This window comes from Leptospira gomenensis (assembly GCF_004770155.1).
Taxonomy (GTDB): domain Bacteria; phylum Spirochaetota; class Leptospiria; order Leptospirales; family Leptospiraceae; genus Leptospira; species Leptospira gomenensis.
In genome coordinates this window covers 1-57,671 of the sequence record NZ_RQFA01000039.1, presented here as the reverse complement: position 1 = coordinate 57,671, position 57,671 = coordinate 1, and the positions used below count along the sequence as shown (strand labels likewise).

At 47.0% G+C, this 57,671-nt stretch carries 53 protein-coding genes and 1 pseudogene (1 of these 54 running past the window's edge); 33 read left to right on the top strand and 21 right to left on the bottom strand.

Annotation, left to right across the window (positions count from 1 at the left end; translation table 11 throughout):
• A protein-coding gene (locus tag EHQ17_RS10140) for a DUF1574 domain-containing protein (RefSeq protein WP_135593231.1) crosses the window boundary here: on the top strand, nt 1-622 show its 3' portion. Its footprint begins 446 nt before the window's first position; only the last 622 of its 1,068 coding nucleotides appear in the window; its start codon lies beyond the left edge, outside the window; the stop codon is at nt 620-622.
• A complete protein-coding gene (locus EHQ17_RS10135) occupies nt 619-963 on the top strand; it encodes a nucleotide pyrophosphohydrolase (RefSeq protein ID WP_135593233.1) in 345 nt (114 codons plus the stop codon). The genes EHQ17_RS10140 and EHQ17_RS10135 overlap by 4 nt, the downstream gene beginning before the upstream one ends.
• Here the strand turns inward: EHQ17_RS10135 and EHQ17_RS10130 are convergent, their stop codons facing one another.
• The gene (locus EHQ17_RS10130; RefSeq protein WP_135593334.1) at nt 964-1,317 is read right to left on the bottom strand and encodes an ExbD/TolR family protein; all 354 of its coding nucleotides are present in this window, start codon (nt 1,315-1,317) and stop codon (nt 964-966) included.
• A gap of 57 nt (nt 1,318-1,374) precedes the next feature.
• Entirely contained in the window at nt 1,375-1,914 is a 540-nt protein-coding gene (locus tag EHQ17_RS10125) for a MotA/TolQ/ExbB proton channel family protein (protein WP_135593336.1), read from the bottom strand.
• Nucleotides 1,915-2,078: 164 nt separating this feature from the next.
• On the opposite strand from EHQ17_RS10125, the gene EHQ17_RS10120 reads away from it, so the two are divergent.
• The 3 genes from EHQ17_RS10120 to EHQ17_RS10110 all read left to right on the top strand — a co-directional run bounded on the left by EHQ17_RS10120 (nt 2,079) and on the right by EHQ17_RS10110 (nt 6,434).
• On the top strand, nt 2,079-2,825 hold the full coding sequence (locus tag EHQ17_RS10120) for a ubiquinone/menaquinone biosynthesis methyltransferase (protein ID WP_246057512.1): 747 nt from the start codon (nt 2,079-2,081) through the stop codon (nt 2,823-2,825).
• A 222-nt stretch (nt 2,826-3,047) separates the two neighbouring features.
• Complete coding sequence (locus EHQ17_RS10115; RefSeq protein ID WP_135593235.1) at nt 3,048-4,997, top strand: LruC domain-containing protein; 1,950 nt, start codon at nt 3,048-3,050, stop codon at nt 4,995-4,997.
• Between the two features lie 42 nt (nt 4,998-5,039).
• Entirely contained in the window at nt 5,040-6,434 is a 1,395-nt protein-coding gene (locus tag EHQ17_RS10110) for a PrsW family glutamic-type intramembrane protease (RefSeq protein WP_135593237.1), read from the top strand.
• Here EHQ17_RS10110 and EHQ17_RS19795 read toward each other — a convergent pair.
• The 3 genes from EHQ17_RS19795 to rpmG form a co-directional block, all read right to left on the bottom strand.
• Nucleotides 6,417-8,480, bottom strand: a complete 2,064-nt coding sequence (locus EHQ17_RS19795; RefSeq protein WP_167881206.1) for a hypothetical protein — start codon at nt 8,478-8,480, stop codon at nt 6,417-6,419. The two genes, EHQ17_RS10110 and EHQ17_RS19795, sit on opposite strands and share 18 nt — an antisense overlap.
• Before the next feature lie 220 nt (nt 8,481-8,700).
• Nucleotides 8,701-9,159, bottom strand: a complete 459-nt coding sequence (locus EHQ17_RS10105; RefSeq protein ID WP_100747129.1) for a TraR/DksA family transcriptional regulator — start codon at nt 9,157-9,159, stop codon at nt 8,701-8,703.
• Nucleotides 9,160-9,180: 21 nt separating this feature from the next.
• Complete coding sequence (gene rpmG, locus EHQ17_RS10100) at nt 9,181-9,345, bottom strand: 50S ribosomal protein L33 (RefSeq protein WP_002998847.1); 165 nt, start codon at nt 9,343-9,345, stop codon at nt 9,181-9,183.
• Nucleotides 9,346-9,586: 241 nt separating this feature from the next.
• On the opposite strand from rpmG, the gene EHQ17_RS10095 reads away from it, so the two are divergent.
• Nucleotides 9,587-10,717: a helix-turn-helix transcriptional regulator gene (locus EHQ17_RS10095; protein WP_246057510.1), complete on the top strand. Its 1,131-nt coding sequence runs from the start codon at nt 9,587-9,589 to the stop codon at nt 10,715-10,717.
• A gap of 469 nt (nt 10,718-11,186) precedes the next feature.
• On the opposite strand, the gene EHQ17_RS10090 is transcribed toward EHQ17_RS10095, so the two are convergent.
• The 5 genes from EHQ17_RS10090 to EHQ17_RS10070 all read right to left on the bottom strand — a co-directional run bounded on the left by EHQ17_RS10090 (nt 11,187) and on the right by EHQ17_RS10070 (nt 15,727).
• On the bottom strand, nt 11,187-11,735 hold the full coding sequence (locus tag EHQ17_RS10090) for a hypothetical protein (RefSeq protein ID WP_135593239.1): 549 nt from the start codon (nt 11,733-11,735) through the stop codon (nt 11,187-11,189).
• Nucleotides 11,736-11,870: 135 nt separating this feature from the next.
• On the bottom strand, nt 11,871-12,815 hold the full coding sequence (locus EHQ17_RS10085; RefSeq protein ID WP_135593241.1) for a bile acid:sodium symporter family protein: 945 nt from the start codon (nt 12,813-12,815) through the stop codon (nt 11,871-11,873).
• A 119-nt stretch (nt 12,816-12,934) separates the two neighbouring features.
• Nucleotides 12,935-14,092, bottom strand: coding sequence for an aminotransferase class V-fold PLP-dependent enzyme (locus EHQ17_RS10080; protein WP_135593243.1), 1,158 nt, complete (start codon nt 14,090-14,092; stop codon nt 12,935-12,937).
• 12 nt (nt 14,093-14,104) lie between these two features.
• Nucleotides 14,105-15,037, bottom strand: a complete 933-nt coding sequence (locus EHQ17_RS10075; RefSeq protein WP_135593245.1) for a ferritin-like domain-containing protein — start codon at nt 15,035-15,037, stop codon at nt 14,105-14,107.
• Nucleotides 15,038-15,100: 63 nt separating this feature from the next.
• A complete protein-coding gene (locus EHQ17_RS10070; RefSeq protein WP_135593247.1) occupies nt 15,101-15,727 on the bottom strand; it encodes a lysoplasmalogenase in 627 nt (208 codons plus the stop codon).
• 90 nt (nt 15,728-15,817) lie between these two features.
• On the opposite strand from EHQ17_RS10070, the gene EHQ17_RS10065 reads away from it, so the two are divergent.
• The 19 genes and pseudogenes from EHQ17_RS10065 (at nt 15,818) to EHQ17_RS09975 (ending at nt 35,640) form a co-directional block, all read left to right on the top strand.
• Nucleotides 15,818-16,810 (top strand): TerC family protein, encoded by a 993-nt coding sequence (locus tag EHQ17_RS10065; protein WP_135593249.1) that lies wholly within the window; start codon nt 15,818-15,820, stop codon nt 16,808-16,810.
• Nucleotides 16,811-16,899: 89 nt separating this feature from the next.
• Entirely contained in the window at nt 16,900-18,786 is a 1,887-nt protein-coding gene (locus EHQ17_RS10060) for a methylmalonyl-CoA mutase family protein (protein WP_135593251.1), read from the top strand.
• Nucleotides 18,783-20,981 carry a methylmalonyl-CoA mutase gene (gene scpA, locus EHQ17_RS10055; protein WP_135593253.1) on the top strand — a complete coding sequence of 733 codons (2,199 nt, stop codon included), beginning with the start codon at nt 18,783-18,785 and terminating at the stop codon, nt 20,979-20,981. Before EHQ17_RS10060 ends, scpA begins: the two co-directional genes overlap by 4 nt.
• Nucleotides 20,982-20,995: 14 nt before the next feature.
• Entirely contained in the window at nt 20,996-22,048 is a 1,053-nt protein-coding gene (meaB, locus tag EHQ17_RS10050) for a methylmalonyl Co-A mutase-associated GTPase MeaB (protein WP_135593255.1), read from the top strand.
• A 21-nt stretch (nt 22,049-22,069) separates the two neighbouring features.
• The gene (locus tag EHQ17_RS10045; protein ID WP_135593257.1) at nt 22,070-22,471 is read left to right on the top strand and encodes an energy transducer TonB; all 402 of its coding nucleotides are present in this window, start codon (nt 22,070-22,072) and stop codon (nt 22,469-22,471) included.
• A 361-nt stretch (nt 22,472-22,832) separates the two neighbouring features.
• Nucleotides 22,833-23,210, top strand: coding sequence for an LIC20211 family lipoprotein (locus EHQ17_RS10040; protein WP_135593259.1), 378 nt, complete (start codon nt 22,833-22,835; stop codon nt 23,208-23,210).
• Nucleotides 23,211-23,490: 280 nt separating this feature from the next.
• Nucleotides 23,491-24,018 (top strand): annotated as a pseudogene (locus EHQ17_RS10035) (hypothetical protein); the annotation flags it as partial.
• Between the two features lie 58 nt (nt 24,019-24,076).
• Nucleotides 24,077-24,481: a hypothetical protein gene (locus EHQ17_RS10030; protein ID WP_425460698.1), complete on the top strand. Its 405-nt coding sequence runs from the start codon at nt 24,077-24,079 to the stop codon at nt 24,479-24,481.
• 11 nt (nt 24,482-24,492) lie between these two features.
• On the top strand, nt 24,493-27,150 hold the full coding sequence (locus EHQ17_RS10025; protein WP_135593263.1) for a TonB-dependent receptor plug domain-containing protein: 2,658 nt from the start codon (nt 24,493-24,495) through the stop codon (nt 27,148-27,150).
• Nucleotides 27,150-27,668 (top strand): hypothetical protein, encoded by a 519-nt coding sequence (locus EHQ17_RS10020; protein ID WP_135593265.1) that lies wholly within the window; start codon nt 27,150-27,152, stop codon nt 27,666-27,668. The genes EHQ17_RS10025 and EHQ17_RS10020 overlap by 1 nt, the downstream gene beginning before the upstream one ends.
• A gap of 76 nt (nt 27,669-27,744) precedes the next feature.
• Nucleotides 27,745-28,359 carry a MotA/TolQ/ExbB proton channel family protein gene (locus EHQ17_RS10015; protein ID WP_135593267.1) on the top strand — a complete coding sequence of 205 codons (615 nt, stop codon included), beginning with the start codon at nt 27,745-27,747 and terminating at the stop codon, nt 28,357-28,359.
• Nucleotides 28,360-28,382: 23 nt separating this feature from the next.
• Entirely contained in the window at nt 28,383-28,787 is a 405-nt protein-coding gene (locus tag EHQ17_RS10010; protein ID WP_100748000.1) for an ExbD/TolR family protein, read from the top strand.
• 18 nt (nt 28,788-28,805) lie between these two features.
• Nucleotides 28,806-29,444, top strand: coding sequence for an energy transducer TonB (locus tag EHQ17_RS10005; protein ID WP_135593269.1), 639 nt, complete (start codon nt 28,806-28,808; stop codon nt 29,442-29,444).
• Between the two features lie 46 nt (nt 29,445-29,490).
• Nucleotides 29,491-30,102, top strand: a complete 612-nt coding sequence (locus EHQ17_RS10000; protein WP_135593271.1) for an SCO family protein — start codon at nt 29,491-29,493, stop codon at nt 30,100-30,102.
• On the top strand, nt 30,103-31,713 hold the full coding sequence (locus EHQ17_RS09995; protein ID WP_135593273.1) for a methyl-accepting chemotaxis protein: 1,611 nt from the start codon (nt 30,103-30,105) through the stop codon (nt 31,711-31,713). It begins immediately after the preceding gene.
• Between the two features lie 76 nt (nt 31,714-31,789).
• On the top strand, nt 31,790-32,242 hold the full coding sequence (locus EHQ17_RS09990) for an LIC_20196 family exoprotein (protein WP_135593275.1): 453 nt from the start codon (nt 31,790-31,792) through the stop codon (nt 32,240-32,242).
• Nucleotides 32,243-32,257: 15 nt separating this feature from the next.
• Entirely contained in the window at nt 32,258-34,657 is a 2,400-nt protein-coding gene (locus tag EHQ17_RS09985) for a C1 family peptidase (RefSeq protein ID WP_135593277.1), read from the top strand.
• 27 nt (nt 34,658-34,684) lie between these two features.
• The gene (locus EHQ17_RS09980; RefSeq protein ID WP_135593279.1) at nt 34,685-35,077 is read left to right on the top strand and encodes a DoxX family protein; all 393 of its coding nucleotides are present in this window, start codon (nt 34,685-34,687) and stop codon (nt 35,075-35,077) included.
• Entirely contained in the window at nt 35,074-35,640 is a 567-nt protein-coding gene (locus tag EHQ17_RS09975) for a DUF4256 domain-containing protein (protein WP_135593281.1), read from the top strand. Before EHQ17_RS09980 ends, EHQ17_RS09975 begins: the two co-directional genes overlap by 4 nt.
• A 121-nt stretch (nt 35,641-35,761) precedes the next feature.
• Here the strand turns inward: EHQ17_RS09975 and EHQ17_RS09970 are convergent, their stop codons facing one another.
• The 3 genes from EHQ17_RS09970 to EHQ17_RS09960 all read right to left on the bottom strand — a co-directional run bounded on the left by EHQ17_RS09970 (nt 35,762) and on the right by EHQ17_RS09960 (nt 39,130).
• Nucleotides 35,762-37,117, bottom strand: coding sequence for an EAL domain-containing protein (locus EHQ17_RS09970; protein WP_135593283.1), 1,356 nt, complete (start codon nt 37,115-37,117; stop codon nt 35,762-35,764).
• A 199-nt stretch (nt 37,118-37,316) separates the two neighbouring features.
• A complete protein-coding gene (locus tag EHQ17_RS09965; RefSeq protein WP_135593285.1) occupies nt 37,317-38,735 on the bottom strand; it encodes a UTP--glucose-1-phosphate uridylyltransferase in 1,419 nt (472 codons plus the stop codon).
• On the bottom strand, nt 38,723-39,130 hold the full coding sequence (locus tag EHQ17_RS09960) for a hypothetical protein (RefSeq protein ID WP_135593287.1): 408 nt from the start codon (nt 39,128-39,130) through the stop codon (nt 38,723-38,725). Before EHQ17_RS09960 ends, EHQ17_RS09965 begins: the two co-directional genes overlap by 13 nt.
• 51 nt (nt 39,131-39,181) lie before the next feature.
• Between EHQ17_RS09960 and EHQ17_RS09955 the strand changes: the two genes are divergently transcribed.
• Nucleotides 39,182-40,126: an alpha/beta hydrolase gene (locus EHQ17_RS09955; RefSeq protein ID WP_135593289.1), complete on the top strand. Its 945-nt coding sequence runs from the start codon at nt 39,182-39,184 to the stop codon at nt 40,124-40,126.
• 110 nt (nt 40,127-40,236) lie between these two features.
• On the opposite strand, the gene EHQ17_RS09950 is transcribed toward EHQ17_RS09955, so the two are convergent.
• Genes EHQ17_RS09950 through EHQ17_RS09940 form a run of 3 tightly spaced genes read right to left on the bottom strand, consistent with a single transcriptional unit; the run spans nt 40,237 to nt 44,166 of the window.
• A complete protein-coding gene (locus EHQ17_RS09950; protein WP_135593291.1) occupies nt 40,237-40,809 on the bottom strand; it encodes a CsgG/HfaB family protein in 573 nt (190 codons plus the stop codon).
• A gap of 1 nt (nt 40,810) precedes the next feature.
• The gene (locus tag EHQ17_RS09945; RefSeq protein ID WP_135593293.1) at nt 40,811-42,943 is read right to left on the bottom strand and encodes a 7TM diverse intracellular signaling domain-containing protein; all 2,133 of its coding nucleotides are present in this window, start codon (nt 42,941-42,943) and stop codon (nt 40,811-40,813) included.
• Nucleotides 42,940-44,166: a TraB/GumN family protein gene (locus tag EHQ17_RS09940; protein ID WP_135593295.1), complete on the bottom strand. Its 1,227-nt coding sequence runs from the start codon at nt 44,164-44,166 to the stop codon at nt 42,940-42,942. Before EHQ17_RS09940 ends, EHQ17_RS09945 begins: the two co-directional genes overlap by 4 nt.
• 211 nt (nt 44,167-44,377) lie before the next feature.
• On the opposite strand from EHQ17_RS09940, the gene EHQ17_RS09935 reads away from it, so the two are divergent.
• The 4 genes from EHQ17_RS09935 (at nt 44,378) to EHQ17_RS09920 (ending at nt 47,288) form a co-directional block, all read left to right on the top strand.
• Entirely contained in the window at nt 44,378-44,884 is a 507-nt protein-coding gene (locus EHQ17_RS09935) for a chemotaxis protein CheD (protein WP_135593297.1), read from the top strand.
• Between the two features lie 5 nt (nt 44,885-44,889).
• Nucleotides 44,890-45,741, top strand: a complete 852-nt coding sequence (locus tag EHQ17_RS09930; protein WP_135593299.1) for an HDOD domain-containing protein — start codon at nt 44,890-44,892, stop codon at nt 45,739-45,741.
• Complete coding sequence (locus EHQ17_RS09925; protein WP_135593301.1) at nt 45,738-46,277, top strand: shikimate kinase; 540 nt, start codon at nt 45,738-45,740, stop codon at nt 46,275-46,277. The genes EHQ17_RS09930 and EHQ17_RS09925 overlap by 4 nt, the downstream gene beginning before the upstream one ends.
• Before the next feature lie 114 nt (nt 46,278-46,391).
• The gene (locus EHQ17_RS09920; RefSeq protein ID WP_135593303.1) at nt 46,392-47,288 is read left to right on the top strand and encodes a tyrosine-type recombinase/integrase; all 897 of its coding nucleotides are present in this window, start codon (nt 46,392-46,394) and stop codon (nt 47,286-47,288) included.
• A 9-nt stretch (nt 47,289-47,297) separates the two neighbouring features.
• On the opposite strand, the gene EHQ17_RS09915 is transcribed toward EHQ17_RS09920, so the two are convergent.
• The 4 genes from EHQ17_RS09915 to EHQ17_RS09900 all read right to left on the bottom strand — a co-directional run bounded on the left by EHQ17_RS09915 (nt 47,298) and on the right by EHQ17_RS09900 (nt 51,192).
• A complete protein-coding gene (locus tag EHQ17_RS09915) occupies nt 47,298-48,761 on the bottom strand; it encodes an MFS transporter (protein WP_135593305.1) in 1,464 nt (487 codons plus the stop codon).
• A gap of 73 nt (nt 48,762-48,834) precedes the next feature.
• Nucleotides 48,835-49,641, bottom strand: coding sequence for an SDR family oxidoreductase (locus tag EHQ17_RS09910; protein WP_135593307.1), 807 nt, complete (start codon nt 49,639-49,641; stop codon nt 48,835-48,837).
• 23 nt (nt 49,642-49,664) lie between these two features.
• Nucleotides 49,665-50,762: an MBL fold metallo-hydrolase gene (locus tag EHQ17_RS09905; RefSeq protein WP_135593309.1), complete on the bottom strand. Its 1,098-nt coding sequence runs from the start codon at nt 50,760-50,762 to the stop codon at nt 49,665-49,667.
• Nucleotides 50,763-50,823: 61 nt separating this feature from the next.
• On the bottom strand, nt 50,824-51,192 hold the full coding sequence (locus tag EHQ17_RS09900) for a hypothetical protein (protein WP_135593311.1): 369 nt from the start codon (nt 51,190-51,192) through the stop codon (nt 50,824-50,826).
• 221 nt (nt 51,193-51,413) lie between these two features.
• Between EHQ17_RS09900 and EHQ17_RS09895 the strand changes: the two genes are divergently transcribed.
• Nucleotides 51,414-52,634, top strand: coding sequence for a hypothetical protein (locus EHQ17_RS09895; RefSeq protein WP_135593313.1), 1,221 nt, complete (start codon nt 51,414-51,416; stop codon nt 52,632-52,634).
• A gap of 6 nt (nt 52,635-52,640) precedes the next feature.
• On the opposite strand, the gene EHQ17_RS09890 is transcribed toward EHQ17_RS09895, so the two are convergent.
• Entirely contained in the window at nt 52,641-54,815 is a 2,175-nt protein-coding gene (locus EHQ17_RS09890) for a 7TM diverse intracellular signaling domain-containing protein (protein ID WP_135593315.1), read from the bottom strand.
• A 200-nt stretch (nt 54,816-55,015) separates the two neighbouring features.
• Between EHQ17_RS09890 and EHQ17_RS09885 the strand changes: the two genes are divergently transcribed.
• Together EHQ17_RS09885 and EHQ17_RS09880 are read left to right on the top strand one after the other, a co-directional pair.
• Nucleotides 55,016-55,495 carry a peroxiredoxin gene (locus EHQ17_RS09885; protein ID WP_135593317.1) on the top strand — a complete coding sequence of 160 codons (480 nt, stop codon included), beginning with the start codon at nt 55,016-55,018 and terminating at the stop codon, nt 55,493-55,495.
• Entirely contained in the window at nt 55,496-57,226 is a 1,731-nt protein-coding gene (locus tag EHQ17_RS09880; RefSeq protein ID WP_135593319.1) for a M61 family metallopeptidase, read from the top strand.
• Nucleotides 57,227-57,671 lie beyond the last annotated feature (445 nt).

Here is a 57,671-nt window from a genome sequence, read left to right as displayed (position 1 = left end):
GCTTCGGTATTCGTACGACCTTCCGTATTTTTTTCGTTATGCGGGCGAATTTTCCACCAACGACTGGGATACTTTTTTGCGTTCCCGCGTATTTCGAACCACGGTGTTTCCTCCGCGTTTTAAGGAAGCGATACATAGGATCAAAGACCCTTACTCCAAGGAAATGATGTTGTCGGTCCGCAATCTTCTGATGAACGAATCCGATAAATTCAACGGAGGAATTCCCAACGTATTATTGACCAACACTCCTCCGGAAAAATTAGAAGAGGAATCGGTCAAATATTACAACGACATCTATCGATATATAAAATTGTCCTCTGTGCAGAAACGTTTTCTATTTCAATTTTTAAAAACCGCGAAAAAGGAAGGCATCAAAGTGATCCTGTGGTCCCCTCTTTTGTACGAGGGTTTGGAATCCAGAGTTAAGGCGGCCGGCTTTTATGCGGAATGGAAGACAATACGATCTCAAACATTAGAATTCGAGAATGTATTTCCTCTTGATATGAACGACTATCGCGGTTCCGTGACGTGCAGAAAATTCATCGACCCTCACCACCTCAGCGGGGGATGTTATCCCGAACCCACAGAAATCCTAATCGATAGATTGGATGCGAAACGATGAACGAAGAGGGTTTATCCTTTAAACTGGCGCAAAAACAAGTAGACGAATGGATTTCGGATTTCGGAGTCAGATATTTTTCAGAACTCACAAACTTGGCTTTGCTTATGGAGGAAGTCGGAGAGTTGGCCCGATTGGTCGCGAGAAAATACGGGGATCAATCGTTTAAAACGGGGGAGGATCCCGATTCTATACCGAAAGAAATGGGCGATATACTTTTTGTTCTGATCTGTCTCGCCAATCAAATGGGCGTATCGCTCGAAGACGCGTTACGCGCCGCTTTAAGAAAAAATACGGATCGCGACAGAAATCGGCATAAGGAAAATCCAAAACTCCAAAGCTGATCAAGGATTGTGAACGGCTATATGCAATTCCTTTAAACCGGATATTTTGAGGTCGTCCAGGATTCGCACGAATTTCCCGTAGTCCGTTTTTTCGTCTCCGAAAATCCAAACGGTGGTATTTTTGAATTCGCCTTCGGATAGGATATGTTTCCATTCGTTATCGGAAAGGTTCCGATTCTGATAACGCAGTTCTCCGGTCGGCAGAATGAAAATTTCCTTCCTAACTCCCGTCCCTTCCTTTTTCGTGTCCGCTTTGGGAAGATTTACGGGAAGCGAACTGACTTCCTTCTGGAAACTCATGGCGACCATCGTAAAGATGAGAAGGATGAACACCACGTCCAACATACTCGTCATATCCAGAGGGGAGTCTTCCCCTTCCAAAAGTGTTCTTCTGTTTTGCGAACGCACGTATTATTCCCGTATGTCCGAGTTGGGGAACGATGGAATCTCGTATTCCACGGACGTTTTGATTTCCAACTCGGTTTTGTGAATGTATATTCGTAAATATTGAAATGCTAATAGGGAAGGAATCGCGGCACAAAGCCCCTGGATCGTGGTGTTCAATGCCAAACGAATCCCTTCGGAAAAGATCTCCAGGCTTACGGTTCCAGCGTGTTTCATCTCTTCGAAAGCGACCGCGATTCCGATCACGGTTCCCAGAAGTCCGAGCATGGTCGCGATCCCGGCGAGATTGCGGATCCACGCCGTCATCGTTTCGGGTTCGAAAAATTCCTTCGTGAAAAAAACTTCCGGATCACGAAGGTAAAGTCGAAGTGTTTCGTTGGAATTTTCACCGAATCCGTTTTCGGTCCGATTTTGCAGTCGATAAAGGATTCTACGTTTAATCGATGGAAGATGGGTTCTCACTCTGATAAAAAGCGCGAGATTGACGAAAGTTACGAAAAAGATAAGGATCGAAACCCAACCTCCCTTTGCGAACAGATCTTCCACTTGTAAAACCTCCGAAATATGGGAACAACATACGGTTTCCGTTTCTCCTGTCATTCCAATCTTCTCGGATTCGGAAGTCTTGAATCACACATCGAACGTAAAAGTCGGAATACAAAACTCTTCTTGCCAGCGCGCAGGTATACGAAATCGTTTCCACAGATACTATGTCCGAATTTCAAATGCCGCAGGCGGATCGTAAGGCCGGTTTCGTAAGGGAGAATTTCGATCGAATCGCTCGGAAATACGATCTTTTCAACGACCTCAACAGTTTTCTGATGCACAGACTTTGGAAAAATCGTCTCGTGCGCGAGATGGAGAAAAATCTTTCCCAAGGTCTTACGGTCATGGATTTGTGCTGCGGAACCGGCGACATCTCCGTGCGTATGGAGGCTTCGGCTTCGGTGGATCGTGTTACTTGTGTCGATTTTTCGGAGAACATGCTCGCCGTCGCAAAAAACCGTCTTCAAAAACCGGCCGCGAAAGGAAGGGTTCGTTTCGAAGTCGGAGACGCCACGCGACTCGGGAATTTCGGCGACTCCGAGTTCGACGCGGTCTCGATCGGTTTCGGTTTGAGAAACGTGGACGACCTACCGAAAGCCTTACAGGAAATTCACAGAATACTAAAGCCCGGGGGAATCTTTCTCAATCTCGACGTGGGAAAGGTAAAACTTCCCTTGGTGCGCGCATTTGCCGACTTCTATTTTTTTCGGATCGTTCCTCTGATGGGGTATATGATTTGGGGAGGAAAAAACGATATGTTTGATTACCTTCCCGTTTCTTCCTTATCGTATCCGGATCAGGATACTCTGCGAACGATTTTGGAAACGACTGGATTCGAACAGGTTCGTTATAGGAATTTCGTCTTCGGGAACGCGGTTTTACACATAGGTCGTAAACCTTTACGACGATAAACCTACTGTAGCATATTCTACTATTATAACATATTCAAAAACCGGACGTATATCCCACGTTTTTTTCGTTGAAAACGAAACGTTCCGAACAAAAAAACATTCCGATTCCAAAAAAAGATTTTGTCGAAATTTTGAAATCCCCTATAATATCCCGATCTTTTTAGTACTTTCTGATTACTCTTTTCGTCATCTATTCTAACTATAAAAAGGGATGTAGGGATCATGAAGAAGCTCGTTATAACCTTGCTCATATTGAGCGTAGGAATCGCTTGTAGTCATAAGAAAAAAGGTGCGCTTTGGCCTTTATTATTTTTGTTGAATCCTGGTTCACAAACCGAGGCCTCCTCGGGCGCGAGTTCCGAAACGGCCACGGCTTCAAACGGTGGAAAGGTGGTGATCGTAGACAATACGGGAAGTGGTAGCGGCTCTTCCGGCGCACCGAGTTCGCCCACTTCGCCGAGTTCGGGAGGTTCGAATTCTTCGGGTTCGGGAACGGGTTCTAATTCCTCGAACTCTGGCTCCGGTTCCTCGTCCGATGCAACTTCCGGTTCGGATTCCGGATCTTCGAACAATTCCGGCTCCAACGGAGGAAGTTCCTCTTCCGAAGGTTCCGTTTCTTCCGGAAATACTTCCGGAAGCGGTGATACGGGAACCGGTGCAAGTTCCGGGGGTTCTTCTTCGGGAGGCTCTTCCGATTCCGGAGCGAATGCTGGTACGGGATCTTCTTCGTCTTCTTCGGGAGAAAATTCTTCCGGATCGGGAACGGGAAGTTCTTCCGGAGGTTCGGAAGTTGGCTCCGGTTCTAATTCCGGATCTTCCAACGAAAATGCAAACGCAGGAGGAACGGAAACGAATACTCCGGGAACCGGTCCTTCCTCGGATAACATCACCGGTGTGATTACGGTAAACGATCAAGTGGGAACTCCCGTATTCAATTACAACACGGTGCAGACCATTCCATTGAATCTGGCCGTATTGGATAAACAATCCAAACCAGTCTCCGGAGCGACCGTGATCGTATCGGATCTCAATGGAAATATCTTATTTCAAGGAATTTCCGCCTCCGATGGAAAGGTTTCCGGAACCGTCACTGTGGAAACCTCCGTAGGACAAATCACATTGGAAATCAGCACGAACGGAGAATCGATCACCAACATCATCAATCTGATCAACGTGATCGGAATCGATCGTGAAATCAAATACGAGATTTTGCTTCCTGCAGTCGCCTTACCAACGGATTCGGACGCAGACGGAATCCCGGATTCTTTGGACGTTTATCCGCAGGATGCGACAAGAGCTTCCTCGATTCGCACTCCCGCAGAAGGAGTGAGCACGGTCGCTTACGAGGATTTATACCCAAGCGCGGGTGACGCGGATCTGAATGATTACGTCCTTCACATTCACAACGAAGTGGATTTGAACGCGGCGGGGGAAGTCGTTCGTTTACGGGGAACCTATCAACACGTGGCGAGAGGGGCCGGTTACAAACATACGTTCTTCCTCAAACTTCCCGTGTCCGTCGGAGCCTCGTTTACGAGAAAAGTCGTTCGCGAAGACGGCAAGGAAATAACCGCTTCCAATACGCGGACCGTTTCGGCATCCGATCTCAATCAGGGAATTCAGATCCACGAAGAATCGAACAAAACGACTTCCAATCCGAACGTAAACCCCGGCGGCGTTTTCAAACCGGGACATATCGCCACGATCGAGATTCAGTTCCAATCTCCAGTGAAAAAGTCCGTGTTGGGAAATTATCCGTACGACATCTTCATCAAGGTGACCAACACCGGAAAAGAAATCCATTTCCCCGGATTGTATAAAAATTCGAACGGGACGGACAAGTATCTGGATTCCAACCAATTCCCTTGGGCGATTCTCGTTCCGGGAACTTGGAAGTATCCGTATGAGGGTTTGGATATCCGCAAGGATTCCCAGAGCGGCTACGGAGAATTCAACCTTTGGGTGGCTTCCAACGGAACCCAATACAAGGAATGGTACAAACACATTACCAATGAAACCAAGGTATTTCCCGTACCGGACGAGGATTCGGGATTGCTCGGATTCTTGCTCGCCTCCGTAAAGAAGAACGCGATTTTTGCCGCGTTACTTTTGATTGCGGCCGGGGCTGGAACGGTCTTCTTTCTCAAAAGAAGAGTTCTTTCCCAAGTTTGATCGTAAAAAGAGAGGGTACGGATTCCGATAATTGAAAGGAGTATGTCCCCTCTCTTTGATCTCGAAGAGTATTTTCTTTTTTTCCTGAAATTCGGCACGGCGATTTTCGCCGCCGGATTTTATTGGTTTTTCTACCGCAATACCTACTATCATCCCAACGCAGTCAGTTTCGATTTGTCCGCGATCTTTTCCGGAATTTTCGCGGTCGGTTTGGCTATTTTCCCCGAATTGTGGATCCAGAATTTTTTCGAAGAACGTTCCCATTTGGGAAAGGCGTTTTTGAGAAGTTCCCTTGCCGAAGAAGTCCCCAAATTGCTCGTGATTCTCTGGTATTTCCGCGGACTCAAAGGAAGATACAACACTACGGACGCCGTATATTTCGGACTTACGTTAGGCGCTTCTTTCGGCTTGTTGGAGAATCTGTTTTATTCTTCGATCCTAGAATTTTGGCCCTTGTTTTTGAGAGCCGTGACTTCTCTTCCGATCCATACGTTTACCGGAGGAATTTTCGGTTTTGTGGTGATGGAGTATTATCATTCGAGGCCGACTTCCTTTCGTTTTATGCAGGTTTTGTACGGACTCGCCGGTTGTTTTCTTCTGCACGGAACGTTCAATTACGTATTGCTAATGGATGGGGAATTGATAACCGCGCTTCCTTTGGTATTAGCCTGCGGTTTTTTCATCCTCGAATATCTTCTGACGATTTCCCAGAACATACTTCCGATCGAAGTCCTACGATCGATAGGACTTTACAAGGACGATTACAGGGTCGTGTCCAAATTCACGAGATACGATTCCTGGATGAGAACCAGCCAGAATTTTCAGCAGAAGGTCACTCCCGTAGAACTGTTCCGCCGTCTTTCCAAGGCGAAAGTCGCGTGGACGTCCGCGTTGTTTCTCGTTCCGACGATTTTATATTCAATTTATATGATATATCCGGAACGGATTCCATTATTGCTCGGGGGAATCAAAACCTCCGAGTTCATCGGTCTTTTCGTGATCTATCCGGTTTGGTTGTGCGTTTTGATTTTATTTCGCGGGATTTTTAATCCGCGTTTTTTTAGGGAGCGGGTATTAAGAATACCGTTGTTCATCGCGGTTTCCATCGTACAGGGAAAGAACGAATATCATTCTCTCGCTTATTCCCTATCGAGGAAGGGGTTTTATTCTCCCGTGGAAAAAACGTTATCGATCGGAGAACGTGTGCGTGTGACGTTTTACGTCGCTGGAAAGGAATTTTCCGATATCTTGGCGATTCCGGTTTGGCTGAACGTCCGAGAAGAGGATCCGGATTTCGAACCGGGAGCCGTATTCATTTTTGTGAATATACCTTGGAAGCTGCTCGTCTGGAGAATGGCGATCAGGACGAAACAACAGATTCAAAATCTCGTCCGCCAGATATTTCCGACGAAGATAGGATCAACGCACTCGGTTTAAGGGATCGAAATTCTCCGCAAAAATCCCGAAAGAATCCGCCTTATCAAAAAACGGGGAATCGGAAAGAATCTCGGCCTTTAGGTATTTCGCTCGTTCGGGAACGTTCAAACCCACTCCGCTCGTGTAAGAGAACAAAGGAAGAGTTTTCGATTGGATTTCGATCCAATCCGCACCTAAAAAAGACCAACGCACGTAGATCTTCTCGTTTTGAGGCAAGGGTTGATTTTCCGGGACGAACGCTCTCAGATTGATCGGAGCCTTTCCCGCCAAAACCCAAACCGCACCCGAGGAAAATTCGTGGAACCGGATTCCGTTTTGGATACGATTCGATTTTTTCGCCATAAGCTGAAACGTTTTCAATTCCGCATAACGGAACTCGGGGCCTCTCAGATTCGGTGCGATTTGCAGAAGGGAATAAAACAAAACGCCGCTGCTCAAAATCAGAACCGCAAGGTTGAATCCTCCGCCGAATGCCCTGTGAATCTGTCTGGTTTGCGGCGCGGACGACGTAACGAGCCAAAGACAAAAGAAAGGAGCGACGCCGAACGCGCCCGTCCAAGGCATAAAACAAAGGACAATCGGTAAAAGTAGAATCGTTTGTTTCCAATGATTCCTAAGGAGAATTTCCAACGCGACCCAGGACAAAAACACGAGTGTGAAAAGGATTCCACCTTCGTGAAACAAAAAGGCGAACGAATTCAACTCCATCGATGAAATACCGCCTGCGGGAACGGAGTTCGAGGATCTCGCGTCGATCCAGTTGAGAGCGAACGTTCCCGGACCGTTTCCTATCCATATGGATTGTTTGGCCCAATTCCAGGCGGCTCTGGTTTGGATCCAACTTTCACCGGCAAAGGATTCCAAGAACCGCATAACGTTTCCGGAAGGTCCTCGATATCCTTTCGTCCAGGTTTGATGGAGTTCTTGCCAACCCTCGAACGACCAGGGAAACGATCCGATCCAGATCATAACCGCGATCCATCCGAATAGAATCAGGAAACAAACGGGGACATACGACCATTTCCACCATTTGTTTCTGATTTTCGGGAAATACCCGACGGAAAAACCGTACAACAAAAGAGAGATGAAAAGAAGCCAGGCTCCGGCTCCATACAGGCCGCCGGTTATAAAAAAAGGAAACACGAGACCGAAACTGAAAAGAATCTTCGTTCTGGTTCTCCAACTTCTCGTATGAAGATAAAGGAAAAAGTAACCGATTAAAAGCGGAAACAACCAATCCAAGGAGCCGGCGTCGCCCAAAAAGCCGGTCGTCAAAAACCGCCCTCCTTCATTCGGAGTGAAGGGAATCACGGAACGAGTCGCCGCCGTTTGAATCAAAAGCATTAGAATATTAAAAAATACTCCCGCAAATAAACCCTGTCTCCAATATTTAACGGGCGGGTCGCTTTCATGGGAAGACGCCTCTTCCGCCAAAAAATAGAGTAAGGCGAGCATCCAAGCACCGAAAAAATCCAAACTTAAGCCGAACGCGTAACGGGAGCTGATTCCCGGTAGAAAAACCGTGTCCAAAATTCCGAAACCCTTGAACGGGGGCGCGTTGAAATAAACGAAAAAACGCTCCAAAAGATAAAAACCCAGGAAGATCAAAATCCCCGTTTTGGGATTCTGATAAAACGGCATCGAGGATTTATAGGGACGATTGATGTAAAAAAAACGGAAGATCGGGTCTTCTTCGTTTACCGTCTGGGAATGGAACGTGGAAATGTATTGTCTCAAAAAAATACCGACCACGGCCCCGGCGAACAATCCGCTCAGAGAAAGGAAGATTACATTTTTCTCATATAGCAAACCGGGCAGAACCAGAACTCCGGCCATGGTGAATATTCTTCCGGGTTTGCGGTGATAGAGGTTCGGAATCAAACCGAATAGGAATTGTAGGCTTGCGATTGCGGCGATTCCGGATCCTTCGGTTTCTCTTACAAAAAGAAAGCTCCGAAATAGGATCAAGGAAAGAAGGGAACAAAGAATCAGTCCGAAAAACGTGGGAGTTCTCAGAGGTCTGAGTTTATTGAAGATTCCAGGCACGAATAAAGAGGATTTTGTAAAAAGATTTAGATTTCAATCTAAAAACGGGCTTGGGGAGGCGTATCGTCGTTCCTCGTTCCGTGTGAACGCAAAAAGTATTTCAAACAATATCTGGAAGCATTGAATTCGGAATCTGCGAAAGGATTCCGAAACTATTTCATTAAGAATGGAGCTCGAGATGGTAAAGAACGAAAGCGAAAAAAGCGATTCTTACCGAAAATCAGTCGTCCATCGAGTCCATATCGGACGGGATTTTGTACGCTCCGGTCAGGCTGGCCGCAGCGGAATTTTTACGGGCAAAACTTTTACTCTTGGAAAGGGTCTCGGCAAATTCCACCGTATATCTGGTCCAAGGAATCGCTTTTAAACGGGCGATCGGAATTTTTTTTCCGGTTCCTTCGCAAATTCCGTACGAACCGTCTTCTATCTTTTCCAAGGCGACGTCGATTTCTCGAATGGTTTCGATCTCTGCTTCGGAAAGTACGGAACTCAAGGTCTCTTCGTTGATTTCGGAGGCGATATCCGCGATATCACCCATTTCCTTCAGACCGGACGGTTTGCTATTGTCTTCCCAATGGGCGTACTTTTCCAAGAGAGAGTTCTTTCTCTCTAAAAGAAGGTCTTTGATTTCCTGAAGAACCTTCTTATCATACGCTTGGGTCTGTTTTTTTGCAGTCATCCGTTCTTTTACCTGGAAAGTTTAGACCTTGGTTTCCTTGTATTCGGTGTGTTTTCTACAAAATTTGCAGAACTTTTTCGTAACGAGTTTCTCGGTTTTAGCCTTTTTGTTCTTGGTGAGAAGGTAAGTACTTCTTCCTTTGGAACAACCCGGTTCCTGACAAACCAGCTTGATAATTTCTCTCATGGCGTTACTGTCTCGATTTCAATAAATTCCTCTGCAATAGACGGGAAAATCCCGGTTTTCAGATCGTTTTTTTGTAAAAAACGCTTTTTTGACCTGAAAAACGTCGTATGGGAGGTTGTATTCTGCTAGAAAATGAGAAGCGGCTCAAAAATCAAGGAGGAATAGGGAAAATTCTCAAAAAAGGGCGTGAAATTTGTGTGGGGAGGAACAAACTACGCTGGATCGTAGGACCTCCCCGGTTTTGCCTTCTGGAAACCACCCTTTTTACAGCAGACTCAATTTGGAAATTTTTTTCGTAGTTCCAATCATGGCGGCTCTCGCCAACGTCAGTTGTCTGATTGAAAATATCCGTAGGGACCATCCATTTCATAAACTGATGACTGCATTTTATCTCGCGGTTGGAATGCAAAACGCGAGTACGGCCGCCATGTGTATTTCTTCCACGGAAGAGACCATTCTCGCTTGGTGGATTTTTCAATGTCATTCTTTCTTTCTGTTGTCCCCCGTTTTGGTCGGGATGGCGAGTTTCTGTACGGGAAGACGAATCCTCAATCCGTTTACGATCTTCGTATTTGTCGCCGCGATTCTGGCGGATTTTTTGTGCTCGTCGATGCCGCGGATGATCATCGGGGGATTCCGCTGGTTTTCTTTCGGTACGGCCCCTCTTCTGTCGCCGATCGGCGGTATTATCGGAGCGGGGATTCACCTTCTTTCTCTATCCGTTTGTATTTATCTGTTCGTTCGTCCGGTTCAGTGGAACACCTTTTTCGAAAAGAAATTTTTCGTCGGTGTGTTTTTGTTTTGGTGGTCGGCTCTGTTTCTGAATTTTTTTCCGATGTACGGGTTTGATGTGCCTCCGCTGCATCCCGTAGTGGACGCTACTTTGTCGGTTACTCTTTCTGTATATCTCAATCGATACAACGCCGGTAAGCTCGGTTTGTTTCGAATCGGCGCGAACATTCTGATTTCCATCGCTGTAGGTGTTACGATCGGAATGTTGTTCTGGCCGGCGCTGGAATGGCTTGTCCATCGGGAATTGTACGTGACTGCGGTCGCCGCTCTGTGTGCCTCTTCGTTTTTATCTTTCCTTTGGTTCCGTGCCGAGGACGGCGAAGCGGAGATCATTCTTTCCAAAGCGGGGTTCAATCTGGAGGAATACGGACTTTCCAAACAGGAAATCAGAATCTGCGAACTTTTGGAAGCGGGTCATAGCAGAACGTTCATCCAACTGATTCTCAACGTTTCCAACGGAACCCTCCGGAATCATTTAAAAAACATCTACGCCAAAGTTCTACCGGAATCCACTTCCACCGCCAAAGATCAATTGCAACGTTTAACGGTTTTTCTTTCCAAAAAAAAGGAGAACGGGTAATTTTTTGAACGGATGAATCGATGCGAGAAAAACGACAACACTGCTTTGCTTCTTCTCCGAATTCCCGAAAAGAATAGGCGATCGTTTTCGAACTTCCGTGAGCGGCTCTCGTTTAGGACCTTCGTGGGAAAGATAGAAAGAAGAAGTTGCTGGTTCTCCGGATGGTTTTCCCCACGAAGGTTTTTTCTTTTCGCTTAGGATTTGGTGGAATGCGCGTGGCTCGTGGCTCGTGGAAACATCAAAACTCCAGTCATTTTCTGAAGTTCTCGATTGTATCGTTTTGGAAAAAAATGTCCACGCCCATTCGTCATGTTTTACGGAGAAACGCTCGGTACGTTTGTCATGGATTCCGCTTTTTAGGCCTCGTTTTTCGATTCGTTGCGACGGAATGAATCTATTACCTCCGCGAGAAAACGTAAAAGGGAGGAGTCCTCTGGATTTCTCACGAAGGTTTCGAAGTTTGCTTTGTCTAGTTTTTAGTGCAACGAACCCGGAACGAAAGAACCCTTTGGGTCTGTCCGTTTCCATTGGAATCCGCGACGGAACAATTCTGTGCTTGGATATCGTAGATTGTCGCGGAATTTTCGATCACTTTGACGGCGCAGTTTTGTGTGACCCCGTAGGTTTTTCCGTCCGAATAATCCACGTCCATTTGTATTCCGGTTACGGGAACTCCCGCCTCTAAAAAAACTCCCGTATTTTGCAAGAAATCCACCTGGTGAAGATTGAATACCGGGACGAACGGGGGAGCCGCCAGTTTATCGAAGGCGATTCCGTCCGGACCGTCGCTACAATCCCGTTTTTCGGCGAGCGTTTCCTGATTCCCGTCTACGATCAATAAGACGGTGTCTAACGTAGGCTGAGGCAGATCGGGCATTTCGGTCGCCGGTGCGACCAGTTGTTGCGAAAGCACAAGCGCTAAAACTTCGTCGTTCTTCTGATCCTCTCCTTGGCAGCCGGTATTGGCGAGCAGGCAGACCAATAGTAGTCGGCCGATCGGGTTTTCGATTCTGAACATAGGTTCTCCAAGATTCTTTTTTATAGATCGATTCTACGGAATTAAAAAGAAAGCGTCCACCCCCGACTGTAACAAGACGGGCGCGGCGGAGATTACATTTGTCACTTTTTGAAGGATTGTTTCGTTGAACGCGCGTTAGTCGATCGGTTCCGATTTACGCCAAAACGCGGCGAGAATGCTGCCGATCAAAGAATGAACGAGGCTGGAAACCGCCGCAGGAATTGCCACCAAAGGATCCGGAAAATTGTTCCGCGACAGTACGACTCCCAGTCCGGAATTCTGCATTCCCACTTCTATGGAAATCGTTCTTGCGATTTTGGTTTTGCGTAGGAAAATCCGGGAAACGATATATCCGAAAAAAAATCCGGAAGCGTGCAGACAGACGACCGCTACGAGTAGAATTCCCGCCGACTGAAGGATTTTGTCCTTACTCGCCCCTAAGATGGAAGATACGATCATAGTAATCAACAATACGGCCGCCAACGGGGAAAACGATTGGATCCGTTTTGCCGTTTTCGGGAAATAACCGTTTAAAACCACGCCTAACGCGACCGGAAGTATTACCACTTGAAACGTATCAAAAAACAATCCTCCGATCGATGTTTCCACACCTTTACCGATCAAAAGTAAAGTGAGCGTCGGGGTCATCAAAACGGAAAGAAGAGTGGACGACGCGGTCATAGAAACGGAAAGAGCGAGATCGCCTTTGGCGAGATACGTGATCACGTTAGACGCAACACCGCCGGGACAACAGGACACGACGATCAAACCGGTGGCGAATTGTGGTGGAAGTTCCAGCAGAATCCCGATGGCCCAACCGGAAATAGGCATTACCGTATATTGTAAAATCACTCCGGCCAACACGGGTAGCGGAGTTCGAAACACTTCCCGAAAATCCCGGGGTAAAAGTGTGATCCCCATTCCCAACATCGTAATTCCCAAACCGTACGTGATCCAAGGACCTCTGAACCAAGTAAACCATTGCGGCTGAAAAAAGGATAACGCCGCTCCGATCGATACCCAAACCGGAAACAAAAGGGTTCCGATTTCTCCGATTTTTTGCAAAGGGTTGGAATTCATCCGTTCTTATTTCATATCAAAAAAAGATCCGTCGTTCCACGCACTCGTTCTTACGACATTCCACAAATCGTTTGTTTCGTACGTTCCTTTTCATCCGGCGGTAGATTTGTTTTTTGCGGTTATCCGGAAAACGAACCGAGCAATTGAACGACACGATCGAGTTGGTCTTTCCGATTGTATATATGCGGAGAAAATCTGACTTTTCCGAGACGAAGGGCGCACATCACTCCGTGTTTTTTGAGATAAGACACGAGTTCGTCCATGGGAATTCCTTCCTTGGTTCCCACTACGATTCCGGTTTTGTAATCGGGGAAGTGATCCATTTCGAGCTGGAATCCGATATTCTTCATACCTTCCCCCAAATAATCCGCGAGTTCGTAAACCCGTTCCATTGCGGAATGAAACCCGATCTTGAACAACATTTCCAAACTGGACTGAAAGTAAACCCAGTCGATGAAATTGACCGTGGAAATTTCGTAACGATCCGTTCCCGTTTTGAGCTCTCCTCGATACGGAAGATATACTTCGTCGTTGCTCACGGAAGAAGTTCCCTTAAACGGAAACGAAAGACGATCCAGACGATCCTCTCGTATGTAAAGAACTCCGAGACCGAGCGGACCGAGGAGCCATTTCCAAGCGGGGAACGCCACGTATTTCAGTTTCATCTTTCGGACGTCGATCGGAACAAGCCCTACTCCCTGCGCTCCGTCTAACACGAATTCGATTCCTTGTTCGTCCAAAAAATTCCCGATCTCTTCCAACGGGAACGGCATTCCCGTGCACCAATGTACCGCGGAAAGCGAGACGACCTTCGTTTTGGAAGTTACGGATCGTTTGAGGTTTTCCAAAAATTCGTCGGGTGTGTTCGCCATCGGAATGAATCCGAGGGAAACCCCCTTCTCTTTCCAATGCTCCCACGGATATACGTTGCTAGGATATTCGTTTTCCAAAAGTAGGATTTCGTCCCCGCTTTTGAGTTGAAATCCCATGGAAATAAAATTCATTCCCTCGTTGGTGTGATGAATGAGGCTGAGTTCTTCCACGTCGCAGTTGACTAGTCCCGCGATGATCTTTCGGATCGTATGTTTTACCGTGGGATATCGCCTAACATCCGTTAAACCGCCTCGTCTGGAATAACCTTCCAGATATTCCTGAACCGATCGGATCGTATTTACGTTACAAGGAGTGGTCCCGCAGTTGTTGAGCCAGATCATTTCCTCGTTGATCGGGTAAAGATCCTGTATTTCCTTCCAATCGGTAATCGTAGTCGATGACATTGAAATTCCTAATTATCTTTTTTTCTTCGCCTTGGCCGGGGACTTCTTTTTAGGAGCCGCTTTTTTCTTAGGCGTCGCCTTTTTTGAAATCGGTTTTTTGACGGACTTTTTCGGTTGAGAGCCGGCTTTTTTCGCCGTAGCCTTTTTCTTAGGCGTCGCCTTTTTGGCGATCGTTGAGGCGGGTTTGGTTTGATTCGCGGGCTTTTTGGGCGCCGCTTTTTTCTTTGGAACCGCCGATCCGGTTGTTTTTGCGATCGTAGCGCCGGACTGTTTTCCTACTACGGCAACCGGCGTTTTGGAAACGTTCCCGGGTTTTGTGTTGGTCGTCGGTTTCTGAGCCGGCGAGGTCGTTTTTTGTTTTTTCGGCGCGGCCGTCTTTGCGGGTTTGGATTCTGCTTTGACGACTTCTTCCGCTTGTTCGTCCCAAAAGAAAGTTCCTTGTCCCGAACCGGATTGATCCAAACCGTTGAGTTCCGTTTCCAGAAGCGATTGATAATTTTGGTTGTAATCCTTGAGTTTGGAGAACAGGGATTTGATGTTTACGTCTTCGAACTTGTTGATGAGTTTTTCGTAAAACGAAACGCTGTTTTCCGCTTCCCGAATCGCAAGTTCCAGAGCCTCGTGCGCGTCTTTGCTTCCCGGACCGGAGATCGTACGTTCCACTTTGTTCATCAACTTCTGAAGAGTGCTGTCGTGGAACTTGTGGATCGCCGTAAGTTGTTTTAGGTTCGGAAGTTCGGAACCTTCCGCCTGTTCGTACAACTCCTGGATAAAACGGATATGTTCGTCCACTTCTTCGGCAAGTCTTTCGAAAAGTTCCTTGGTATTTCCGGGAGGAAGTTTTTCATACGTGCTCATGTAAAATTCGAAGTAATCCTTTTCGTGCTGGATCGCGGCGGCGACCGCTTCTAAAAACGTGGTTTCTTTTAAGGGTTTGATATTCATTAGGCAGATTCTCCGATATTACTTTGCTATCTTAGTTACCTTCCGGGCCGAATCAATGATTATTTACGTTTCCTCCACGGAATCATAGATGAGAAACTGAGCCGCGTAGTATGTGATCATGATCCAAAGTCCGTTCCATGGAACCGCCACGGAAGTGAATTTTCCCGTCGCGATCAGACTGTCCGAAGCGATAAAGATGAGAGCGCCCGCAAACGCTTTCCAATACGAAGCGCGGGAGCTTTCCCGAGAGGCGGCCCTCCATCCCATCGTACAAATCGCGGTCACATAAACCGCGACCGGTATCAGGAGCGAATTTCCCAAACCGGGAAGAATCCAAAAATAGAACGAAGCTCCGAAAACGAAATACGGAATCGAACGAAGGATATGGACCGGATTCCCCGCTGAAAAGCCGATCGAATAAAAAATCTGCGCCACGAGAAACGAACCCAAACCGAAGACGAAATAATTTCCCGGCAAAGCGAGAAACGTATCTCCGAAAAGGGAAAAAACCAAACCGATCAGAATGAACTTACCGGTCTTATCTTTCCAGTCGCCTTCGAAGAAAGAGAAAAAAATAAGAATTAAAATCGGAACGAGTTTCGTTCCTAATTTGAGGGCGATTTCACCGGGAGCAAAGTACAAAGTCAGCAAATGTGCGATTGCGGAAACCGAAAATAAGAGTAGAACCATCTGAACCTTCTTTCTGGGAATTGGGATTGTAATTTTGTACAGAGCCGTGACTTTTGTCATCTCGGAATCTCAAAAAAACAAAGAGGGAATATGGGACATTGGAGTTCGGGTGAATGGACGTTGGTCGCAATCTTCACCGTGGTTTTGGGTTTGCTCGTATATCTGGATCTTTTCGTTCTCAATAAAAGGGCGCACAAAATTCCTCTTAGGGAATCGGTTTACTGGTCCCTCTTTTGGTTCAGTCTTGCGATTTCGTTTAGCGTTCTCGTGTATTTTATGGAGCAATCTCCCGCCGATCCGCTCCGGGGTCGAAACAAGGCTTTGGAATTCGTAACCGGTTATCTTTTGGAATATTCCCTTTCCGTGGACAATTTGTTCGTTTTTATCATGGTGTTTCAGAAGTTTCGGATCACTCCACAATACCAACCTCTGATTTTGAAATGGGGAATCATCGGCGCTCTCCTCTTTCGGGCGATTATGATTTTTATAGGCGCCGGTTTGATTTCTCAGTTCGGGTGGATTTTGTATCTGTTCGGATTTTTCCTTCTTTATACCGCCGTGAAGATGTTCGTTCATAAGGAGGAAGAGGAGGACTTTCATCCGGAGACTTCTCCCGTGATCAAGTTCGCCAAAAAATTCCTTCCGATGACGCACGCTCATCATCCGGAAAAGTTCGTGGTTAAGGAACACGGCAATTATCTTTTCACTTCCACATTCATCACACTTTTGATCGTGGAGTTCAGCGATATCATGTTCGCGTTGGATTCGATTCCCGCGATCTTTTCGATCACTACCGACCCGTTGATCGTATATACCTCTAATATTTTCGCGATCCTCGGATTACGATCCTTGTATTTTATGCTTTCGGGTGTGATGGAATTGTTCGTGTTTTTGAAACGGGGGGTTTCCCTTCTGCTTGCGTTCGTGGGAATCAAGTTGTTGCTTCCTCTTTTTTCTCCGTACGTATTCGGACACGAGGTTCATATTCCGATCCTGATTTCCTTGGCCGTGATCGTGGGAACTCTTACTCTTTCGATTTTAGCGTCCGTTCCGCATTACCTCAAAACCAAAAAGGAGAATTGAGGACGGGTTTTTGACTTTACACCGCAGTCTTACGAGGTTCCCTAGAAAGAGAACCTCGTAAGGGCCTCATTCTAAAGAGAAAAACCGAAATGGCAGATCAAAAATTGTTTACCGACTTCCCTCCCGTCGATCGGGAAGCCTGGATCGCACTCATCCAAAAAGACCTCAAGGGCGCGGACTTTGAGAAGAAGTTAGTGTGGGAAACCGCGGAAGGATTTAAGATCCAACCCGTTTATACCAAAGACGATATCGCCGACAAGCAATGGCTGACTTCCAATCTTCCCGGAACCTTCCCGTATGCGAGATCTACCCGCAAGCTCGTGCAGGACTGGAGCATTCGTCAGGACTTCGATTCTCCGAGCGTTTCCGAAGCCAATCGATTGGCCAAAGAAGCCGCGAACAACGGAGTTACGGCGATCGGATTTATCATCGAAAACAAAACCTCTCCCCAACGCGGAATTCCGGTGAACTCCGCAAAGGATTTGGAAGCTCTCATCGACGGACTCCCTTTTGATCAGGTGACGCTTCACTTCATCGCGGAAGAACGTTCTCCCGAAATTTTTTCCTGGCTTCCGAAGGGCAAGGTTCTTGTGGGCGGACTCGGATACGATCCGTATCGGATTCTTCTCAAACACGGAAGATCGGGAAAACATTCCATTGCGGGCCTCAAAGAAATTTTGGAAACATTCGCTTCTTCTTGGCCGTATTACAGAGGTTTGTCGGTCACTTCTTCCACGTTCCGGGACGGCGGCTCCACGATTTCGGAAGAACTCGCGTTTACGTTAGCCGCAGCTTGCGAGTATGTGCAACAACTCCTCGAAGCGGGAATGTCCGTGGATACGATTGCTTCCCAGTTGATGTTCGAATTTTCCATCGGCCCCGATTACTTTTTGGAAATCGCAAAGTTCCGCGCCGCGAGAATTCTCTGGGCCGAAATCATCCGAGAATTCGGGGCCAAGGAAGAATCTTCACAGCACGCATTTTTAAGCGCGCAGACATGTCGTTACAACTACAGCGCCTATGATCCGAACGTGAATATGCTTCGCGCCACGACCGAGGCGATGTCCGCGGCGATCGGCGGTTGCGAAGTGATCAGCGTTTCTCCATACGACAGCGTTTTGAAAACCGGAGATTCCTTCTCTCTGAGAATCGCACGTAACATTCAGCTTCTGATGAAACACGAGTCCCACGTGGACAAGGTGGTCGATCCGGCCGCAGGTTCGTATTATCTGGAATCGATCACCGATTCGATCACCAAAAAGGCTTGGGAAATTTTCTGCGAGATCGAATCCGCGGGTGGATTTCTCGAAGCCGCGAAAAAAGGAATGATTCAAAAAAAGATCTCCGAGTCCAGAAAGAAAAAGGAAGAGAACCTTGCGAATCGAAAAGAGATTCTACTCGGAACCAATCAATATCCGAACGGAGAAGATAGAATTTCCGTTTCCGAATTGAATCTGCGCGGTGCGTTAGGCGACATCGAAAGTGTGGCGGGCGAAATCGTCTGCGAAACGATCGCCGACTTTAGAGCCGGAGCCGGAATCGAAGAGATCCGTTTGAAAACGGAAGCCTTCGCCAAAAAAACCGGTAAAACTCCGACCGTTCTCCTTTTGCCGATGGGCGATCTCAAGATGAAAAAGGCGCGCGCGATCTTTTCCCAAAACTTTCTCGCTTGTGCGGGAACCAAGGTGATCGATCCGGGAAGTTATGCGACACCGGAAGAAGCGTCGCAAGGTTTGAAAGAAACGAACGCCGACATCGTGGTCTTCTGCACGAGCGATGAAGAAGTCGTGGGTTTTGTGGATTCTACCTTTGCGGTTTTGAAAAAACAAAATTCCGATTTGATCGGAATCGTAGCGGGAAATCCGACCGAACAGATCGATTCTCTGAAATCCAAAGGGATCGAATTTTTCATCCACGTGAAATCCCAACATTTAGAAACTTTGAAATCGATTCAGAAAAGGCTGGGCATCCAATGAAACGTCCGAGTTTTGATCCCCAACGTTATGCGCCACAGGGCAACGGAAAAATTTCCAAATCCGATTGGGAAAAAACCGCGCTCGGTGATTTAGGGTTTAGTTCCATCGAACAAACTCTGTGGAATACTCCCGAAAAAATCCCGGTCAAACCGGTTTATACCGCGGAAGACATCGCTAAGATGGAACACCTCGACTACGCCGCGGGAATTCCGCCGTATTTACGCGGACCGTATTCCACGATGTATGTCCAACAACCTTGGACGATCCGTCAATACGCTGGATTTTCCACGGCGGAAGAATCGAACGCATTCTATCGTAGAAACTTAGCCGCCGGACAAAAAGGTCTTTCGGTCGCGTTCGACCTCGCGACTCACAGAGGATACGATTCCGATCACGAACGTGTGGTCGGCGACGTCGGTAAGGCCGGGGTTGCGATCGATTCGATCCTCGATATGAAGATTCTCTTCGATCAGATCCCTCTGGATCAGATGTCGGTTTCGATGACGATGAACGGGGCTGTGGTTCCTATATTAGCGTTTTATATCGTAGCCGCGGAAGAACAAGGAGTCAGCGCGGACAAACTTTCGGGAACGATTCAGAATGACATTCTCAAAGAGTTCATGGTGCGGAACACCTACATTTATCCGCCCGCTCCTTCGATGAAGATCATTGCGGACATTTTCAAATATACGTCCGATTTCATGCCCAAGTTCAATTCGATTTCGATTTCCGGGTATCACATGCAGGAAGCCGGAGCTACAGCCGACATCGAACTCGCCTACACCCTCGCGGACGGTTTGGAATATCTTCGAACCGGAATCAAGGCGGGAATGGACGTGGATACGTTCGCTCCTCGATTGTCCTTTTTCTGGGCGATCGGTATGAACCACTTTATGGAAATCGCAAAGATGCGCGCCGGTCGTCTTCTCTGGGCGAAGCTCGTAAAACAATTCCATCCTAAGAATTTAAAGTCGCTCGCACTCCGAACTCACTGCCAGACATCGGGTTGGAGTTTGACCGAACAAGATCCGTTCAACAACGTAGCGCGGACTTGTATCGAAGCCTTGGCGGCCGCACTCGGTCACACACAATCGCTTCACACAAACGCGCTCGACGAAGCGATCGCTCTTCCGACCGACTTCTCCGCGAGAATCGCAAGAAACACGCAGATCTTTTTGCAGGAAGAAACAAACATTCATCGTGTAGTCGATCCTTGGGGCGGCTCGTATTACGTGGAATCGCTTACCCATTCTCTCGCGCACCGCGCCTGGGAACTGATCGAAGAAGTCGAGAAGTTAGGCGGAATCGCAAAGGCCATCGAAACCGGAATTCCAAAGATGAGAATCGAGGAAGCCGCGGCCCGCAAACAGGCTAAGATCGATTCCGGAAGGGATGTGATCGTCGGAGTCAACCGATACAAGGCCGTCGAGGAAAAGCCGTTAGATATATTAGATATCGATAATACTGCCGTCCGCGAATCCCAGATCCGCAGATTGCAGGAGCTCAAAAAAAATCGAAACAACGCCGACGTGACTTCCGCTCTGGAAGCGATCACAAAATGCGCGGGAGGCGGAGAAGGAAATCTTCTCGCTCTCGCGGTGGACGCGGCCCGCAAACGCGCGACGTTAGGCGAAATTTCGTACGCTATGGAAAAAGTATTCGGAAGATACCAGGCGACGATTCGTTCGATTTCGGGAGTTTATTCCTCGGAAATCGAAGACGATCCGGATTTCAAACGCGCGAAAACGCTTTCGGATAAATTCGCAACGTTGGAAGGGCGTCGTCCGAGAATCATGGTCGCCAAGATGGGACAGGACGGACACGATCGAGGCGCGAAGGTGATTTCGACGAGTTTTGCGGATATGGGATTCGACGTCGATATAGGACCGCTCTTTCAAACTCCGGCGGAAGCCGCAAGGCAAGCCGTGGAAAACGACGTACACATCCTCGGAGTTTCTAGTTTGGCCGCGGGTCACAAAACGCTCGTGCCTCAGGTCATCGCGGAACTGAAAAAACTCGGAAGAGAAGACATCATGGTCATTGCCGGCGGAGTGATTCCACAACAAGATTATGATATTCTTTACAAGGCGGGAGTAACCGGCATCTTCGGACCGGGAACGAAAATTTCCAAGGCGGCCGCGGACATTCTGGAACTTCTCATCAAAGATTTAGAAACTTCTAAAGTAAACGCCTAAGGGAAGAATCGTCTTTGAGCTCCGGAGAACAAACCGGGATTCCTTCGAGCGGAGGAATTCGATCCACCGGAATTTCCAGAAAGCCGCTTCCTTCCGCGGAAGCGTTCGTAAAAGGAATTCTCGCAGGAGATCGAGTGATGCTCAGTCGTGCGATTACGCTCGTCGAAAGCGCGCGCGCCGATCACAAAGAACTCGCGGAAAAAATCATAGACGCGTGTCTTCCTCATTCAGGGAATTCGATCCGCATCGGAATCACCGGAATTCCCGGAGTCGGAAAAAGTACGTTCATCGAATCCTTCGGAATGCACGTGCTTTCTCAAGGGAAAAAACTCGCCGTGTTGACCATCGATCCTTCGAGTCAAATCTCGGGGGGAAGTATTCTCGGAGACAAAACAAGAATGTCCGAGCTTTCCCGAAACGAATCCGCGTTCATCCGCCCTTCTCCCTCCGGAGATTCGTTAGGCGGCGTTGCGCGTAAAACGAGAGAAACGATTTATCTCTGCGAGGCCGCGGGGTTTGATACGATCATCGTCGAAACGGTCGGTGTCGGACAATCCGAAACGGCGGTTCATTCCATGGTGGATTTGTTCTTGCTTCTTCTCATCGCGGGAGCGGGAGACGAACTTCAAGGAATCAAACGAGGTATTATGGAAATGGCGGATTTATTCGCCGTGACCAAAGCCGACGGAGACAACAAAATCAGATCCGAAGCCACGAGAATCGAAACTCAATCCGCGATTCATTTTTTTCCTTCGCACGAAAACGGTTGGATTCCCAAGGTTTCGTCCTGTTCTTCCGTGACTGGGGAAGGAATCGGAGGAATCTGGAATCAAATTTTGGAATATAAGAAAATCGTAACATCCAACGGTCACTTCGAAATCCGGAGAAAAAACCAATCCAAATATTGGTTGGAAGAAACCGTCTCCGAACACCTATTGGGCGACTTTTATTCCAAGATGCGCGACTTATACAAAGCCGCGGAAGAGGACGTCGTCTCGCATAAGGTCAGCTCCTTTCAGGCCGCGGAAAAACTCCTTAGAGAATACGGAAGACGAACTCGGGAATGAGAATCTCCTATTGAGAATATTATGAAGTTATTATCTATTTTGCCTCTTTTGTCCCTATTTTTATCGAATTGTAAAACGGCGGAGCCGATTGAATTGAATGCCCCTGGTTCGGATTCGGAAGGATACTTGTATTCCTACAACGGAGATCGGATGCCGAAACCGTCAATCCAGTTCGATCTTTCCGAATATTTTCCGTTAGAGGCGAGACAAGCCGGGATCCAGGAGAGGATGGTGGTAGTGATTGTACAAATCGATGAAGAAGGGAATTTACGAGGTGCGAAAATTGGTTCCGAAAAAATTGGGTTCGGATTCGACGAGGCCGCTTTAAAGATAGTTGAAAGGGCAACTTGGCAACCGGGTATTTTAAATGGAAAACCGATTAAGATGCATCATCGGGTCCCCGTAATTTTTCGGCTTAATTGAATTAGGATTTTTTAATATTACGTTCTGTTTGATCGGGTCGGATCGTAGCGAATAAATGAAAAAGACCTTCCTTAGAATCGATCGGTTCCCGAAACCCGTAGATTCGCCGATTAGTAAGATCTTTTTTAAATTCGTTTTTTTTTCAAAGGCGGAACTTTTTTTCTATGAGTTCGCGGATTGACTTCAAAAAATGAGGATTCAAAACGAGAGAAAGGACCCAAAATCTCGAAAAACGAAAAGAATTTATTCTTGCATCTGTATCTGGCAGATACTATCTGGTAGATACACTTTGTCCCTCCGAGAAAAAACATAAAAATCCGTTCGGGGGGATTCGGATGGGTTCCGATTGCAGGCAGGTAGTATGAAACGTTTCCAGCTTATCCTTTTTTTTCTTATATCCTTCGTTCTTTGGAATTGTGCCACTTCTTCTGCCGGTCTTGCGACCAGCAACATTCCGGTCGCCGATCGTAAATACAAGGTTCTCGGTCCGGTCGAAGGTCATAAAACGTGGAGATCCCTGGACATCGCAATCATCGGTGTTCCTCTTTCCGAGCCGCCGATCGACAAACTGATGACGGAGATGCTTACCGAAAAGGAAGCGGATGCTCTGATCAATATCCGTTATTGGACAGATAAATACATTCTTCTGTTTCTGACCGTAAATCGACTTCATATCAACGCGGAAGCGATCAAGTTCGAGGATCCATCCAATGATCAAAGCGGCAAAAGAAAAAAATAACTCGGGGAGATTGCCCGCAGCTCTCTGTGGTAACGGAGAGGGCCGATCGTCGGAACCACTACTTTTTTTTGTAAAACGCGCGCCCCACCCTGGTATTGGGTGGAGGGGTGGGTGGCGGAAACTTCAACAAAGCCTCTCTACCACAATATCATGCTTATCGCAAGGAAGAAAACGTCTGTGGGAACTCCTACAAAAGTCGCATTTTTTCCTTGCCAGGATCGAACGCCTATCCGTGACACCGACGTTGCCACGGTATCTATTTACGATCGCTACTCTTTTTTTCATTCATTGTATGGGGGCCACTCCCACCGAGCCGGGAGGAAGAGTTCGATCTCCCGCAATTTACGATTCGGCGACGATCATCCGTTCTTCTTCATACGATATTTTGGAAGAAGCGGAAGGGGAATCCTCGACCTTTTTCGTTCTCGGTCTTTTCCCTGCGACCAATCCGATCAGCATGGACTACGCCCTCAGCCAAGCCGTACAAAAGGTCCCCGGGGGAAGAAGTATCGTCAATATCAAAGTATGGCACGAAACACACGTTATGTTTCCTCTCGGAACGGTTTCCGTTCTCAAAGTCAAGGGGAAGGTGATCGGAAATCGAGAGGAAGCGGAACGCCTCAAACTCGAACAAGCGGCGAAGGAATCCCCCGCTGATCCGGACACAAAGAACGAATCGGGTAAAACCGAAACTTCTTCCGTGAACAAAAACTCCGGAGGAATTTCCGTCGGCGGCGGAAAACGATCCTCTTCGAACGCCCCTTCGGAATCCGGCGGAATTTCCGTCGGAGGCAAAAGGAAAGATTGATATGAAATTCAAAGAATTGAATATTCGTTTTTTAGAATGGATCGGATTCGGTTCGGCGATTCGACGAGTTAATTTGTACGAAGTCGTCGGGAAAACCCTTTCCGTTTTCGGTCGGCGGTCGAAATTTGCTGCGTTGGTTTCGGTTTTTTTCTTCGCGTCCGTTTTATCTCAGAATTGTGTTCGTCCGGAGGTGGTTACTCCGAAGGATTCTCAAAGTCAGATTTACGCCGCTGCGAGTTTTTTGGCGAACAAATGCGGAACTCCCATCCCGGTTCCCTTCCCCGTCGTGGTCGAGGACGTTCAGCAAAAAAATCTGGATCTTTGTACGATCGCCATTACGAAATCCGAATGCCCTTTCGTTTCCTATCCGTTCGCCTGCGTGTTGATCTACGTCGATAAACCGTTGGACGACATCCCCTGGTATCTCAATTTCCAGGAAGTTTTCATTAAAAATAAAATATAGAAAGGCAGACGATGAGATCCAAAAACAATACGTTAGTCGTTCTTTCTACTTCGCCTTTCGAATCCGATACGTCGGAGGTCCGCGGACTTTCTCGAATCGGGTCAGGGTTCCGTCGGCCTAACCATTTCGGTCCTATTAAGGGAATTTTTGCCGTTTTGGCGGTTTTATCGTTTCCCTTTACGGAAGCGTTCGCGGAGGTCACATTCCGTGCCCGCGTTTATTCCCGGAGTAAAAATCTGGGAGAACCCAACCTATCGATCCGCGTTTCCGAAACCAAAAAATTCTATCAAACCGACGCCGATGGATATTTCCAAGCCGTCGTTCCCGCGCCGGGAACGTATACGTTCCGCATTCTGCGCGATACGGGGATGCAGGAAATCCGACAGGAAGTCGGGGAAGGAACGGAAACCGTAGTCATTTATACGGATAAATCCTCTTCCGGAATCGGAGGCGGCGGAGTTTCCAAAAGCGGGATCAACGTAACCGGGGAACGTGAAAAACAACTCATGTCTCGAACCAAACTTCGTTTCGAGGAAATCAAAAGAATGCCCGGAACCTTCGGAGAACCGTTGCGTTCGATCGAAACCATTCCCGGAGTGGTTCCCGTTTCCGCCTTCGGCGGAGGGGCAAGCAACTATTCGTTTCGAGGCGCCGATCCGAACACAAACCTTTATCTCTACGACGATCTTCCGATCTTTTATCCGTTTCACTTCGACGGTTTGACTGCCACGATCAACGGGAACCTGATCAAATCCATGGACGTTTACACCGGCGTTCTTCCGGCTAACTTCAATAATGCGCTGGGAGGTGTCATCGAGATCGAATCTCCGGATAAGGTGGAACGTTCGCAGGGAAATTTTTTGACCTCCTTATGGGCGGCTTCGGCGAATTATCAAACCACCTTTGCAGGCGGGAAAGGTTACATTTTAGGCGCGGTCAAAGTGGGTTACATCGATAAAACCTTCGAAACGTTAGGCACCTTGTCCGGTTCCAGCCTGCTTCCCGACGGAATCCGACTTCCGCGTTATACGGATTCGCAGGTAAAGATGGTGTACAACTTCAACGACCATCACCAGATTTCTTTCTATTCCCTAACAGCCAAGGACGACTTCGCGTTGAACCCTCCTCCCAAAGCGGAAAACGATCCCACCAAGGATCAATTCGCCGCGTTTGCGGGAGGAAATCTTTCCGCGGGACAGGGATATCGTACGCAGGCTTTCCGTTATATCTGGAGACCGATCGAAAAATTCTCCAATCGGATCACGTTCATCAGTTACGATCCGTTCGCGGACTTCAACGTTTCCTTGGGATCGATCAAAGGAAAGAACCGTGGAAGCGGGGCTTACAACGGAATTCGTCAGGACGCGTATTGGGACCCGAACAAACATTTCTCTTTGGAATTCGGCTCCGAAGTTCGTTTTCTCAATTATAAAACCACCGGAACCACGATCCAACAAACCGATCCGAACAATCCGGATCCGAACCCGTACGACACTTCCAGCCCGGACTTCCGTACGGTTCCCGATACCAATCGCGTTCGAGGAAAGTATTACAACGGTTATACGACGATGAAGATCCGCTTCGGAGGATTGTTGATCGAACCCGGAGTTCGTTACGATTATATTCCGTATATCAAAAACGGAGCTTTGGGACCGAAGGCGCAGGTTTCCTATAAGTTCGAAGGAATCGGAAAAGGAACGACGGTTTTCGGAGGAGCGGGAGATCATTATAACTTTCCTCTGGACACTCGTTTTTCGGAACAGAGCGGAAATCCGCATTTAAAATTCCAAAAGTCGTTTAAGTACGGAGGAGGAGTCGATCAGCAGATCACTTCGGAATGGCAGTTTAAAGGAGAGGTTTTCAAACAGGAATTCTCCAATTTGATCGTAACCGATCCGTATATCACCGAAATGATCGGAACCAATCCGGATCCGTACGGAAAATTCACACAACCTTACATACTCAATAAACCGCTCAATTATTCGAATAACGGCACGGGACGTTCCCACGGATACGAGTTCGTAATCCGAAAAACGGCCGCGCCGGGGACCAGGGATTGGTTCGGATGGATTTCCTATACTTGGTCGCAAACCTTCAGAAATCCTAATCTTTATAAGCCCGACGGTTTGACTGCGCCCGTTGCCACCGGACCGGAACAAAGACTTCTGGCGCAGACGTATCACAATTCCAAAGAGACCCTTTACGAATACGACAGAACCCATATCATCAACATGGTGTTCGGTTGGAGGTTCAGTCAGAATTGGCAGTTCGGAGCGAGATGGTCGTATCTTACTTCCACGCCGATTACCCCGATCGTGGGCGACGACGGAGGACAGTTTTCCAACCCCGCCAACGGACAGATCATATGGGTTCCTCAGTCCGCGAGCAATCCGTATAGCGCCGATTATACGAACACCAAACGTCTCGCGGATTATCATAGATTGGACATCCGATTCGACCGATTCCTCAACTACGAATGGGGATACGTAAACACGTTCGTGGAAATCATAAACGTATATATGCGCGAGAACGTATCCGGCGAAAATTTCGACGTCACTCGTCCTTACTCGGCGACCAACCCTAGGCCGAGTCCCACGTTCGGAACCTTGACGTTACCGGGGGGAATGGTAATTCCTTTTTTCAATCTGGGGATCGAGGTGAAGTTTTGATGAAACGACATACGCGAACGAAAACTTTTCTGCAAAGCGGATTGCGATCGCTTTTATACGTTGCCGCTTCGTTGTGGCTCGTTACAAATTGTAATCTTCCGAACGACGACGATAGCTTCAATCGAGAGAACGAACAAAGAGTGATTCTGCAATATCTCCTTTTGCCTCCGACGAACCCGCTTCAATCCTGCGTTTCTTCCTTGCAAGCGGCTAAAACCTGTTTGGACCAGGCGCCGGATCTTCCCACTCCATTGACGGAAGTGGAAATTGTAACCCTGTTCAGCGGAAACGCGACGTTTGGAACGTATCAGAATTATTGCACAGGATTACTTTCCTCCGCTACCTTCTCCAAGTTCACCGATAGGGCGAAGGCTTGTCTGATGGATTGTAACAAAGTGTATTGGGAAAATCGTAATTCATCGGGAACCTGTTCCCAAAGCGGAGTTTCTCAGATAACGGGTTTGTCCACGGGAACTTTCGCATGTACGAAAACCTGCATAAGTATCTCGGGTGAATGAGGAAATAAAACGGCATCGAAAACTGAGTGACTTCACTCAGTGTTTTAAAAAAAACAGATAAAGAGGGATCCAAATCATGACCATGTTTTTAGTCGAATACGGCGAGACTTTTATTTTTATCGTAATGTTGATCGCAAGTATCGTCGCGCTCGGCGTCGGAATCGAACGTATTCTTATCTTTCGTAAGAATCTCAAAAACACGGAAGCGATCCTCCCGACGTTGACTACGGAGATTCGTAACGGAAATTTAGAATCCGTAAAATCCTTGGCTTCCGAAAACCCGGGAAACATCTACGCGAAGTTTTCGCGATTCTCCGCGGAAAATACGGGAGCCGGTCACGACGGACTTGCGGAGTTGCAGGAAGGAAGGATCATCGCAGAAAGGATCGAACTCGAAAATCATCTTTCGATTTTGAACACTCTCGGAAACAACGCTCCGTTCATCGGACTTCTCGGAACCGTTCTCGGGGTCATCAAAGCCTTTTACGGTTTGGGAACGTTAGGAAGTACCGGAGCGGAATTTGTGATGAGAAGTATTTCCACGGCCTTACTCGCGACAGCGGCCGGTTTGGGCGTGGCGATTCCCGTGGTGATGGCGAATAATTATTTCAGCCGGAAGTTGAAAGTCATTCAGGCGAATTTAGAGATTCTTGCGAGAGAGTTTCTTGCGAATTTGTCCCGCAAAGGCTAAACTTAAAATAAGGAGAACGGAATATGGCAGGCGCTGCTCCATCCGGCGACGGAGACGAAATCGGAAATATCAACATCACTCCCATGGTGGATGTGATTCTCGTTCTTCTGGTGATCTTTATGGTGACCGCGAACTTTTTGAAAAAGGAATCGATCAATATCAACCTTCCGAAAGTGGAAGCCGCGGATCCCAACGTGGCTCAGTCCGTTCAGGTAGCCTTGACAAAGGACGGCAAAATTCTTCTGGAAGGAGCGGACACGACCGTGGAACGACTGAAGGCCCAACTCGAACGAGATTCCAAAATCAGACCGAACATGCGTCTGACTCTTTCCGCCGATTCTTCCCTACCTTACGGAAAAATTGCGGAGACCATGGGAGTGATCCGTAGAGCCGGAGTGACGCGGATCGCCCTTTCCGTGAAACGTTAGGCGAAATAGGAAAAATCGATGGTAAGCGTTCCCGAAATAAAACAGAGAATCCTAAAATTCGGACTGTTCAAGTTTTGTCTGATCGCGTCCTTTACGTTGCACGCGCTTACCATAGGAATTTATTTCGCGGCGACGTATATGCCAGAGGACGAAATTTCCTCCGAGAATTTGGAAGCAAAAGACGTCGAAGTCGATCTGGAGGAGATTCCTCCCGAATTGATCGGCGGCACCTCCTCGCCGGCACCCGTCGAAAAACAGGAATGGGTGGAAGGCTCCAACAAGAGCGCCGACGATCCGATCGACGAAGATCTCAATCCGAATGCGCTCAACGGAAACGGAACCGACAAAGACGGTTATTTATTCTCCTACAACGGAGATAAAACTCCGACTCCGATCATCGATTTCGATCTGCGAGATTTTTTCCCAGCACAAGCCAAGTCGGCGGGAATCGTATCCAAACAAGTCGTCGTCATCGTTCAAATCGACGAACAGGGAAATCTGCAAGGAGCCAAGGTCGCTTCCGGAAAGGCAGGGTTCGGTTTTGACGAAGCCGCGATTAAAATCGTAAAAATGGCTCGTTGGAGTCCAGGATATGTCCAAGGCCGTCCTACGAAGATGTCCCATCGGGTTCCTATCTCCTTCAATTTGGAAGATTGAACGTTATCTTCGATCTGAAACCGAATTTTCAGTCTAATAGAATGTCTTGAAACCATTCTTTCTTCTATCGAAAATTTTCGCGGGTTTGTCCGTTTTGGTTTGTTTTTACCTCGTTCTTATCGCGAATCCCTTTCGGATTCGGGATTCCTCGGGTGCGGACGCGCACGGAATCGTTACCGACCGCGAAATCCCCGAATTCCGTCTTTACGATTTTGGAAATTTTTTATTTACGAAATCTTCCCTTATTGGAAAACCCTATCTCATCTACTTCGTCTACGGGAATTGTAAATCGGTCTGCAGCGTAGGGATCTCAAAATTGGAAAATTACGCGTCACGACGCGGAGTTTCCGGCTATGATCTCGCTTTGATCAGCCTGAATCCCGAAAAGGATCGCAAAGAGGGTTCGAATCTTTTTAAGTCCGTGTCTCGCTGGAAAAAAGCACCTCTTCTCCTTTTTCCGGAAAGTCGTTCCGAGGCGGAGCGCCTGGCGCGTTCGTTTCGTCTTTCCGTAGTTTCTAAATCGGAAGAAGAAATTCTTCATTCCGATTATCTTTTTGTGACGGAGGGGAACGGAAAAATCGCCGCGGTAATTCCGGACTTTTCCGGAACAAAACAGGATCTATCGTCCGTACTAACGCGGACATTTCGAGGTAATTGAATGTTCCAATCCGAAAACGACGCCGACCATCGTGAAGAAAAAATCGGTTCTACAGTATCTCAAGTCGAGGTTTTGTTCGATCCCCGTTCCGCTCTTGAAAAAGCGAAAGGCAAACTTCGGGAGGAATACCGTTTCGCCGATCGTTTTATCTGGATACTTTTGCTCGCACACGTTCCCGCTTCCCTTCTGTTTACGATCGGTTTCGGAACCTGGAAGTTCGCCTTGTATTCCTCTTTGATCGTGGCGATAGCGGCCACTTTGAATTTTTTCGCGTTTCGCGGAACGGTTTTGAGCCGTATATTAAATTCGATTTTTCTAATGTTGTTTTCGGTGATTTTTATACAATCGGAGTTCGGAAGAATCGAGATGCACTTTCATATCTTCGGGGCGCTCGCTTTTCTTCTCATCTATAAGGATTGGAAGACGATCGTCCCTCCTGCGGGTTTTATCGCGGTTCATCACGGTTTGTTGAATTATTGTCAGGAAAACCGGATCGAATGGGACGGATTTCCGTTGGCCGTTTTTAATGCCGGTTCGGGTTGGGACGTGGTTTTGATACATGCAGTTTTCGTAATTTTTGAATCCTTTATATTGGTTTATTATTCGGTTTCTTTGGAAAAGGAATTCTTGGATCACTGGAAGACGTATTTCGAAAGGGAGGAATTCCATTCCGCCAATCTTATCATACAGAAATCGGTACAATCCAAGGTGGACTTTTTGAGGAAGAATATGGCTTCCATGGAAGGAAGTTCTTTGGGAGTGGTCGATCATTCGGACCAGCAGATTGCGAACATTAAAAACATAGACGAAGCCGTGGAAAACGCCTGGAACAATCTGGGCCGCGTTTCCCGAGCCGCCGAGTTACAGGCGGATTCTCACAAGGAGTTTGCGGGTCTTTATTCCTCTTTCGAGACGGAGTTCCGCAAGTTGGAGGAGGAGATCGTCAATAGCAAATCCATCCTGACCAAGGCGGGTCAACACACGAGACAGAGCGAAGAGTCCCTGGGAAGAATGGTGGATTCGATTCGGAAAGTTTCCGAAAGTTATCGGGAGATGTCCCTTCGTCTGCGCGTGATCAACGACATCGCCGAAAAGGTGAATTTACTTTCCTTAAACGCATCGATCGAAGCCGCCCGCGCCGGAGAACAAGGGCGCGGTTTCGCGGTGGTCGCCGACGAAATATCCAAACTCGCGGATCAAACCGCGAAGACGATCAAGGAAATCCATAGCCTGATTTCCGTCGGCAACGAAGCGATGAACGATAATACGGAAATCGTCCGTCAAGGAACGCACACGATTTCAAGAGTGATCGAGGACGTAAATGAAATCAAGGATACGACCGAAACGTTTTTCGAAACGTTGCGAGAGCAAACCGAAATCAGAGGGAGGTTGAGCGCAATTTTCGATCGTGTGATCCGTAACGCGGGGGAATTAGAGACCGTGATCCGGGAACAATCCTCCGTGATCGAAGAAGTAAAAGAGGCGTCGGTTTCCATCGGAGGCGCCACCCAGTTGATCCATAAACTTGCGATCGAAACCTCGGAAATCGCGAGAACCTGCGCCGAAGTTTCGGGCGATCTGGGTAAGGACGCTGGCTTGTTTAAAAATTAAAAAACTTCTTGCGGCTTGCGTTCCGAGATCCATACTTCACCTCTGATTCCCACTGGAATCCAATCGGAGACTCAAGATGAATTTTAAAAGAATCGCCTGTTTCGCTTTTTTTTGTGTAGTACTTCCGCTTTTCCCGCTTCCCGTTCCGCCTTCTCTCGAATCACAGGTGAAAAATTCCGACTACATCGCCTTATCCAGAATCACCAACGTGCGCGAAAAAAAAATTTCCGAAACTTCCGTTTCAGTGACCGCTACGGTGGAAGTTCTGAAACCTTGGAAGGGCGCGGAAAAACTGCCCGCAAAGTTTGAAATCGGATTTATGATCTTCCCGGAATTTTTAGGCAAATGGTTGCGGGCCGCCCCTCCCGAAGGGGACTACGTTCTTTTTTTCATCCAAAAAACTGTGAAGGACAGCAAGGGAAACGAATCGCAGTTGATCGCCCTTTACGAACCGCATCCGTTCGCGTTTAAGGAATACACCCGGGAAACGGAAGACAAAATCCGTGAGATCGTCCAGGATCAGAAGTAAAACCGAGGAAAGTATATGAGAATTTCAAGATATTCTATTTTAGCAGCCTCCCTATTTTTATCCGCGGGGCTTTCCGTTTATTCACAACCCTCCGTACGTTCTTTGGGAATGAAACAGGAATCCTCCGAGCTTCTTTTCTCTTTGAAGGATACGAACCCGTACGGAATTTCCCACCGAAGTCTTTCTTCCAGCGCGGATCTTTCTCCGTTTATGCCCCCGGTCGGAAATCAGGGGGAACAGGGAAGTTGTGTCGCTTGGTCCACTGCGTATGCGGTAAAAAGTTTCCAGGAATACGTAGAAAGAAAGGAATCCAAAACCTGGTCCCTACGTTCCTCCGACGGCACTCCGGATTATACGAAAATTTTTTCTCCCGCATTCATATACAATCAGATCAACGGAGGAAGAGACAACGGATCCCTGATTTCCGACGCGATGCGTGTTATGGTGGAAATGGGAGCCGCGCCTTGGGACGCGATGCCGTATAACGCGGCCGATTATCGCACGCGTCCTTCCCAGTCCGCGATCGCGGCGGCTTCCAAATACAAAGCGAAGGAATTCCTTCGGGTTAAAACCACGGACTTAAACGAAGTTAAGGCGCAGTTATCTTCGGGAAAACCGGTAGTCGCCGGAGTTCTCGTGTATGAAAATTTCTTCAATCTCAAGGGTTCGCAGATTTATAAGGAAGGTGTGGGTAAGACCTACGGCGGTCATGCGATCGCCATCGTCGGATACGACGATTCCAAAAATGCGGTTAAGTTCATCAACTCTTGGGGAACCGAATGGGGGGATCGCGGATACGGTTATATCGACTATCGATGGTTTACGAAAATCTGTCAGGGTGCTTTCGTGATGGTGGATCAGGTGGAAACGACGGTGGATCAAGGCAAACCGGATTCTTCCGTGCCGGATCCGACTACTACCGCTTCCGACTCCAATCCGATTCCTCCCTCTTCGATCACCGCTTCCCAAGGAAGTTTTTCCGATAAGGTTTTGATCAATTGGGAGGTCGTTCCCGCAGCGGTCGGTTACGAAATTCATCGTAAGGCTCCGGGCGATTCCGGTTTTTCAAGAATCGGGCTTTCCGCTACGAACAGTTTTAACGACGACGGGGTGCAACCCAATCTCGCCTACAAATATAAGATTCTTACTCTTACGGATACGTCCTCTTCGGATTTATCTCCGGGAGAAACGATCGGTTTCGCCAAAACGGAAGAATTGAAACCTCCTCCGAAAGTGATCGGGCTCAAAGCCTCGCAGGGACAATTCGATAACAAGGTGGAACTCGGTTGGGAACCGGGAGACACCTCCTCCGAATATCAAGTTTTTAAATGGAATAAAACCCAGAAACGATACGTTTCCATCGGAAATTCAAAGATCAATTCCTTTGTGGACAAGGCGGCCGCCAAAAAGGGAGCCGTTGAAATTTACGTCGTCTCCGCAAAGTTAAACGGAAAAACCGGAGAACCGTCGGATGCGGCTAGCGGTTTTACGGCGCAACCCAAAACTCCTCCCGCAAAACCGATCGGTCTCACCGCTTCGAGAGGAGCGTATCAAGGTAAAATCGAACTTCACTGGAGAAAGGTTTCCGGTGCTTCCAAGTATCTCGTGTTCCGTTATGTGAAATCGGGTTGGATCGGCGGAGGTGCGTGGGAAAAAATTTCCGAAACCGCAAACGAAGAATATGTGGATGAAAATCTTCCTTCCCGTTACGCGTATTATTCCGTGACAGCGGTCAATCCGGAAGGCAAAAACGGTCCGTTTTCCACGCTCGCCTACGGTTATACGGATCCGAATAAACAACGCGGAGTCAAACTTTCCGCTCCCGAAAACGTAAAAGGAACGTTGGATTCCAAAAACGCCAAGATTTCGCTGACTTGGGACGGCGTAAAGGAAGCCTCCGAATATTATATTTTTCGCAAGAAGCGCGGGGAATCCAAGTGGAATTTTCTCGCGTCCTCGGGAACGAAAACGGCCTACGTCGCGGACGTCCCCGAGACGGAAGCGATCTTTCTCTATTCGATCACTTCCAAATCGGATCTGGGAGGAGAAAGCGATCATTCTCTTCCAGCTTCCGCGGTGATTTCCAAGGCGTTGACCGCTCCTAAAAAAAGGACCTTCGGTGGAGATTCCAGTTTGGAAAAATTCAAAGGGCCTTGGACCGCGATGGCTTGGGACGGAAACAACGGAGTCAGTCAAGTGCTTTTGGAGATTGAAAGCGCGGATAACGTGAACTACGTGGTCAAGTTCAACAAAAAGAAGATATTCGAAGGCAGATACGTGGAAGAATCCCCGATCATCGACAAGGACGGAAAATTCCGCATCGAAATCGAAACGTCCGGAGACGCGTTATCCGTAACCATGAAGGATCCCTCGATCGTAAACCAGAAGTCCAATCTTTCCTTTTTGAAGGAATGAGGAAGTTCGACCGTAGGAAGGTTGTTTATGACCAAAAGAAATAAGATCATCTACTGGGTTTCCACCCTATGGCTTTCTTTAGGAATGGTATCGACCGGGCTCGTGCAGTTGTTGCATAGTAAGGAAGAAGTGGAACCGATTCTGCGTATGGGATATCCCGAATTTTTTCTGACGTTATTGGGCGTTTGGAAACTTTTGGGCGTGATCGCAGTGCTCGTTCCTAAACTACCGTTGATCAAGGAATGGGCGTACGCCGGTTTTTTTTTCGCGATGTCGGGAGCGATTTTTTCGCACGTCGCCTTCGGAAATCCGATCCGGGATCTATTTCCCGCTTCCCTACTTTTGATCCTGACGGTGATATCCTGGTATTTCAGACCGGCGGAGAGAAAGATCGTCGTTTCGGAGAATCCTAACTCGTGAAAGACAAAAAACGGAAACTTTCCTCCGATGAAATCGGAACGTTGCTTTCGATTTTAAAGGCACGTTTTGAAAAAAACGAAAACCGACACAAAGGTATCAAATGGGAACGTGTGCGCGAAACTCTGGAAGCGAAGCCGGAAGGGTTGTGGGTTCTCTCCGAAATGGAACGAACGGGTGGAGAACCGGACGTGGTCGGTTACGATAAAAAGACGGGAGAATTTATCTTTTACGATTGTTCGGCGGAAACTCCGAAAGGAAGAAGAAGTCTCTGCTACGATCGAAAAGCGCTCGAATCCAGAAAGGATCATCCTCCGCAAAACAACGTGATCGATATGGCCGCGGAAATCGGAGTGGAACTATTAACCGAAGAAGAATATAAGGAATTACAGAAATTCGGGGAGTTCGATACGAAAACTTCGAGTTGGATACGGACTCCGTCGGAGATCCGAAAATTAGGCGGAGCCATTTTCGCCGATCGTCGCTACGATCACGTTTTCGTGTATCACAACGGCGCCGAATCGTATTACGCCGCGAGAGGGTTCCGCGGTTCGTTGCGGGTCTAAACGAAAAAACACAAGAGGAGATCGATTTCGTCTCGTTTGTGTTTTTACCGATTCTGCCGCGTTTTCGTTTTATTTCAGGACTTCGTTTTCGAAACGTTAGACGCGCTTAGGCCCTTCCGGCCTAAGCCGAAATCAGTCCCAATTCCTTGGACAACTTGAAGATATTTCCCTTCCCTTTCAGTTTGAGCAAAAGTTCTTCCGAGTTGAGAATTTTATGAACGACCGATTCGGGAAGGTTCTGCATATCATGGAAAATTTCCTTGTATTCCTGGATCGAAATTTTCGTGCAGAACAGATTCGCCTGAAAGTAATACACTTGGTGTGTGATCAGAAAGTTGAGCGAGTCGATGTCTTCCAACGCCTCCGCGGTGATGATCGCCTCTCTGTTGTCCGAAAGCCTTCTACAGTAGTCGATAAACGCAAGGTTGTCCAAAAATTTCGTAAGATCCTGATCGGCTTTGAACTTGAAGCTGATCGGATCCAGTTTGAATTCCTTTATCATTTCTCCGAGGTCGAGCACGATTTGGTGACTTTGACTTTTAACCCCGAAATCGTCCGCGGCAAAACTGATTCCGAAATTCCAAAAACGTTTGCAGACGCTCTTTAAAGTGATGTCCACCTCTTCGTAAGGTTTTTCGATCAATTCCATTCTCACGAGAGCCGGGTTTAGATTTTGATTGAGAAGAAGATTGTGGAATCGAGTCACCTTCTCGTCCGTGTCGAACGTATCGATCAACGTTTGCGGCGAAATATTAAACTTCAAAAGACCCGGGGCGCCGTTGCAGCACATCGTAAGTTTTTCTAAAATCAGAAGTTCGATTCGATTTAAGTCCTGATCGTGGGGAATATCTCGGATCAGATCCGCATAACCGGCGTAAGCCTCTCCTCCTACGAAAACCTCTCCTCCCTTCATGGAATACGTATGGGTTTTATGATTGTAATGGATGATCGGTTGTATGACCGCGTCCGCTTTTTCTCCGGCGAAGTAATCGTTGACCCGGTTCAGATACGTCCAACTCCAACGGATCAGATTGTCCTTCAAATTTTTCAGGGAGGAAACTTCGAGTTCGTGGAAAATTTCGTCCACATAGGAGATATAATTACATTGAGTTCTCGCGATACCGAAATCGAAGTTCATGGTTCCGCTTTTGATCGAAATCTCCCGAAACCTTCCTAAAACGGAATCGAAATTCAGAAAACCGTTCGAACCCACGCTTTGCATCGGAGCCACTCCGATGAGCAGGCTTTTTTTATCGCCGTAACAATAATACGAATAACGATTTTCCGAATCGGGATGAAGTTCCGAAATTTTGAGCGGAACCATTTGTAGGAAATCGAGAAAGGAAAGGGATTTGATGTCCTGAAACCGGAGTAGAACGATCGGTTTCCCTCGGTTTTCGTTGATGAATACGTTCTTGAACTGTTCGATTTCCCCTTCGTCAAAGGAGCGAATCTTCGGACTTTTGGAAGTTGTCATTTCAGCCTTTGTTTTCAAAAGAACGTTCCGTTACGGATCTAGGTCCAATAACGTTTGTTATAATTCGCGGTCCGTCTTTGCCGACTTCCCAGTTCCGAGGAATCGTTTTTAACGAAGCCCCGGTTCCTACGAAAAACTTTTACGGAATTCAGACGTTCTACTAAGAAAAAGATCCGACGAAGGTTTTTCCTTGTAAAGCCTAAAAGGAATATTTTCTCCCTTCCAAAAAATCGACCCCTAATTCGGAAATCGATCGCATCTTTGATCCCGGGTTTTCGATCGTCACGTCGCCCGCAAACGTTACCTTACGGTCAAAAAGAACTTCCCCGATAACGGTAAGGGAGGTGCATCGCACCAAAGAAGGGATTTCAGGGAACAACCTTTGGAAGTCTCGAATCTTTTTGTAGAAAGAATCGTCGAGTTGAATCAGGATTTCTCCGAGTCCGAGTTTTTTGCGTTCCTCGGACATCGTAATCGAAAAGTTTTCGAGCAACGTGTATGCGTCGGATCTTCGTGCGAGATAGTCTTCGCATTTTTTAACCGGTGCGAATCGGTCCCTTGGAATGATGATCCCTTTGATCCGTTTAAAGTTGCGGATCGCGGAACCCATCGCGGTTTCCAATTGGAACACTTCTTTTCCATCTACGGTTTTGGGGTTTACGATGAGAGAGAGTTCGAATTCTTCCTGAAACAATCGGGAACGAAGGGCTTCCAGATCGATCCAAAGATTGTTCGTGGAAAAAGTTCTGAATTTCCCCAATCCTTCGAACTCGTGCATGTGATCCGAAGGAACCTGGGCCGTTTCGAGAAGTTGATAGTTCTCCGGTTTTCCGGCGACGATCCTTCGATAGATGGCTCCTCCTTTTTTGTCGGCGAGGGTTTTCGGGGTCATCTCCATACAGAATTCCAGTTTTTCCCGAAGCATATACGCGAGAATCCCCGGATGAACCGTGGCTCCGAGATTGTCCCCGTTGGAAACGAAAGCCACCTTATAGCCGTTAGAGATGAGTTGATCCAAAAGACCGGTTTCCAAAAGCGAGATCCAAATGTCTCCGTGACCGGGAGGGCACCATTCGTCGTCAGGATTTTTGCATGTAACCGGTGTTAGGTTTTCTTTTAAAAGACGGGGGACCTTGTGTTGCAAAAACGAGGTCGGGAATTTTTGACGGAAACCGATTCGTTCCAATTCCGCTTGGCTTTCCTTTTGTGTGCTGAAGCTGTCCATCAGAATCAAAGGCACGGAGACGTCGTATTTTTTCTGCAGGATCTGGGATTGTTTGGCGAAGATTTCCAGAAAAGACATTCCGTTTTTGAGAGGGATCAAGGACTTCGGGCCCGACAAACCCATCGAAGTCCCCAAACCTCCGTTCAGTTTGATGACGACAAGATTTTTCAGGATCGAAGGATCGGGGGAAAATTCCCGTTCTATTTCCTCCAACGGAATCTCGTCCGTTTTCGGATCCAGGTCGCCCACTTCCTCCCAGCGTACGATCCCGGTTTCCCCGTTGCGGACCTGCTCCGTTTTTTTCAGAAAATCGAAAACGAAGGTCTCGGACATTCCTTCTGCGAGCATCTTGCTCCGAATCGATTCTTCCGATTTTAATTTTATCGAATCCATCTTACCACCGATTTTCCGTTGTACTGTTCGTCGAACTCCGTGAACTCGATCGAATATTTTTCGCTCGGATGAGTGGGTTCGTAAATCAACTTAGTACGAACTTCCCTTCCTTTTCCCGAAACTTCCTTGGGTGTTTCCTCGTATTCCGAATACAAGGGTAAAAAAACGAGATACGTATAGATGTAAACCGTTCTTTCCGGAGTTTTTTTATAAACCAAAACCCCTTTTCCGGTTAAATCCTTTTTGAGCAATTTCGTATAAGGAACCGGAAATAATTTTCCCCAGGCTTCTTTGAAATTTTTCTCCATCGCTGCGTGACCCGGGATATTTGAATGGACAGCGGAAGGAAGGATAAAAAAAATCCATAAGGAAAGTATCAGCTTCTTTGTTTTCATGAAAGACTCTGACAGTCTCGTCTTTTCACCCCATAACTTCAAGCCATTCTCATGAAAAAAATCGTTTCGACCTTACGCACACTTTTCTATTTTCTTTCCGAAATTTTCGAATTTATCGTTTCCGTAATACTCTCGCTTATTCCTTCCGCGAAGGATCGCAATCTTTCCCGAGGCGATATTTACGTCGTGACCGGATTTTTTTCGGGGCCTTTGTTCTATTCCAAGTTATGCTCCGCGCTCGAGCGTCAAGGATACCAACCTAGAATCTTGAGACTTCCTCCCGTTTTTTTGAACACCCGTAAGGCGGTGGAAACGTTGGCGAAACAGATGGATGAGATTCCGCCGAAATCCGTTTTGCTCGCTCACAATACGGGAGGACTTGTGACCCTTTTGTTGCCGGATCGGAGCCGACAAAAAATCCGCGGTTTGGTTACGCTGGGAACTCCGTTCCGCGGAAGTCATCTATTTTGGATTTGGCCGGCCGCCGGGTTGCGTTACGGTTCCGCATATCTCAAGGAATTGTTTAAGACGTTTCTGTTTATGGATCGGTTTCATCCCCTGGCTCCGTTTCGGGAATTTATTTTTTTACCGGCTTCTTCTTCCGTTTACGGGGAAGAACGGGATCTTTGGTTCGATATTCCCGGCAATTTCAATCAAGTCCGTAAAAGCGAGAATATAAGAACCATCCTGGAATTTTTGATCCACTATTATCCGAGCGCGGCTTCTCTGGAAGCGAAACGGGCCGCGGCTCTTTCCTCTTCCGCGACGAAAGAAACATCCGGTTCCAAGATTAGGAAAGGATCGAAGAAACCGGTCGTTTCCGGATCGAGAAAAAAATCGGCAAAGGTCCAAACCAAAACCAAAACACGAGCTCCTTCCGTTTCCGCGCAAAAAAAATCCGGGGCCGCGGGCAAAACCGAGAAGAAAACATCGATAACCCCCGCAAAATCGAAACGTTATCCGAAACCGTTGCCGAAAAAAAAGAAAAAACGTTAGACGAAACTTCGCTCCGAAGGCGTGGTTCGGTTGAAAATACGGAAATCCCCGTACGAAAACCGGAAACGACCCGAATACGTCACCGGATCACAAACGGATTTCAAAGTCGTTTAACGTTTTTGGATTTCTCGCGATTGATTGTAAAGTGTGTCGTCCGAATCGAAGACGGATTCCGAAACCGCGAGAATTTCTCCCGATTGTAGGGAAACGACCCGAATCTGTAGTCGAAAAAACTGGTCGTCGAATTGGACCGTACCGAGTAAAAGTAAATCCGCTCCCGAAAGTTTTCCTATTTCCAAAGATTCTTCCGAAAGTACAAGCCCGGTTTTTTGAAAACTTTGTTCGTCGATCAACCGGTCGAGTTGGGATTTTTCCACGAGAACGATTCGATCTGGTTCGTTTAAAACGGGAATCAATTGACGGGATATTCCGGCTCCCAAGGAGGTCACGTTTCCGCTTTCGTTTAACAACGGTAATACGGCGAGTTTTAGGGGCGATTTTCTCGCCGGGAAGCGGTCGTTTTTCGAGGTTTGGATCTGCTTTTTGAGGGATTGCGAGATTTCCGAAAGAGCGGCGGCGAGAGGTTGAGGCGCGTTTCGTTTAACGGAACGGTTTTGCCGCGTGCAGACCGGAAGACCAAGAAAGATGATCGTAAAGAAAATTATAAAATTCTTATATTTCATATCAAAAATGTTTCACGAGAGTCACTCGGTTGCCGGCGGAGTTGAAACGGACTACGTCGAACGTGGAAAGCGCAAAAGCGATTCCCCTCGTCTGCGGAGGGACGGAATCGGATGTTTTGGAGAGAGCGTTTCGCATCGTCCTCGCGTGGTTGAAACCCTTACCTTCGTCGGTGATTCTATACCCCACTTTCTGTCTGGAAAGAAAATATTCCACGATAATTTTTTTGTCCCTGTAATACGGATCGTTTTGTCTCGCGAGAATGAACTGGAAATAGGTTCCGTTTTTTAAGGACTTAGCCTTGTCTTCGTGGGAGATGTTTAGATTTCCGTGTTCGATCGCGTTGATCAACATCTCGCGCAGACTGGTTCGGATGGAAAGCGCGACCGCGGGATCCGTAAACCGAACGAGATTGAACGTCAACCTTTGACTCAAAAGTTCCGCGTTTTGCAGATAGTTGTTTACGGAGAATACGATCCGCTCCTCGTCCAGAAATCTTCCCATCAGATCCTGATCCGGTTCGTACGCCCTTCCGAGCATTTCTCTTCCGGTTCCGTGTTCGAGAATCTGAAGACGTACTTGGAGTTCTTTCGGTTCCTTCAGGTATTTTTGAAGGAAATCGGCTCGAAAATAAGCCGGTTTTCCCGTAGCGGAAAGTTCCTCCATACGCTCCATCACATACAATTTTTTGAATGCGTCTTCGAGCCCGCCCGTGTTGTACATCAATTCCAGAAAATTCTTTCCGACCACGTCCTGCGGTTTAAAACCCAAGAACGTGGAAATCGATCGATTCGCACCGGTGATGTTCCCGTTGGAATCCAGGTTGAAAAGAAAGTCCTCTTCTCCCTCGTAAAGATTTTTGTATTGGATCGCGGATTGTTCCTGTCTCGATTTTAATACGCTCAACGTTTCGGCTTGGATTTCCAATTCGATGGAAAGTTGTTTGATTCTGTCGGCGAGTCCGAACGATAAAAGCGCGACTTCGATTGCGGAACCGATCTGCAGACCCCATTGTGTGAAGAAGTTGTCCGGAAAAATTCCGAACGCCTTCATCGCGTATAAAAAACTTCCTAAGATGAGGACCGACCAGGCGGTCAAAAAAAATTTCGCCGGTCGATGTCCCTTCCACACGCACTGCAGACTGTTTATGAGAAGCAGCAGGAGCACCAACAGAAGAACGACGATGCTTGACACGACGCTGAACGTATAACTGAAAAAAGTCAGCGATCCGACGCAGCCGATCAGAGATAAACCCATGACGGGATAATAGAACTTATCCGTGATCGGAGTCGTCTTTTCGGATTCTAAAAAGGACTTTCCGAAGAGACAAGCCGCCAAAAAAGCGCAGAACATAAAAAACGGAAGAGAAACGTTTCCCCAAGCCGGATAGTCCGGCCAAAAAAATTGGAACGATAGTCCGTTTAAGGTGGTTTCGAAAAGTATATCAAAAAAAATGAATATACTATAATAGAGATAACTTTTATCGCGAGTCGTTATGAGAAGAAATAGGTTGTAAACGAACATCACCGCCATCGTTCCGTAATAAATGCCTAAAGCGGTATATTCTTTGGCGCTGAATTCGAGGAATTCGGTTCTGGAAAACGCGAGAAGCGGAATTACTACGGAACTCTTGGATTGGATTCTCAGATAATAATCGTTTTTGGAAAGGGGCGGTTCGCTGAGTTGAAACGGAAAATTCCTGTGTTCCGTCAAACGGGAGGAAAACGGAAGTTCGTCTCCGGAAATCACAAGAGGCAGAGAACCGTTTCTGACCGAATACAATTGTATGGAATCGATCAGGCTATAGTCGTATTGAAGCACCCAGTTTCTCGTCGCCTTTTCCGGATTGGCCACGGGAAGTCTGATCCAAAATACGGAATCCGAATAACCCAGGCTGTTATTGAATAAAGGAATCGATTTACCGGAGCGGAACGTTTTTTGTATCTCCGGAAAGGAAGTTCGTCCGTTTTTGTCCTCGTAATACGTTAGATACGGTTGAAGATCGATTCCTTCCATGACAACTTCCGGAACGAATTCGGAAATCTGCGAAACGCTCTGTGCGACGAGGGAAAACGCTCCGAAAAAAAATAGAACCGTATAAAAAACGGTCTTTCCCTTTCGGAGCGGAGATCTCACAAAAACCCTTTGAGAATTCGGAATAGATCCGCCGTGACGATGAACGTTCCGATGCTGCTTCCGATTTGAGGAAGCATAAACACCATAAAGATGCGGATCACGTTGTTCTTCCAGTAACCCTTCCAGTGTTCTGAATCCTGTCCGATTCGCTCGAAATCCTCCACGAGAGGTTTGCGTAACCAGGATTCGGTCAAGGCAGCGACCCAACCCGGTTTTATCACCGGATTAAAGTTTCCCACCGGAGCCGCCAAAAACGCTACGATCACGGATAGAGGATGAGCCAACGCGACGATGGCGCCTAACGCGGCTAAGGCGCCTTTGACCAGAATCCAACGGAGCACGAATTCCTGTCCTTGTTGTCTTCCTCCGAAGTAAAACACCGTAAGAATGAGAGCCAAAAAAATCCCGGGAACCAAAAGTCCTTTCCAACGATCCAGAGCCGTTTTTTGCGGAAGGTGATCCAGTTCGGAAATGTCCTTATCCTCGTGTATGTGATTCATGATCCCTTGAAGATGTCCGGCGCCTACGACCGCAAAAACTTTTTTACCGTCTCGCGCCGCTTCGCGGATTCTCTGTGCGAGATAGGAATCGCGTTCGTCGATGATCACGTTTTTGATGGATTCGTATCGTTTCGGAAGTTGGGAAAAAAGATCCTTCAAAACGTCTTCCGATTTCATCTCTTCGATTTTTTCCTCGGATATGTCTTCGCGTACGAACAAGGAAGTGATCAACGCGGAAAGAAGGATCATCCGGTTGAAAAGTCCGATGTTCCACCAAGCCCGTTTGAGAGTGGTGGAAACCTCTCGGTCGATGGGAACGATTCTGGCTCCGGTCCTTTCTGCTTCGGAAATGGCCATTCTCATTTCGTCTCCCGGACGAATGGAACCTTTGCCCAGTTTTTTTTGGAACGCGGAGAGAATCAGACTCGAAAGAAGGAGATACATCTTTCGTTCTTTAAAAACTTTGAATATATCCAGTTTTTTCCAATGTTCCGAATCTTTGACCGAACGCATTCTGGAGTTGCAGAGTTCCACGCAGATCGTATCCGGTTTTTCCGCACGGATGATTCTTTGCACTTCGTCGATGCTTTTTTGGCTGATATGAGCCGTTCCTAAAATGGTAACGGGAACCTTGCCGAGTGAAAAGGATTCGATCGGTTCCGAATCCGTTTCCTTTTTTTTACGTTCCGGTTTCGTTTTTTCTTTGAGAGTTTTTTTTGCCATTCCAGAAACAGCGTAGGAAATCGGGACCGTCGAGTAAAATGAAATTCTCCCGTTTTTAGGAGTCGTATCCGATCCGACTTTCCCATGTTTCCCACTTGTGGTATTCGGTTCTTTGCGACGTCCTAAAAAAGTATTGAAGAATTAGAGACACGACCTATTCTCTCGCATATTCTTTTAAAACTAGATACAACGCCGGGATATTTGGATACAAATGCTGGGAAAAGGAACGAAGATAATCAACGTTGGAATCGCGGATTTGCAGGCGGGTCAGTCTCCGGAAGTTCTCAGAACGACTCTCGGTTCCTGCATCGGAGTCGTATTCTACGCTCCCGAAAAAAAGGTCGGAGCGATGGTACATTTTATGTTGTCCAAAGATCCGGGCGGAAAGGATTCCCAAAAAAATCCTCTTAAGTACGCGGAAACTGCGATTCCCCTTTTGATAAAAAAAATGACCGAGTTGGGATGTCGTCCCGGAGAATATTCCGTGCGTCTCTTCGGAGGGGCTTCCATGTTCAAAGGGGTTCAATCCAGTTTTCTCCAAAATATCGGAGAGCAGAATATTCTCACCGCAAGAGCTATTTTAGAACAAAGTAAAATTCCACTCATCGTGGAGGACGTCGGCGGCAACGAAGGGCGAACGATCAGTTTATATCTCGACGACGGCCGAGTCCTTTTGAAAAAGGCGGGGTTTGAAAAATACCTCTATAAGGTCAGGTAAGAAAGATGAAAGAAAAAATAGACCAGCTCTTCTTAAACGACGCCCAGCTTCCCCGCATTTCCTCCGTGGTTACGAAAGTGATGCAGATGGTTCAAAATCAGGACGTGGCGATTCCCGACCTGGCTAAGGAAATTTCGAACGATCCCGGTTTGACTACGGAAGTGATCAAACTTTCCAACTCCGCGTATTACCGCGCGGCAAAACCGATCAAGACGGTGCAGGAATCTCTGATGACCTTGGGAACCAAAACCGTAAAGGATATTATCCTTTTGACCGCGGCGAAAGGAATTTTAAAAAAGGATCTCAAAGGATATCAACTCGACGGGGACGACAACTGGATTCATTCTCTCACCGTTGCGGAATTGTCCAAACGAATCTGTGAGCAAAAAAAACTGAAGATCGGTTCGGATCTCGCCTTTACCGGAGGACTTCTGCATAACATCGGTAAGGTGATCCTCGCCGATTTTTTTCCCTCCGTGTTAGTGATTTTGCGCGAAGAGCTGAAACAGCAAACGGTCGCTTTTTCGGAATTGGAAAAAAAACATTTCGGATATACACACCAGGAAGCGGGCGCCAAACTTTTGGAAAAATGGAATTTCCCCAAGGAACTCGTTCATGTCGCCGCGAAATACGATCGTCCCGAAGAAGAAATCGAATTCCCCGAGTTAGTCGCTACTGTACATATAGCTCATACGATTTCCATTACCGCCGGAGTCGGAATCGATATCGCCGGATTGACCGTTCCAGTTTCCAATAAGGCTTTGCAGATTTTGGGAATATCGGACTCTGACTTGCAGATGTATTATACGGTATTGCCGGAAATACAAAAACATATCCGCGAGTTGATCCAGGCTTGAAAAAAAATATTTCCTTGATCGGTCCCCGAGGGGTCGGTAAGTCCAAGGTTTCCCGTAAACTTTCCAAACTGACTGGAATGCCCGTCGTTTCCACGGATATGGTCGCCGTGTATGAACTCGGAGGAATTTCGATTCCGGAATTCATACGAAAAACGAACGGAGATTGGAAACCGTTTCGGGAATTGGAATACCGAATTATAGAAAAGTTGAAATCCGCGGAAGGAATTATCTTAGACTGCGGAGGTGGAATTCTATTTGATTTGGATGACAAAGGAATTGAGGTTCCGAGTCCGAAAAAAATCGAACTCTTGCGGTCGATTTCGACCGTAATCGGTTTGTCCCGCTCCGTGGAGTCCTTAGTCGAGAAGATTCAAAACGACCCGACCCGACCTCCGTTAAGCGCTATAACTTCGTATCGTTCCATTTTAGAAACCAGACTTCCCCACTACCGAAACGCTTCCGATCATTACCTTTCAATCGATGATGGCAAGGTGGAAGAGATTTGTTCCAGAATTCTCCAGAAAATCGAATATTGAATTGACACAATTTGGAAATATTTGATTTCTTTTTTTCAAATACGTAAAAAAGAAGAATGAAACCGTGGAATGACAACTAACTTTGTCCATTCTTTCGTTTTCGGGAAGAGAGAGATGACAGAATTGGAAGCTCCTAAGAAGAATCAACATTCGATCGAGAGACTGGTGAAAATCATCCGTCAGAGGAATTATAAGAAGGCTACCGCTTATACCTATCTCAAATACAACGTGGACTTTCTCAACTTTGCGGATAAACCCGCAGAAAAGATCACGATCAAGGATTTGAATCGGTATATGGATCATCTGAAAAAGAAGAAGGTCTCTTCTTCCACCATTCAAATCAACGTAAGTTCCTTGAAGATGTTCTTCGAAGACGTGATGAAAATGGATCTTTTCCGCGACTTTCAGAGACCGGTGCGCGAATACAATAATCCAAACGCGATTACGTATAAGGAAATGCAGAACATCCTCAAAACCGCTTCCGCAAATCCAAAACACGAACTGATGTGCGGTTTGGTGTATTTCGGCGGGCTCCGTGTCGGCGAATTAATCTCCCTCAAATGGACGCATTTGGATTTAAAACGTAGAATGATTCAGATCCGTTCCACCGTTCCTTCACAAACCAGATCTTTGGAGCTTCAGTCCGAATTGATTTCTCTGATCAAAAAATACGAAAAGGAAGTTTTGGTTTCCGCAAATTCGTATTTGTTTCCCGGAAAACAGAACGGATCGCATACGACTTCCCGCAACGTCGAACGAATCATTTCCGAAATCGGAAAAAATTCGGGAATCACCAGCCCGGTGACCGTTTTTACGTTACGACACAGTCGTGCTTTGCATATGATTGCGGACGGGGCTCCTTTGGACGAGGTGAAGGAATTTTTGGGTCACAAAACTCTTGCGAGTACGGAATCGTACATCCCCGTTAAAAAAAATCTCAGAGCCGCAATTCGGGAAAAATCACGGGAAGACGCGCTTCGTAACATCCGTAAAAAATACAAAACCGTTTGATAGGAATTCCTACGTTCGAATTTTTTTTCTGATTTCCCGTTTTCGTAGAAGAAGAGATTGAATTCGAACGTGACGTTCCCCCGTCAAAGGCATAGCCAGGAAAACGAAAGCCCCTAAAAGAAAAAGACCGCCCACTACGGGACCGAACAAAATCGATAGTCGAAACCCGAGTTCCGGAATTTGTTCCAGAGATCCTTCCTGGTATCCGATTTCACCCAACAAAAATCCTCCGAGTCCTAAACCGAGTGCCCGCGCCGTTTTGGTGGCCATCTTCCAAAGTCCGAAAAACCAACCTTCCCGTTTTTGACCCGTTTTGAGTTCGTCATAATCGACGATATCGGCAACCAAGGAATCGAACAATAAAACCGCACCGGCGAAAAAACCGCCGAGCACCGCCGTAAAAAAAATCGGAACCACTGCGCGTTCCGGAAAAAGCGGATAAACGACGACGGTCATGATTCCGAGAAGGAAAATTCCCCAGAATGCGGGCTTCTTTTTGCCGAATTGGCCGGAAAGATACACCCAAAGAAAGATGGAAAGAATCAGACAAACCACGAACGGAAGCAGGATCCAGAGTCCGATTTCGCTTTCCGTCAGACGGATTCTATATTTGTAATATAGGTTGACGATAGAAGAATTGAACGTTCGGCCGAACGTAGCGATGATAAACGCGGCGATCAGAGGGAGAAAATAAAGGTTTTTGAATACGGTTTTCAGGTTTTTCGTCCAGGTCCGGACGATGGAAGGTTTACCGGCGCGTGAAGTTTTAGAATACGATCGAAACGCGACCTCTTCCGATCTCGAATCGTCGCCGTTTTCCGTTTCGGAGCGATCCCGTCCCTTGGTGCAAAAAAAAGTCAAAATCGAAGTGAAAATCAAAATCCCTGCTATGGTCATCGCGGTATAACTACGCGTGATCAAAAGCCGAGACGTTTCGTTGATCGACGGAAAAATTTGGGAGAACACGGAGGGAAGAATCAAAACCAGAATGAATCCCACGTTGCTGAAAAAAAATCTCCAACCGAAAATCCGAGTTCGTTCCGAGGGAACGAAAGTCATTTCTCCGCCGAGTGCGATATGCGGAACCGCGAGCACGGTCATCGCGGTATTGACCAACAAATATATTCCCAAAAGGAAAAAGAACTTTTCGGTTTGTGTTTCGAGTTGCGGAGGGGAAAACATCCAGTAAATCGACATCGCCAACAAAAAACCGCCGACGAGAATGTAAGGTCTTCGTTTGCCGAATTTGGTTTTGGTTCGATCCGAAATCGTTCCCATCAATGGATCCGAGATCGCGTCCCACAAAACCGCCAAAGACAAGGCCAAACCCGCCAAAGAGGCTTTCAACCCCACGGCGCTCACGAAAAATTCCAAAAGATAAATCTGCGCTAATACTTCGACGGCGGTGATGCCGATTTCCGCCGCGGCGTATCCGGCCATCACACCGACTGTCATCGGGGTACGGGTTTGCATTCGAGTCTTGTCTAAGAAATCGAACTTCGACCGGGTTCTAAAATCCTACGCCGGAAACGAACTTCGATTCAAATTATCCTTTTACATAGTTGGATTGTTTTTTTAGACCTTTTTTGCGCAACATCGGACCTAAGACGGCTGCGGAAGATGGAAAAAAATTTCCTATTTTTGCGAGGATCCCCCTGCTCTGCGGAATCAAAAGTTCCAGAGGTTTTTGGGAAAGGACCTTACCCAATACGATCTTAGACACCTCTTCCGCTGTCAGAACCTTGTCCCCCGAAAACGTCATCGAGGCTTGTTCGTAATCTTTTTGCAGATCCAACATCGGGGTTTTGATTGCGTCCGGACAAACGACCGTTACGAAAACGTTTTTCGCCCTGAGTTCCTGAGCGATCGCAAGAGAAAAACCGCGGACCGCGAATTTCGAAGTGGAATACAAAGCGATCCCCGAAATCGGAGCCACTCCCGCAAGAGACGCGATGTTTACGATATGACCCGCTTTTGCCTCCGTCATACGAATCGCCGCTTCTCTCGTTCCGTACATTACTCCTTTGGCATTGATGTCCATATGACGGTCGATTTGGGTAACGGGAACCTCGTAGATATATCCCGGGAGAAGATATCCCGCGACGTTTAGAAGCGCGTCCAGTCGTCCCCACTTTTTATACGCGAGATCGATCACTTTTTTCCAATCGGCGGGGGAAGTGACATCCAGTTTTGAAACGATTACTCGATCCGTTTCCTTTTTCCAAGGAGTCGCGAATTTTTTGAGTTCCTTTTCGTTGATATCCGTGATAAGAATCGAGTGGCCCGCTTCGAACGCGTCCTCGGCCAATTTTTTTCCGAGTCCGCCCGCACATCCGGTAATCAATAAAATCATGTTGTTCTCCCGTAAAATCCGTGTTATACGACCGGGCTTCCGAACGACAACCTTCCGAAACTGAACGTCGGTGCCGTGCCGGGAAACAACCAGTAACTCGTCATTTCGGACGAAGGCATCACGTTGTAAAAATCCCCGTTCCGCGAGGAAATTCCGGCCATCTCCTTTTCCTGCACCATGGAAATATATTGATCCAGCCCGATTTCCAGAGTATTTCCGTTGAGGATCACTTCCATCCCCGTGGCTCTGGCGTATTTTTTGACTCCGGGAATTCTGGATTTCAAAGGGGAATAACTGTCCGCGCTGACGCCGTTTTCGCTCGAAACGAAAATCCCTTCCGGTGTATGGGCCACAAGGGAATGATTGCCGTAGGTATGACCGGGCGTACGAATGAGAGCGATTCCTTGCCCTAACTCCACGTCTCCGTCGAGGATTACGATACGATCTTCGGAAACTCCGCCCGTTCCGTTCGGACAATACCAATCCGCTTGTGGAGGAAGTAAACCCTGTACTGCGTCCCATTCTTCGCGCATTACGAGAAGTTTCGCGTTCGGAAAATATCCTTTTTCTCCGTTTGCGCCGAGCCATTTGCGGATGTCCTGCGTATGAAGGTGATCATACGAGATATAATCCACTTTTTCCGGAGCGATGCCCGCATCTTGTAGACATTCTTCGACGGTATTCAAAATCGGTGCGATGATTTTTTTACCCAAGGATTGGAAAGGGCCGAAACTTTCCGCAAGACGTTTGAAAAACGGAGTTTCCGCATTTCCGTCCAAATCCGACGGGGAAAAAAGTAACGTTTTAATTCCCGCCGCGGTTTTGTATTGAACGATGAATAGACGATTGAGGATGTGCATATAAGGGGTTGGAAGAGAATACGCGTTCAAGAGCGCATAACGTGTCGGATAAGGAACCCGAACCAAATCGTAGGAACGGTAAAAAACCACCTGCGAACCGGAAAGCATCTTCTCGCGGAATTTACGGGCTCGTTTGCGAACGTCCTCCAAACGATCCACCGGATGCGGAAGATCCCTGGATCCTAAAAAATCGGTGATCGGTTTTATCTGAGGATCTTTTTTTGTCTTAGAAACTTGTTTGGATGCGGACGCTTTTGCCATCTCTTCTTTCCCTCGATTGGAATTTCTTTTTTAGCGATACGAAAGTTTTCGAAATATTTTTTTAGAAAGGTTTATACAATACGATATAGGACACGAGCAATCCCAACAGGGGAAACCCAAGCCAGAATACTTTTGCGAACGAAGGTTTTTTATAAACCGCGGAAAGAAGCCCGCCGTAGGCAAGCCAGATCGCAAACTTAGCGATCACCCAGCCCGGCCAAGGCCAGATGATACCGAGCCGAGCCAACATTCCGAATCCTCCGAGTAAGATGAGAAAAAGTCCGATTCCATGCGTGATGGCGATGACCTTACGATTGGAGAACTCGCGATTTCCACCGTTCCAAACGTGTAAAGTGACTCCGCCTAACGCGGTAAAGAGCAGAAGAATCCCGAAGATGTGCAGCATTTTATAGATCGAATAAGAAATCATTGAGCCGGTCCTTTTTATCGATAAACGATTGAAGTCAATCTTTCCGATCGAATTGGCTTTGGCAACGATTGTTTCGGTGTGAAAAATAACCTCTTCCGGAATTTAACTCGTTTTATATCGATGTGGAATCGATTCGGTTGCGCTCCAAGCGTTAATGGGAATTGACCGAATTCCGCAGAGATAAAAACGTATTCGTAAAAACCATTGAGTCAGGTCTTAGAATGAGGGTTTTATTTAGGATTTTGCGCTGTGTCGTTTATTGTTTGTTTTTGTTGGGTTCGGTTTCGGCACAGAATTCCACCGCTTCCGAGGATTGGAAACGACACTGGCGGGAAGGTTTTTTTAGGATCATACAAACGGAAGTCCGTTCGGGGACGATACAAAACGCGCTTTTGATGTCGCAGTCTTTTTTGATCAACCAGGCGTATTCCAATTCTTTAAAACTTTCCGATCCAAAGGTCGGCGATATGAAAGGGATCGGGTTCGAACTCGGTAGAAACGGAATTCCCGGAGGAAAGTATTTTAAAAGTAATCTCCTTTTTTCCTATACCGGATTCAAATCCAATCATATTCAAAATCTGCAATATGAAAGCGCCGCCTACGAATTCGTCAGCGGTTCTCCGACAAACGCGAATTATACGTCGATCGCAGCGCTCGATTATTATTATCAAAGCAATCGTTTGGATACGATGAGGATCGGTTATTCGGGCGACGTTCTCCCTTTCGCTTCCGGAAAGAATAAATTTTTGTCCTCGTTGGGAATTCGAATCGGAGCCGACTTTTACGGAAACCTAGCGAAGTTGAATTCCAATTCGCGTTTGACAGTTTCCGGTATCAACTCTTTGAACTCGAACACGGTGTTCGAGTTTCCTAGAGTGGATCCGTTTTCGCATAAGACGATCCAATATACGGAAGCGTATCTGAACGCGGTATTAGGATTGAGTTATAGTCTGGAAGTGGCGGAAGGTGTTCGGATTTATTTCAGCGCGGAATACTTTCAAAGCGTTTTAAGCCACGGATTTTACAAGGACGAGGAGCAGAATTTTATCTCGCGCGAAACCGTGTACGGCGTCGCAGCGGATCCAGCAAGCCCTGCCCAACAACCGGATTTCAGAATTCCGATCACCACTTACGGCAAAGGAACGTTCGATACGATGATGAAAGGATATCGCCTGCAAATGGGATACGATATCCGGTTGACGGAAACCTTCGGTGTGAATTTATCAGCCGGTGTCTGGGAAGCGACACATACGGTAGTCGATTCGCACGTCCAAACCCGGGCCAATCTTTCGGGCATCGGAAGGGCGACGATATTAAGGATAACTCCCGATCGGGAAGAAGTGGCCGCTATGTATCTTACGAGTTTGCCCGCTTTGGGACCGTATCCTTCCTCCAAGGATTATAGGACACAGCTCGGAGCGGCGTTCGTATTCAAATATTAGTGAATTCTATTTTTCTAATAGATGTTGAACGCCGATCCAGTTGCCCGTAGGCGGAGAGGTTATGTATTCCTTACAACGTTTGCGGTAGAGTATGGATACGATATCTTCCGGATAAACCTTGAGAGCCTGTTCAAAATTGATCAAGGCTTCCTGAAAATCGGCGACCTTATAGAGAATGATTCCTCTCGTGAGAAGAGAAAGCGTGGCGTCCTTGAGTTTGCGGACATGCGGCGCATCCGCTTCGTAAACTTCGTAGATGATGATAGGATCCGTTTTTCCTTTTACGACCACCGAATCGATCTCTCGAATCGCAAGGTCTTCGGCTATGGTCATGGCTGATAACGTGTTTTTCGTGACTAGAATATCCGCGCGATAGAGATTGGTAAGACTTTCCAAACGGGAAGCCACGTTGACCGTGTCTCCGATCACGGTCGTATCGAGTCTGGAACGACTTCCCACCGTACCCAACATCAGATTTCCCGTGTTGATTCCGATTCCGATTCTAAGTCCTTTGAAGTGGGAAGTCCGCGCTTCCGCGTTGATCGTCTGAACTTTTTTCTTCATCTCGATCGCCGCGAGGATCGCTTTGTCTGCGGAGGTTTTTCCGTGAAACTTTGATTGGTTCGATTCGACTTCCCCGGAAAATAACGCCAGAATTCCGTCGCCCATAAACTTATCCACGAAACCTTCGTGTTTTTGAACGACGGGTTCCATACTCGCGAGGTAATCGTTGATAAAACGAAAATTCTCCTCGGGGGTCATCTGTTCCGAAATCGTGGTGAAAGAACGTATGTCCGTAAACAAAACCGACATTTCCTTGAGAACCGAATCTCCTAGGTTGACTTCCACCGCGGAATCCTTTCCCAATACGTTCAAAAATTGTACGGGTACGAATCGGAAGAATGCGTTCTTTTGTCTGGCGAGTTCTAATTTTTGTTGACTGAGTTCGATGTTCAAGTCTTCGGATTGACGATACAACGAGATAAATCGGTTCGCGAGAATGGTGGTTAACGCGACTACGAAAAGAAAATACGCGAACTGTGTGAACCGGATTCCCGATTGGAAAAAAACGGAATCGATCACGTCGTAGACCGCGATAAAAACCACGGTGAACATGCTCACCGCCATGAGAGTCGCGTCCTTTTTACGCTGATAAACCGCTTTCCCCATAAAGTAAAGGAGATATACCAGCGTTGGTAAAATGGAAATCTGCCAGATCCGGAGACTTGTCATCGTATAACGGAACGGTTCGAGGATGGTCGCGACGGCGACGATCAGATTGAAAATCAGGATTCCGAATAATATCTTCGAGAATTTTGCCCTTCCGTAAAAATAGTCCTGCATGAATAAAAGAAACAACGGAGAAAGAAGTGATACGGAAGAATATTCAATTCTTGTAATCCATGTCGTGTCCTGGATCGTTTCAAACGCGATGCTCGAACGAGAAAGAGAATACACCGCCATACAAACGCTGAAAATTCCGAAATAAAGATTGTAACGATCCTCTCTTCGTTTCGCAAAAATGAGAAGATGATACAGACCGAAAAAAACGTAGATCGTATTGAGGCAAAGATTGATCAGCGTCGAAATTTCTCCGGAAAGTTTCTGCTCGGTCGTGATCGAATAATCTCCGTCGATGTAAAATCCTAAGTCCACGTTTTTGGAGAACGCGGACGCGGGGGCGTCGCCGATCATTCGAAAGGTGAGAAGGTTTCGTCCTTCCTTGAGAAGGCTGGAGTCGATCGCCAAACGGAAGTTGCGGATCGTTCTTCGGGAATACATTTCTTTGTCGGTCGGATCCATATGGATTTCCCGTTTGAGCGAATGTCCGTTTAGAAAAATTTCCCAGTTTTCTCCGATCGATTCCAGATACAAAAAAATCGGTTTATAAATTTTTGACTCTTTGAGCTTCGCTTCCAAGCGGAATTCGGTTTGAAGAGTGTAAACTTTCAATCCTTCTCCGATCGGTACTCGGAAAACTTCGTTGAGGATGATGGGGAACGATTCGATTTTACGGACTCCGGACGAGGACGGATCGATTCCGTTTTTAAATTCTTCGCGAAAGCCTTCCGTCGCGTACCAAACTCCTTTGCGTAAGTCGATTGGGTTCCACGGTTCGGGGGATTCCGGAAGTAATAATACGGGCAATAAGAATAGAAATAAAGATAGGATCGTTTTCAAAATGGGTGATTTCCGTATGAGAAAAATTGATTTTTCGCTCGAAGTATAAGGATTAGAAGTTTTTAACAGATAATTTTCAACATTTTTATTTGATAAAAACGTAATTCTTTCTTGCGGATAACAAACCGATCTCTATCGTTTCTATCGGGATAAAACGAACCGGAATATTTCGGAAATATCATAAACCCAGAGGAATCGGAATGTCAGATTCAGTATTAGGCGGCTCTTTGCCATCGGTTAGTTTGGAAAGTACGGAAGGAAAAAGCGTCAAGTTACCCGACGACATAGCCGGGTCTTGGACATTACTCTATTTTTATCCTAAGGACGACACCCCCGGTTGTACGAAACAAGCGTGCAGCTATCGGGATAACTTAGGCGAATTCAAAAAGATCGGAGCAAAGGTCTACGGAGTCAGTTTGGACGACTTGAGCTCGCACGGGAATTTCATTCAGAAGTATTCTTTGAATTTCCCGCTTCTTTCCGATCCGGATCATAAACTCAGCGAGGCGCTCGGAGTTTATGGAGATCAGGAATGGAGAGGCAAGGTGTTTAAAGGGCTTTCCCGGGATTCCTTTTTGATTTCTCCGGACGGAAAGATCAGGAAGGTTTGGAGAAAAGTTGACCCGACGACCACCGTACAGGAAACTCTCCAAGAGATATCCAACGTCAGCGGTGTATGATTGTCTAAGTTCCATTTTTCCGTACAAGAATATCAACTTTCGGGGCACTATCTTCAGGTGGAGATCGAGATCGTTTCCCCGAAAAAAGAAATACAACTTTCGCTTCCCGTATGGTCTCCCGGTTCTTATATGGTGCGGGATTATTCCAGACACATTCATAAGATGGAAGCCTTTCTTTCCGGAAAAAACGGGAAACGGCTCGAGATAGAATCGATCGGTCTGGATGTTTGGAGTATTCGTTCGGAAGGTGAATCCTTTAAGGTTCGTTACGTCGTTTATGGATTCGACTATTCAGTCCGATCCAATTACTTTACGACCGAATTCTGTCTTCTGCATCCCCCTTCTCTTTTTTTATATCCGAAAGATCTCGAAAAGGCGGAAATAACATTAGAAATATCGAATATTCTTCCTTTCAAATATTGTCATTCCGGCTTGGAGGGCAAGGGGAAAAAAAGAACCGCTTCCTCTTGGGACGAATTTTTGGATTGTCCGATTCTACTCTCCAACCGTCCTACTCAGTCGTTTCGGGCCGGAGAATGCGATCACGATATAGTTTTGGAAGGAGAATTACATAAATCCGTCATAAAAAGTCTGATTCCCGATTTACAAAAGATAACGGGTGAACAGATTGCCGCGTTCGGCGGAGCGCCGAACGCGCGTTATTTGTTTATTCTGATTTTATCGGAGGGGGCCTACGGAGGATTGGAACACCTCAATTCTTCCGTAAATATGTATGATCCGCTGAAAGCCCTTTCCAAAGATGGATACGCAAAACTTTTGGAACTACTTTCGCACGAATACTTTCATCTTTGGAATGTGAAAAGGATTCGTCCGATAGAACTCGGTCCTTTCGACTATCAAAAGCCGAACCTAACTCGGGAACTGTGGATTGCGGAAGGGATCACTTCGTTTTATGACGCATACTTTCTACTAAAGACCAAACACCTCAGTCCCGAGGCTTATCTAATTAAAGTGATGGAAGACCTACAAAGCCTTGAAAAATCGGAGGGAGAGGCGTGGATGAGTTTGGAGGATTCTTCCTATACCGCTTGGACGAAATTCTACAATCGTCCGAACGATCCCAATGCGCACAATACCGGAATTTCGTATTACGTAAAAGGCGGGGTTCTCGCGCTCGCGATGGATCTATATCTTCTATCGGAGACTTCCGGGAAACGCCGTCTAATCGATGTTATGAACGAACTCTATCGTACATATCATTTGGGCAAGAAGCGGGGGTTTACGAAAACGGAGTTTTTTCAATCCGCAAAAAAAAGCACGGGTGTTGATCTCAAACTGGAATTCGGGGAATATCTCAATAAGCCGATTCCGATTCCTATCGAAACCTATCTTGCAAAGATAGGAATTCATCGTCTGAATTCGAATCCGGGGATCGAGTTGGGGTTCGCGACTCGAGAGGATCGAGGTAATTTATATATTTCTAAAGTGGATTGGAAGATATTGGATGCGTCTACTGACTTAAGTCAGGGAGATGAATGGATTGCTCTGGGAGGGACAAGGATTCATTCGGGCAATCGTAAGGACCTTTTAAAGTTGTATAAACCCGGAGATAAAGTCGAACTTTTGATTTCAAGAAGAGGACACATTCAGAAGCGAAAATTAAAACTTTCAAAACGATTGCAGACCAGTCAGTTTAAGTTTGTGGAAGAACCTTCCGAAGTTCAAAAGCGGTTGAAGGAGATTTTTTTTCGGCCTGGTATTGGTTCTTAAACGTCGAGAGATTTCTTTTTTTTGAACTCGGACACTCGGACGTTTAGGGAAAATGTGCTTCTGAACGATTCAGATTTTGCCGTTGCGCTTCATTTATTTCTCGAATTGAGAACGGCATGTTGCCTTTGTTGTGCGTGGTCGGCACGAAGTTGTGCGCGGTCAGCGCGGACTTGCAGAGATGTTGTGTGAGAAGCGCGTGAGATGTGTATACGTGTATAGGCGCTGCATTGCGCGGCAGCGTATACGAGGGGCCGGCGGGTGATCTGGGTTGCGGTGCGTTTTTCGTGCGAGGCGCTCTTGAGTCCACCTGGGCAAGCTGGGCCGGGTCCCTTAGCGGAAGCCGGTTTTAGTTTGTAGGTTCGTTCGAATTCGATTCATCCGGCTCTTTGTGCCATTCTCGGTATTCAAAGGCGTAAAAGGAGGACTCGGGGAAACATTGTAGTCG

Bases quoted from the DNA above. Each gene is read 5' to 3' on its own strand.
- EHQ17_RS10135 (WP_135593233.1), top strand. From the start codon at position 619: ATGAACGAAGAGGGTTTATCCTTTAAACTGGCGCAAAAACAAGTAGAC.
- EHQ17_RS10130 (WP_135593334.1), bottom strand. From the start codon at position 1,317: ATGACGAGTATGTTGGACGTGGTGTTCATCCTTCTCATCTTTACGATG.
- EHQ17_RS10120 (WP_246057512.1), top strand. From the start codon at position 2,079: ATGTCCGAATTTCAAATGCCGCAGGCGGATCGTAAGGCCGGTTTCGTA.
- EHQ17_RS10115 (WP_135593235.1), top strand. From the start codon at position 3,048: ATGAAGAAGCTCGTTATAACCTTGCTCATATTGAGCGTAGGAATCGCT.
- EHQ17_RS10110 (WP_135593237.1), top strand. From the start codon at position 5,040: ATGTCCCCTCTCTTTGATCTCGAAGAGTATTTTCTTTTTTTCCTGAAA.
- EHQ17_RS10105 (WP_100747129.1), bottom strand. From the start codon at position 9,159: ATGACTGCAAAAAAACAGACCCAAGCGTATGATAAGAAGGTTCTTCAG.
- rpmG (WP_002998847.1), bottom strand. From the start codon at position 9,345: ATGAGAGAAATTATCAAGCTGGTTTGTCAGGAACCGGGTTGTTCCAAA.
- EHQ17_RS10090 (WP_135593239.1), bottom strand. From the start codon at position 11,735: ATGTTCAGAATCGAAAACCCGATCGGCCGACTACTATTGGTCTGCCTG.
- EHQ17_RS10085 (WP_135593241.1), bottom strand. From the start codon at position 12,815: ATGAATTCCAACCCTTTGCAAAAAATCGGAGAAATCGGAACCCTTTTG.
- EHQ17_RS10080 (WP_135593243.1), bottom strand. From the start codon at position 14,092: ATGTCATCGACTACGATTACCGATTGGAAGGAAATACAGGATCTTTAC.
- EHQ17_RS10075 (WP_135593245.1), bottom strand. From the start codon at position 15,037: ATGAATATCAAACCCTTAAAAGAAACCACGTTTTTAGAAGCGGTCGCC.
- EHQ17_RS10070 (WP_135593247.1), bottom strand. From the start codon at position 15,727: ATGGTTCTACTCTTATTTTCGGTTTCCGCAATCGCACATTTGCTGACT.
- EHQ17_RS10065 (WP_135593249.1), top strand. From the start codon at position 15,818: ATGGGACATTGGAGTTCGGGTGAATGGACGTTGGTCGCAATCTTCACC.
- EHQ17_RS10060 (WP_135593251.1), top strand. From the start codon at position 16,900: ATGGCAGATCAAAAATTGTTTACCGACTTCCCTCCCGTCGATCGGGAA.
- scpA (WP_135593253.1), top strand. From the start codon at position 18,783: ATGAAACGTCCGAGTTTTGATCCCCAACGTTATGCGCCACAGGGCAAC.
- EHQ17_RS10045 (WP_135593257.1), top strand. From the start codon at position 22,070: ATGAAGTTATTATCTATTTTGCCTCTTTTGTCCCTATTTTTATCGAAT.
- EHQ17_RS10040 (WP_135593259.1), top strand. From the start codon at position 22,833: ATGAAACGTTTCCAGCTTATCCTTTTTTTTCTTATATCCTTCGTTCTT.
- EHQ17_RS10025 (WP_135593263.1), top strand. From the start codon at position 24,493: ATGAGATCCAAAAACAATACGTTAGTCGTTCTTTCTACTTCGCCTTTC.
- EHQ17_RS10020 (WP_135593265.1), top strand. From the start codon at position 27,150: ATGAAACGACATACGCGAACGAAAACTTTTCTGCAAAGCGGATTGCGA.
- EHQ17_RS10015 (WP_135593267.1), top strand. From the start codon at position 27,745: ATGACCATGTTTTTAGTCGAATACGGCGAGACTTTTATTTTTATCGTA.
- EHQ17_RS10010 (WP_100748000.1), top strand. From the start codon at position 28,383: ATGGCAGGCGCTGCTCCATCCGGCGACGGAGACGAAATCGGAAATATC.
- EHQ17_RS10005 (WP_135593269.1), top strand. From the start codon at position 28,806: ATGGTAAGCGTTCCCGAAATAAAACAGAGAATCCTAAAATTCGGACTG.
- EHQ17_RS09995 (WP_135593273.1), top strand. From the start codon at position 30,103: ATGTTCCAATCCGAAAACGACGCCGACCATCGTGAAGAAAAAATCGGT.
- EHQ17_RS09990 (WP_135593275.1), top strand. From the start codon at position 31,790: ATGAATTTTAAAAGAATCGCCTGTTTCGCTTTTTTTTGTGTAGTACTT.
- EHQ17_RS09985 (WP_135593277.1), top strand. From the start codon at position 32,258: ATGAGAATTTCAAGATATTCTATTTTAGCAGCCTCCCTATTTTTATCC.
- EHQ17_RS09980 (WP_135593279.1), top strand. From the start codon at position 34,685: ATGACCAAAAGAAATAAGATCATCTACTGGGTTTCCACCCTATGGCTT.
- EHQ17_RS09970 (WP_135593283.1), bottom strand. From the start codon at position 37,117: ATGACAACTTCCAAAAGTCCGAAGATTCGCTCCTTTGACGAAGGGGAA.
- EHQ17_RS09965 (WP_135593285.1), bottom strand. From the start codon at position 38,735: ATGGATTCGATAAAATTAAAATCGGAAGAATCGATTCGGAGCAAGATG.
- EHQ17_RS09960 (WP_135593287.1), bottom strand. From the start codon at position 39,130: ATGAAAACAAAGAAGCTGATACTTTCCTTATGGATTTTTTTTATCCTT.
- EHQ17_RS09955 (WP_135593289.1), top strand. From the start codon at position 39,182: ATGAAAAAAATCGTTTCGACCTTACGCACACTTTTCTATTTTCTTTCC.
- EHQ17_RS09950 (WP_135593291.1), bottom strand. From the start codon at position 40,809: ATGAAATATAAGAATTTTATAATTTTCTTTACGATCATCTTTCTTGGT.
- EHQ17_RS09940 (WP_135593295.1), bottom strand. From the start codon at position 44,166: ATGGCAAAAAAAACTCTCAAAGAAAAAACGAAACCGGAACGTAAAAAA.
- EHQ17_RS09935 (WP_135593297.1), top strand. From the start codon at position 44,378: ATGCTGGGAAAAGGAACGAAGATAATCAACGTTGGAATCGCGGATTTG.
- EHQ17_RS09930 (WP_135593299.1), top strand. From the start codon at position 44,890: ATGAAAGAAAAAATAGACCAGCTCTTCTTAAACGACGCCCAGCTTCCC.
- EHQ17_RS09920 (WP_135593303.1), top strand. From the start codon at position 46,392: ATGACAGAATTGGAAGCTCCTAAGAAGAATCAACATTCGATCGAGAGA.
- EHQ17_RS09915 (WP_135593305.1), bottom strand. From the start codon at position 48,761: ATGCAAACCCGTACCCCGATGACAGTCGGTGTGATGGCCGGATACGCC.
- EHQ17_RS09910 (WP_135593307.1), bottom strand. From the start codon at position 49,641: ATGATTTTATTGATTACCGGATGTGCGGGCGGACTCGGAAAAAAATTG.
- EHQ17_RS09905 (WP_135593309.1), bottom strand. From the start codon at position 50,762: ATGGCAAAAGCGTCCGCATCCAAACAAGTTTCTAAGACAAAAAAAGAT.
- EHQ17_RS09900 (WP_135593311.1), bottom strand. From the start codon at position 51,192: ATGATTTCTTATTCGATCTATAAAATGCTGCACATCTTCGGGATTCTT.
- EHQ17_RS09895 (WP_135593313.1), top strand. From the start codon at position 51,414: ATGAGGGTTTTATTTAGGATTTTGCGCTGTGTCGTTTATTGTTTGTTT.
- EHQ17_RS09885 (WP_135593317.1), top strand. From the start codon at position 55,016: ATGTCAGATTCAGTATTAGGCGGCTCTTTGCCATCGGTTAGTTTGGAA.